At 36.8% G+C, this 57,671-nt stretch carries 48 protein-coding genes, 1 tRNA gene and 3 pseudogenes (2 of these 52 running past the window's edge); 42 read left to right on the top strand and 10 right to left on the bottom strand.

Annotated elements, in window-relative coordinates; all coding sequences use genetic code 11:
- Window positions 1-897 carry the 5' portion of a DoxX family protein gene (locus AC5P2S_RS10325; RefSeq protein WP_185286794.1) on the bottom strand. 636 nt of this gene lie to the left of the window's left edge, so 897 of the gene's 1,533 nt are visible here — the first part of the coding sequence; it begins with the start codon at window positions 895-897; its stop codon lies off the left edge, out of view.
- A gap of 77 nt (window positions 898-974) precedes the next feature.
- On the bottom strand, window positions 975-1,184 hold the full coding sequence (locus AC5P2S_RS10330; protein WP_002978336.1) for a hypothetical protein: 210 nt from the start codon (window positions 1,182-1,184) through the stop codon (window positions 975-977).
- A 611-nt stretch (window positions 1,185-1,795) separates the two neighbouring features.
- On the opposite strand from AC5P2S_RS10330, the gene AC5P2S_RS10335 reads away from it, so the two are divergent.
- From AC5P2S_RS10335 to AC5P2S_RS10375, 9 genes and pseudogenes are all read left to right on the top strand, one after another.
- Window positions 1,796-3,469, top strand: coding sequence for a helix-turn-helix domain-containing protein (locus AC5P2S_RS10335; protein ID WP_463712745.1), 1,674 nt, complete (start codon window positions 1,796-1,798; stop codon window positions 3,467-3,469).
- Between the two features lie 531 nt (window positions 3,470-4,000).
- Entirely contained in the window at window positions 4,001-4,849 is an 849-nt protein-coding gene (locus AC5P2S_RS10340) for an RteC domain-containing protein (RefSeq protein WP_041461437.1), read from the top strand.
- A gap of 222 nt (window positions 4,850-5,071) precedes the next feature.
- Window positions 5,072-5,338: a helix-turn-helix domain-containing protein gene (locus AC5P2S_RS10345; RefSeq protein ID WP_002978163.1), complete on the top strand. Its 267-nt coding sequence runs from the start codon at window positions 5,072-5,074 to the stop codon at window positions 5,336-5,338.
- Window positions 5,339-5,362: 24 nt separating this feature from the next.
- Window positions 5,363-5,926 carry a hypothetical protein gene (locus tag AC5P2S_RS10350; protein ID WP_002978162.1) on the top strand — a complete coding sequence of 188 codons (564 nt, stop codon included), beginning with the start codon at window positions 5,363-5,365 and terminating at the stop codon, window positions 5,924-5,926.
- Window positions 5,923-6,174: a DUF3853 family protein gene (locus AC5P2S_RS10355; protein ID WP_002978160.1), complete on the top strand. Its 252-nt coding sequence runs from the start codon at window positions 5,923-5,925 to the stop codon at window positions 6,172-6,174. Before AC5P2S_RS10350 ends, AC5P2S_RS10355 begins: the two co-directional genes overlap by 4 nt.
- A gap of 208 nt (window positions 6,175-6,382) precedes the next feature.
- Window positions 6,383-6,865 carry a hypothetical protein gene (locus AC5P2S_RS10360; protein WP_262497789.1) on the top strand — a complete coding sequence of 161 codons (483 nt, stop codon included), beginning with the start codon at window positions 6,383-6,385 and terminating at the stop codon, window positions 6,863-6,865.
- A gap of 22 nt (window positions 6,866-6,887) precedes the next feature.
- The gene (locus AC5P2S_RS10365) at window positions 6,888-8,012 is read left to right on the top strand and encodes a hypothetical protein (RefSeq protein ID WP_002978156.1); all 1,125 of its coding nucleotides are present in this window, start codon (window positions 6,888-6,890) and stop codon (window positions 8,010-8,012) included.
- A 441-nt stretch (window positions 8,013-8,453) separates the two neighbouring features.
- The gene (locus AC5P2S_RS10370; protein WP_002978152.1) at window positions 8,454-9,314 is read left to right on the top strand and encodes a DUF8464 domain-containing protein; all 861 of its coding nucleotides are present in this window, start codon (window positions 8,454-8,456) and stop codon (window positions 9,312-9,314) included.
- A 63-nt stretch (window positions 9,315-9,377) separates the two neighbouring features.
- Window positions 9,378-9,962: pseudogene (locus tag AC5P2S_RS10375) on the top strand (PRTRC system ThiF family protein); the annotation flags it as partial.
- A 150-nt stretch (window positions 9,963-10,112) separates the two neighbouring features.
- Here AC5P2S_RS10375 and AC5P2S_RS10380 read toward each other — a convergent pair.
- Window positions 10,113-10,727 (bottom strand): hypothetical protein, encoded by a 615-nt coding sequence (locus AC5P2S_RS10380; RefSeq protein ID WP_002978148.1) that lies wholly within the window; start codon window positions 10,725-10,727, stop codon window positions 10,113-10,115.
- A 382-nt stretch (window positions 10,728-11,109) separates the two neighbouring features.
- On the opposite strand from AC5P2S_RS10380, the pseudogene AC5P2S_RS10385 reads away from it, so the two are divergent.
- The 5 genes and pseudogenes from AC5P2S_RS10385 to AC5P2S_RS10405 all read left to right on the top strand — a co-directional run bounded on the left by AC5P2S_RS10385 (window position 11,110) and on the right by AC5P2S_RS10405 (window position 13,963).
- A pseudogene (locus tag AC5P2S_RS10385) lies at window positions 11,110-11,469 on the top strand (DUF6876 family protein).
- A gap of 64 nt (window positions 11,470-11,533) precedes the next feature.
- Complete coding sequence (locus tag AC5P2S_RS10390; RefSeq protein WP_002978140.1) at window positions 11,534-11,956, top strand: hypothetical protein; 423 nt, start codon at window positions 11,534-11,536, stop codon at window positions 11,954-11,956.
- A gap of 371 nt (window positions 11,957-12,327) precedes the next feature.
- Window positions 12,328-12,783: an Hsp20/alpha crystallin family protein gene (locus tag AC5P2S_RS10395; protein ID WP_047096357.1), complete on the top strand. Its 456-nt coding sequence runs from the start codon at window positions 12,328-12,330 to the stop codon at window positions 12,781-12,783.
- 136 nt (window positions 12,784-12,919) lie between these two features.
- On the top strand, window positions 12,920-13,741 hold the full coding sequence (locus AC5P2S_RS10400; RefSeq protein ID WP_185286790.1) for a hypothetical protein: 822 nt from the start codon (window positions 12,920-12,922) through the stop codon (window positions 13,739-13,741).
- Window positions 13,742-13,750: 9 nt separating this feature from the next.
- On the top strand, window positions 13,751-13,963 hold the full coding sequence (locus AC5P2S_RS10405; RefSeq protein ID WP_002978133.1) for a hypothetical protein: 213 nt from the start codon (window positions 13,751-13,753) through the stop codon (window positions 13,961-13,963).
- Window positions 13,964-14,025: 62 nt separating this feature from the next.
- On the opposite strand, the gene AC5P2S_RS10410 is transcribed toward AC5P2S_RS10405, so the two are convergent.
- Window positions 14,026-17,100, bottom strand: coding sequence for a DNA polymerase III subunit alpha (locus AC5P2S_RS10410; RefSeq protein WP_002978130.1), 3,075 nt, complete (start codon window positions 17,098-17,100; stop codon window positions 14,026-14,028).
- Between the two features lie 9 nt (window positions 17,101-17,109).
- The gene (gene dinB, locus AC5P2S_RS10415; protein ID WP_002978128.1) at window positions 17,110-18,252 is read right to left on the bottom strand and encodes a DNA polymerase IV; all 1,143 of its coding nucleotides are present in this window, start codon (window positions 18,250-18,252) and stop codon (window positions 17,110-17,112) included.
- A 61-nt stretch (window positions 18,253-18,313) separates the two neighbouring features.
- On the opposite strand from dinB, the gene AC5P2S_RS10420 reads away from it, so the two are divergent.
- Entirely contained in the window at window positions 18,314-19,096 is a 783-nt protein-coding gene (locus AC5P2S_RS10420) for an XRE family transcriptional regulator (protein ID WP_002978126.1), read from the top strand.
- 95 nt (window positions 19,097-19,191) lie between these two features.
- Entirely contained in the window at window positions 19,192-19,803 is a 612-nt protein-coding gene (locus AC5P2S_RS10425; RefSeq protein ID WP_002978125.1) for an alpha-ketoglutarate-dependent dioxygenase AlkB family protein, read from the top strand.
- 155 nt (window positions 19,804-19,958) lie between these two features.
- Here the strand turns inward: AC5P2S_RS10425 and AC5P2S_RS10430 are convergent, their stop codons facing one another.
- Together AC5P2S_RS10430 and AC5P2S_RS10435 are read right to left on the bottom strand one after the other, a co-directional pair.
- Window positions 19,959-23,003 carry a T9SS type A sorting domain-containing protein gene (locus tag AC5P2S_RS10430; RefSeq protein ID WP_494554792.1) on the bottom strand — a complete coding sequence of 1,015 codons (3,045 nt, stop codon included), beginning with the start codon at window positions 23,001-23,003 and terminating at the stop codon, window positions 19,959-19,961.
- A gap of 156 nt (window positions 23,004-23,159) precedes the next feature.
- Window positions 23,160-23,690, bottom strand: a complete 531-nt coding sequence (locus AC5P2S_RS10435) for a Riean_0653 family protein (RefSeq protein WP_002978121.1) — start codon at window positions 23,688-23,690, stop codon at window positions 23,160-23,162.
- 1,003 nt (window positions 23,691-24,693) lie between these two features.
- Between AC5P2S_RS10435 and AC5P2S_RS10440 the strand changes: the two genes are divergently transcribed.
- The 26 genes and pseudogenes from AC5P2S_RS10440 to AC5P2S_RS10565 all read left to right on the top strand — a co-directional run.
- On the top strand, window positions 24,694-25,488 hold the full coding sequence (locus AC5P2S_RS10440; RefSeq protein WP_047096292.1) for a phage tail-like protein: 795 nt from the start codon (window positions 24,694-24,696) through the stop codon (window positions 25,486-25,488).
- A 39-nt stretch (window positions 25,489-25,527) separates the two neighbouring features.
- Window positions 25,528-26,622 (top strand): phage tail-like protein, encoded by a 1,095-nt coding sequence (locus AC5P2S_RS10445; RefSeq protein ID WP_228464258.1) that lies wholly within the window; start codon window positions 25,528-25,530, stop codon window positions 26,620-26,622.
- On the top strand, window positions 26,619-26,984 hold the full coding sequence (mobC, locus tag AC5P2S_RS10450; RefSeq protein ID WP_047096290.1) for a plasmid mobilization relaxosome protein MobC: 366 nt from the start codon (window positions 26,619-26,621) through the stop codon (window positions 26,982-26,984). The genes AC5P2S_RS10445 and mobC overlap by 4 nt, the downstream gene beginning before the upstream one ends.
- On the top strand, window positions 26,981-28,438 hold the full coding sequence (locus tag AC5P2S_RS10455) for a relaxase/mobilization nuclease domain-containing protein (protein WP_047096289.1): 1,458 nt from the start codon (window positions 26,981-26,983) through the stop codon (window positions 28,436-28,438). Before mobC ends, AC5P2S_RS10455 begins: the two co-directional genes overlap by 4 nt.
- Before the next feature lie 62 nt (window positions 28,439-28,500).
- Complete coding sequence (locus AC5P2S_RS10460) at window positions 28,501-29,151, top strand: ParA family protein (protein WP_185286789.1); 651 nt, start codon at window positions 28,501-28,503, stop codon at window positions 29,149-29,151.
- Between the two features lie 32 nt (window positions 29,152-29,183).
- Complete coding sequence (locus tag AC5P2S_RS10465) at window positions 29,184-29,756, top strand: hypothetical protein (protein ID WP_047096287.1); 573 nt, start codon at window positions 29,184-29,186, stop codon at window positions 29,754-29,756.
- 110 nt (window positions 29,757-29,866) lie between these two features.
- Window positions 29,867-30,190: a DUF4134 domain-containing protein gene (locus tag AC5P2S_RS10470; RefSeq protein WP_002978105.1), complete on the top strand. Its 324-nt coding sequence runs from the start codon at window positions 29,867-29,869 to the stop codon at window positions 30,188-30,190.
- A 1-nt stretch (window position 30,191) separates the two neighbouring features.
- Window positions 30,192-30,506 (top strand): DUF4133 domain-containing protein, encoded by a 315-nt coding sequence (locus AC5P2S_RS10475; RefSeq protein ID WP_002978103.1) that lies wholly within the window; start codon window positions 30,192-30,194, stop codon window positions 30,504-30,506.
- On the top strand, window positions 30,478-33,552 hold the full coding sequence (locus AC5P2S_RS10480; RefSeq protein WP_047098668.1) for a TraG family conjugative transposon ATPase: 3,075 nt from the start codon (window positions 30,478-30,480) through the stop codon (window positions 33,550-33,552). Before AC5P2S_RS10475 ends, AC5P2S_RS10480 begins: the two co-directional genes overlap by 29 nt.
- Window positions 33,539-34,192 (top strand): hypothetical protein, encoded by a 654-nt coding sequence (locus AC5P2S_RS10485; RefSeq protein ID WP_047098667.1) that lies wholly within the window; start codon window positions 33,539-33,541, stop codon window positions 34,190-34,192. The genes AC5P2S_RS10480 and AC5P2S_RS10485 overlap by 14 nt, the downstream gene beginning before the upstream one ends.
- Window positions 34,193-34,199: 7 nt before the next feature.
- On the top strand, window positions 34,200-34,889 hold the full coding sequence (locus AC5P2S_RS10490) for a hypothetical protein (RefSeq protein WP_278354003.1): 690 nt from the start codon (window positions 34,200-34,202) through the stop codon (window positions 34,887-34,889).
- A gap of 2 nt (window positions 34,890-34,891) precedes the next feature.
- Complete coding sequence (locus AC5P2S_RS10495) at window positions 34,892-35,557, top strand: hypothetical protein (protein ID WP_278354004.1); 666 nt, start codon at window positions 34,892-34,894, stop codon at window positions 35,555-35,557.
- 4 nt (window positions 35,558-35,561) lie between these two features.
- Window positions 35,562-36,392 carry a hypothetical protein gene (locus AC5P2S_RS10500; RefSeq protein ID WP_278354005.1) on the top strand — a complete coding sequence of 277 codons (831 nt, stop codon included), beginning with the start codon at window positions 35,562-35,564 and terminating at the stop codon, window positions 36,390-36,392.
- A gap of 2 nt (window positions 36,393-36,394) precedes the next feature.
- Complete coding sequence (locus AC5P2S_RS10505) at window positions 36,395-37,630, top strand: TraJ family protein (RefSeq protein WP_278354006.1); 1,236 nt, start codon at window positions 36,395-36,397, stop codon at window positions 37,628-37,630.
- 33 nt (window positions 37,631-37,663) lie between these two features.
- Complete coding sequence (gene traK / locus AC5P2S_RS10510; protein WP_278354007.1) at window positions 37,664-38,278, top strand: conjugative transposon protein TraK; 615 nt, start codon at window positions 37,664-37,666, stop codon at window positions 38,276-38,278.
- Between the two features lies 1 nt (window position 38,279).
- Window positions 38,280-38,633 carry a hypothetical protein gene (locus AC5P2S_RS10515; RefSeq protein WP_278354008.1) on the top strand — a complete coding sequence of 118 codons (354 nt, stop codon included), beginning with the start codon at window positions 38,280-38,282 and terminating at the stop codon, window positions 38,631-38,633.
- Between the two features lie 34 nt (window positions 38,634-38,667).
- A complete protein-coding gene (gene traM, locus AC5P2S_RS10520) occupies window positions 38,668-39,870 on the top strand; it encodes a conjugative transposon protein TraM (protein WP_278354009.1) in 1,203 nt (400 codons plus the stop codon).
- Window positions 39,871-39,874: 4 nt separating this feature from the next.
- On the top strand, window positions 39,875-40,741 hold the full coding sequence (traN, locus tag AC5P2S_RS10525; RefSeq protein ID WP_278354010.1) for a conjugative transposon protein TraN: 867 nt from the start codon (window positions 39,875-39,877) through the stop codon (window positions 40,739-40,741).
- Between the two features lie 9 nt (window positions 40,742-40,750).
- The gene (locus AC5P2S_RS10530) at window positions 40,751-41,188 is read left to right on the top strand and encodes a hypothetical protein (protein ID WP_336732616.1); all 438 of its coding nucleotides are present in this window, start codon (window positions 40,751-40,753) and stop codon (window positions 41,186-41,188) included.
- Window positions 41,188-43,182: a type IV secretion system DNA-binding domain-containing protein gene (locus AC5P2S_RS10535; protein ID WP_278354012.1), complete on the top strand. Its 1,995-nt coding sequence runs from the start codon at window positions 41,188-41,190 to the stop codon at window positions 43,180-43,182. Before AC5P2S_RS10530 ends, AC5P2S_RS10535 begins: the two co-directional genes overlap by 1 nt.
- On the top strand, window positions 43,179-44,018 hold the full coding sequence (locus AC5P2S_RS10540; RefSeq protein WP_494554793.1) for a M23 family metallopeptidase: 840 nt from the start codon (window positions 43,179-43,181) through the stop codon (window positions 44,016-44,018). Before AC5P2S_RS10535 ends, AC5P2S_RS10540 begins: the two co-directional genes overlap by 4 nt.
- 31 nt (window positions 44,019-44,049) lie before the next feature.
- Window positions 44,050-44,745, top strand: coding sequence for a hypothetical protein (locus AC5P2S_RS10545; RefSeq protein ID WP_002978089.1), 696 nt, complete (start codon window positions 44,050-44,052; stop codon window positions 44,743-44,745).
- Window positions 44,746-44,797: 52 nt separating this feature from the next.
- Entirely contained in the window at window positions 44,798-46,813 is a 2,016-nt protein-coding gene (locus tag AC5P2S_RS10550; protein WP_002978088.1) for a hypothetical protein, read from the top strand.
- 66 nt (window positions 46,814-46,879) lie between these two features.
- Window positions 46,880-47,560, top strand: a complete 681-nt coding sequence (locus AC5P2S_RS10555; RefSeq protein ID WP_047098661.1) for a hypothetical protein — start codon at window positions 46,880-46,882, stop codon at window positions 47,558-47,560.
- Window positions 47,553-52,694, top strand: a complete 5,142-nt coding sequence (locus AC5P2S_RS10560; protein ID WP_138402077.1) for a helicase-like domain-containing protein — start codon at window positions 47,553-47,555, stop codon at window positions 52,692-52,694. Before AC5P2S_RS10555 ends, AC5P2S_RS10560 begins: the two co-directional genes overlap by 8 nt.
- A 186-nt stretch (window positions 52,695-52,880) precedes the next feature.
- Window positions 52,881-53,660: pseudogene (locus tag AC5P2S_RS10565) on the top strand (recombinase family protein); the annotation flags it as partial.
- A 748-nt stretch (window positions 53,661-54,408) separates the two neighbouring features.
- Here the strand turns inward: AC5P2S_RS10565 and AC5P2S_RS10570 are convergent.
- The 3 genes from AC5P2S_RS10570 to AC5P2S_RS10580 form a co-directional block, all read right to left on the bottom strand.
- Window positions 54,409-54,480 (bottom strand) — tRNA-Arg (locus AC5P2S_RS10570).
- A gap of 35 nt (window positions 54,481-54,515) precedes the next feature.
- The gene (locus tag AC5P2S_RS10575; protein ID WP_494554794.1) at window positions 54,516-56,297 is read right to left on the bottom strand and encodes a TonB-dependent receptor; all 1,782 of its coding nucleotides are present in this window, start codon (window positions 56,295-56,297) and stop codon (window positions 54,516-54,518) included.
- 125 nt (window positions 56,298-56,422) lie between these two features.
- A protein-coding gene (locus tag AC5P2S_RS10580; RefSeq protein ID WP_494554795.1) for a tetratricopeptide repeat protein crosses the window boundary here: on the bottom strand, window positions 56,423-57,671 show its end. The gene runs 1,721 nt beyond the window's last position; 1,249 of the gene's 2,970 nt are visible here — the last part of the coding sequence; the start codon falls outside the window, past its right edge — the gene reads right to left on this strand; the stop codon is at window positions 56,423-56,425.

The following is a 57,671-nucleotide window of genomic DNA, read 5'->3' on the forward strand; positions in this document are numbered from 1 at the left end:
CACAAAACTATCAGGTCCAATGGCGGCAAGTTGATCAAAATAAACATCTTGAAAACTTATCTGATTAATTTTACCACTGAAATCATTTGGTTCTGATCGATAAATCGCCGGAACAATTCCATCGTACATATACAGATACTTATCCGTCACTAAAGATCTTACTGCATGAAAAGTGTGAAGCTGATCTGGAACTAAACGTATAGTATCAACTTTTGCTAAATCCCTGTCAATAGCCAGAAGGACAAAAGGCGAAGTGGGATTACCCAAATAAATTCTGCCATTTGTTGCGCCAGCAAAATAATACGAATTATATTTCAGGTCATAAGATTTTTCCTCTATGATAGGATGTTGTGGGAACCTTCGGATGAAGTTGTTTTTTTCTTTTATGATCTGTTCTGATGAATAAAAAAGATAGGTTACAATCGAAGAAAATATCGCAATAATACAAAGTATTGATAAACTAGGTCCAGCCAAAACATTCTGTCTATATTTTGCAATAATCAGTATTGCCAGAATCGCAGCCATAACACAAACAATATTGAAGATCAAATGTTCTGTCCAGCCCATTTTCTCCAATATACCGCCACACGAACAGGGTACAAAATCACTATAATGAAGAATAAGGTAAATATATACAGTAAATGAAGACATTATACCTAAAGAAGCATAAAGACCAATCGTCCTTAATTTCGGTATCACCAGTAGCAAAACGATAACCACTTCAGATATAATGGTAGCGTACGAAATAAAACCCGCATAAGCACTAAGCAAGGGAGATTGGGCAATCTGAACCTGGAAATTTTCAAAATCCCTCATTTTACTGACGCCTGCATAGCAAAATAAAAATATAAAAAAATAAGCAACAACTGCCGAAAAATAGTTAATTAGCTTTTTCATAGTATATCAAATTAGCGGATGGTTTCTATACGATGTAACAAAATCCTGAAGTGGTTTTAGTTTCCTATTATAAAAGACTATTGTTGTGGACTCATTCTCCAATTGTCGCGATCTTTTGGCGGGTCTTTTTCCTTAAATTCGCGCGCCGTCAAACTGTCGCCCTTCTTCAGTAAAGAATTTTGTTCAAATGCAGCTTCATTGTTTTCTGTTAATGTTTCATTTTCCCGACAAGAATTTAATGCTAATAAGGTAGCTCCTGTCAAAATAATTGTTAAAAGTTGTTTCATGATCTAGGATTAAATAGTGAATAATCCCGGCCGGTTTTTTTTTAGAATTCTGCCAACGAATTTAGAGAAGCACGCATCATCGAGAAAGCGAGCATGGACCCAATCTATAAATTGTACCGGGTACAATTTATAAATCGTACCCCCTTATTAATTTACAAAATACTAAAAATCAACACTATACAACACTTTTAAGCATTATTTTAACCTGCACTTAATTTTCACTTGTAAATTATATTTCTCTCAAAAAGAGAACATGAAGAACGAGAACTCTCGTGGGGAATAATCTTAAAAATTGAAAGGAAAAAAATTAGAAGATTTAACGATTTAGCATTAAAATGCAGGACGAGAAAATGTCATTATTAGATGACGCAAATAGTCAGATAGCGGATATTATCTTTTTTATTGTAAAAAATACATTTTTACAGTCAATATTCTTGCAATTAAGCAAACACTTGTTTAAATTTATACTCAAATTATAAGAAACTATTAATTAACCTTGAACTCAGTAAAAAGTTGGGATGAAACTGGTAAATGATTTCTAATGCATTTATTAAAACATTTCAATTACATATCTAATTTCTTATATTAGAATTCTAAACATCGTAGATAATTTGAAAAAAATTTTATTTTTATTAACTTTTACCTGTAAAATATTATGTGGTCAGGATTTTTCTGATTACAGGATTCAGTACGATAATTATGAAGAAAATGACGTGCGAGCATTTACCTTTATAAACCAATACATAAAAAAAGCAAAGGAAGAGAAAAACTATACCGAATTAGCACAGGCTTACAAAGATGCTACAAGCTTTTCGCCTGACAAGAAATTACAATATGCTGACAGTATGATCTGGGCTGCTAGTAGAACAAGAAGCAAGGATTTAATTGGAAGCTCCTATCTAACTAAGGGTACTATTTACTATTTTAATTTAAAAAAATTCAAATTTGCTCTGAACGAATATCTGAAAGCTTGGAACCACTTAGAACATACTAACGACGAGTATCTTTATTATAAAAATCTATATCACATTGGCGTTGTTAAAAGTTACCTCGGCCACTATGAAGAAGCAGTAAAAGTATTTGAAAAATGCCGGGCACATTATGGTGCAGAAAAAGCAATCGCTAATCTTCCCAATCTATCTTATAACAATAAGAAAGGTTTTTTAAACAGCCTTCAACAAAATGCTTCATGCCTTGTAGAGCTAAACCGTTTGGAAGAAGCTCGTTTATTAATTAACGAGGGCTTAAAAAAGACTGCTGGCGACATAGATTTTTACATTGAAAGAAGTTACTTTTATAAGTTACAGGGAATCATTGACTTTAAAAACAAAAACTATAATAGAGCAATTTCAAACTTTAATAATGCCCTCGCAGGTGTAGAAAAGAAAAATGATTTCACTAACATTTCCGCTGTCTATTTCTATAAAGGAAAAAGTCTTCTGCATAAAAACAAACTCAATGAAGCTATACAATATTTTAAAAAAGTTGATTCCATTTTTAAAAAACATGAGTTCATCTTACCTGAAGTAAGAGAAAGTTATGAGATATTGATCAATTTTTCTAAAAATACAAATAATGATAAAAAGGAGCTCTACTATACTAAACAGTTACTTACAGTAGACCACATTCTTTCGACTGACTTCAAATATCTGTCTGAAAAAATCCATAAAGAATACGATACTAAAGATCTGCTGCAAGCAAAAAGAAGATTGGAAATTTCTAGTACCAACGGATATAGTATAGCATTTGTATTATTTTTCTTCCTGCTCGTTCTTTTCCTTATATTGTTTTTCAGATGGCAAAATGAAAAAAGAATCCAAGAAAAATATAACGAACTGTTGGCAAAAATGAAATCCGATGCTGAGCAAAAGCCAGCTGAAAAAGTAGATTTTAAGTTAAAAAACTCAAAACTAAATGAAGAAAAAGCCAATGAACTTTTATCTAAGCTAACAGCGCTTGAACGAGATAATTTCTTTCTTGAAAAAAGTATGACACTTAATAAACTTTCAATAAAATTAAAAACAAATACAACTTATCTATCTGAAATTATAAATGACTACAAAGGTTGCAATTTTAACACCTATTTAAATCAGCTTAGAATAAGCTATATAACGCAAAAATTGTATGAAGATAAATTATGGCGTAAATATTCTACTAATGCGTTAAGTGCTGAAGCAGGATTCACCAACAAATCAAAATTTTCAAAGGCCTTCTACAACAGAAACGGGCTATCACCAATTGAATTCATAAGAAAAAGAAATAAGGAATTAGGTGATGATGTGTAAATACTTTCATTTTTATTTCCTACACCTGCTTTCGCCTCCAACTCTGAGCTTTTATCCACTTCTAATTAATACCCATTGCACGTACTTACCGCAGTAATCTGGCATTATTTCTCCTTTCGATATATAGATTACGGTACTAATGGTTCCATCAACCTCCCATTCACCACTTACAGTACATTTTTTACCTGTTGCTAAAGAAACTTTCAAATTTTAGTTATTGTTTTTTAATTCGACTAACACGATATCGAGAATCGGGATCACGAATTTAGAGAAGCAATGCTTTTCTTAATAATGCCAGGTGGTACGATTTATAAATTGTACCCGGTACAATTTATAAATCATCCATTACACCATCCAATACAATATATTGATTATCAGTATCTTTTAAAACAAAGATCATCTTAAGTAAATATTCAATTAACTAATACCTTCATCTATAACGGAAGTTGCTAATAGGCTTTAAAAGACCATCTAAAAAGTTCAATTCGTCACTATTAGTCCGAATTTTACGTGTTAATAAAAAATATGCATATGAATCGACAAGTTTTTAGAAAAAGAATTGATCAATTATGGAACAGTTTAATGACGTCAATAGACCAGATTAACAGAAGTGACTTAGATATTATCTTTCGAGCTGAGGAAATTCTTATGGAGACGGATAAATCTATTACAAGTTTGAAAACATTGTTACAACAATACTCTTTTTCAGACTGGAGCGACGAAATCTATTTCTTTAAAAATACCAAACCACAGTTTGTAGCAATCTACATTTATTACTCTAAAGTTCTATCAATAGAAGCCTCAAAACCATATGCCGATCCGCAGGCATTAAGGTCATATTACGAAAGTGAGCGAGCTGCTTTATTATATTTTTATAATGAGCAAAAAGAATTTATCAGCTATTATCGCAGAAAATCAACGTTTCTTGATAAAAAGTATTTCGTACGTTTCAAATTTGACTTTAAATTAAAACTCAGTCCAGAATTATATAATTACGATAAGGAGTTCTGCACATCACACGACCATATCGTTGCACAAATTATTGCAAATGACCTCTTAGATCAATATCTAATGGACAAGGTGAGTACAAAAGATAAAAACGACAGATTACCCATAAGTCAAGTCAGGAAACTAGAATGGACAGCTCCTAAAGTTGCCTTGATTGAATTGCTATATGCGCTTTATCAAACGAAGTGTTTTAACGGTGGTCAGTCAGATCTCGCGGAAATCTTTAGGTGGGCAGAGAGCTCATTAAACATTAACTTAGGTAATTACCATAAGACTTTAAGTGAAATTCGGTTACGAAAAGGGGAAAGAACTAAATTTATATCTTTACTAGACAAGAATTTGAAACATTTTCTTGATGATCTGGATATTTAATGGTGAAAAATCTTTAAAATTTTTCTCATACTGTGAAAAAATAGCATAACAAAAGCTTAAAGCAGATCAATTATTAAGCCTATAGAGCTATTTCTGATTTTCCATTTTAACAAAAGCCTGTCCTACAACTGGCTACAAAGAAATCTTTCGGTAGTAACGAAAAACTACCGAAAGATTTCTTTTCTGATTTGCAAATTTTGTCAAGTGATTAAAATTTGAACTATGGAAATATCTATTGTAACCAAAGAAGATCTTAAGCAGTTAGAAAAAGAACTGTTGGAAGAGATTAAACACCTGCTGGAAAATAGCACTCCAATACAAAAACAATGGCTTCGCAGCTCTGAGGTAAGAAAATTACTGAATATATCGTCCGGTACCTTACAAACTCTACGGATTAATGGTACTTTAACATATAGCAAGATCGGGGGCTCTCTGTTTTACAGCTACAAAGACATTCAAAAACTACTCGAACAGGTTACCAGCCATTAATATTCATTAATAATTAGCAGCAAAATGAAACAAGCTAAAAACATCTTCCGGTTGTTTGACAATGTAGTATCCGATGCACAAATGCTTCCTTCTCACATCAGTATGTACGTTTCACTTATTCAGTTATGGTCTGTTCACAACTTTAAAAATCCCTTTCGAATTCATCGCGAAGAAGTTATGAAGTTAAGCAGAATAAAATCACTCGCAACTTATCACAGATGTATAAAGCAATTAGATTCTGTCAGACTGATCAATTATTTGCCAAGCTATGATCCGTATAAAGGAAGCCTTATTGAAATTATTGAGGACAGAGAAGAGGCATCCCTGCAGATAAATAAATCTTCAGAAAAGGAATTTCATTTCGCCATACCTGAATTATTTATGGTTGAATTATATTTTCGTGAAAGGGATTTTTCTTCATCAGAAGCAAATAAATTTTATTCATACTACCAACTACGGCAATGGAAATTGTCAAATAATAAGTCTATGACCAGTTGGCAGGCCGCGGCTAGAAACTGGATTCAAAACACTAACAATGAAAAGAAAAAAACCAAAAACTATCTTAACTCAAATTCCCACCATCAATGAAAAACATAGATCCTCAAACACCGCTGTGGAAGCTCACTGTTGAAGAATATCTGGAAATCATAAAAAATTTCTGTTCTGAAACTACATATGAATACGGACTGAAGGGATTGGCAAAGATCCTTGGATGTTCAATTTCAAAAGCTTCTGAAATAAAGTCTTCCGGAATATTGGATGAAGCCATAATACAAAGGGGTAATATTATCATTATCGATAAGAAAAAAGCAATAGAACTCTTCGGTGGAAAGTAACGTGTACTATCTGGAACTTATACAAAAGTTTTGGTCTTTTAACCAAAAAGCACGGCTTAATACTACGGCTGTTGCAATGTATCTGTATCTTTTGAAATTGGCAAACGATAACGGAGGATACGAGGTTAGCATCACGGACTCGACGATCGCCGACGCATTGTCCCTTACCCGCAAAACGGTCAAGCCGACTAAGGACAAGCTGCGGGCTTTGGGGCTTCTACAATTTGAAAATAAAAGAGGGCATCCCTGTTCTTACAGATTATTGCTGGATTATGCCATACCTGTGTCAGAAAGTGCGACTATTCAAAACACCACTAGCAACCGTAAACCCATTGAGGCGATGGTTGATCATAAAGTGATTAGGTTATCAGATAACGACATCGGTGACATTGCCGTACAAAACGTCGAAGAGCCGTCGGTATGTTTCAATTCCGGAAGTTATCCTTCCTGGGAGGAATTTATTCAATATGCGCGAACACTCGAAGCTTACGATGTTACCCTGGATTCCGAGATCAGGAATAAATACCTTTTGTGGTTAGAAAACGATTGGAAAAATGCAGCTGGCAGGCCAATTACCAACTGGCGTTCTTCTCTGAAAAGTACTTTACCGTATATGAAGACACAAGTGACTAATACCAGTCCTCTATCTATGGAGTATATTTCTAAAATTAAACGTCCAAAAACATCATAAAAAACGATTCTGAAAGATTATTATGGCTATTCCGGAAAAAGACCTGAAGCTTATACGTAAAAAATTTGAGGCAAAACCCGAAAAAAATCCAGACAGGATACGCCTTGGAAATCATTTCGTAGACGATTTTATTTTTGAAGATCAAGAGGCTGCTGACATACCGATCAATGCCTTGCGGGTGATCTTTAATATTATTTCGATTATCAGCAATGAGCAGTTTCGACCAGAAGACAGGCCCAAACAGCTTTCCCTTTTTGATGAAGAATTCGAAACCGATCATAATATTTTTGCGGCAATGAAAATCAGGAACAGTAAAATTTCCCCCAGTGGCTCAACAAAACAGGTGGTGGACGCCTATGAGTTTCTTGCCCGATTCAAAATGAGCTGGTATAAATCTGTAAACTCAAAAGGGAAAGAGATTAAAACATTCGGAGGACTTATTTCTAATCCGAGTTATGACAAGCGCGGATATACAAGTTTTCTCATAAGCAGCTATTGGTTAAAAAAGCTGATGATTATTCCAGAATATAACTATATTCTTTACAATTTGGTATATAATATCAGGAATAACAAGCATATAATCTTTGCAATTTGGCTTTCTAAAATTAACGAGAATGGAACAGTTTTAAAACTGTCGACCTTCAATAAAAAGTTCGGATTAAAGTATAAGAATGCTAACGATTTTTGCTTTAAATTTTTGAAACCTGCCAGAGAAAACCTTAACAGGTATAATAATCTGTCATTCAACTATCATTATAAAGGCGATTCTATTTTCATCCAGCCTTTCTATATTAAAAGCACCATTGACATATCGTCAAATTCTGTAAAGGGATCAGAACTGATCAGTACGGTACGTGATCAAAATAAAAAAATCACAAGAAGACTTCATTATTTCAAAAAAAGGTATGGCTTAAAGCAAGAAGAGATGCTGCGTTTTTCTTACCAGTACAGAACAATTTCTCAAACCCGTGAGCTGATAGAAAAAGCTTTTGCGACATTTATCAAAAAAAACAGATTGAACGGAATAAGTTCTACTCAGTTCCAGGGAACTGACTTTCTAAGAAAGATTCAGGAAATTATCATTGAATTGTATCGTGAAACAAAAATGGGAGAACTTCTGCCGAATGGCTATCCTGTCATTTTATGAATTCGGAATTGCACTCATTCCATTTTCGGAATTGCACTCATCCCCTTTTCGGATTTGTACTCGCTGAAGTTAAAGAATTATTAAAACAGCGTTCTTTTCTCCGGAGATTTCGGAATTGCACTCATCCCCTATTTTACAAAAATTAAAAAATTGTGGATAAATATTAGATTTTGTGGATATAGTACAAAAAAGATGAAAATGAAAAAATACAATTCGGATTTGTACTCATTTGAAAAAAGCTCAGATTTCGGAATTGCGCTCATCTCTCTTTCGGAATTGCACTCATTCTCAAATCGGATTTCTACTCATCCGGAAAACCACCGCAATTGCTTACAGCAGCTAAATACAAGAAATTATTAAAAGTAAACTAAAAAGTAATTAAAAGTCTTTTTTTACTTAAAAGGAAATTGAGAAAAATATTTGCTCTAAAAAGAAAAAAAAATGAACTGCGAAGAAATCAAACAAAAGATCGACATTCGGACGGTTTTAGAAATGTTCGGCCGCTTTCCAGTAAAAGAAAATAAAAGGTCTGCATTTTACTTTGCACTGGACCGCGAAGAGAAAACACCCAGCCTTTCTGTTGATTTCATCAAAAATAAGGCATTTGACTTTGGTACCGGAAAAAGTTACGATGTGATTTCCATTGTACAGCAAATTAAAAAATGCTCTGTATCGGAAGCCTTGAAATATCTTTGCAGCTCTGATTTTTCTTACCAGAATCCGATTCATAAGGAAAAAAAAGGCGAGATCCGGTTAAAGGACAATTATAAAATTCTAGAGATTAAAGAAATTATTCACCCTGCCTTAATCCGCTATTTGAAATCAAGAAATGTTCTTGAACAAAAACATCTGGTTCAGGAGGTTCACTACGAACGCCAGGATAAAACATATTTCGGAATAGGATTTCAAAACGATTCAGGTGATTTTGAAATCCGTAATCCCTATTCTAAAATTTGTTTGGGAAGTAAAGACGTTTCCTGGATTAAAGTCCGAAGTAATTCAAAAAATGAAGTCGCCGTGTTTGAAGGCTTTTTCGATTATCTAACCTTTCGGAATCTTAGTAATGAAGATCATCCTAATTGTGATTGTTTGATTTTAAATTCTACGGCAATGCTTTTTAAAGCCAAAGAAAAGCTAAAAGACTACAATAAAATCATTCTGTTTCTTGATAATGATGCTAACGGAAAATCCGTAAGATCAATCATTGAAAAGGAATACAAAAATGTGGAAGATAGCTCTTTAATGTATGCAGATTATAAAGATTTAAACCAATGGTTTTGTGTACAAAAAGAAGTCCCTTAATATTATATTTATTTACATTATTTCATTTTAAATGATCAATTACTGTAATAAAAAAACCTGCTTTTCGCCGAATGCGAGGTCGGTCTGCCGAAGGCGGTTGTATTGATTAATCGGGCAAACAGATGGATGGGAACGAATTGGAAAGCCGAAGTGAGGAAGTTTGAAAGGGATTCATCAGGAAGAGTCTGTAAAAATATGCAGTCAGCCATATATTTGTCCTGTGTCGATAATGTCAAATCGCGCTTTGAAATTGCGGATATTATCGACGAGGTGGCAGTAGGTAGATGGTTAAGCCGAAACCAACCTAAATATTGGGTTGATTTTGGGAATAACAAACATTCAGGGCAGGTCTTGCTTTCAACTGTGGGGGAAATTCGACAACCCAACTCAGAAAAATACGAAACGGTTGCAAGTCTTCCTTATATAACAGAAGAGTTCGGAGAATTACTCTTGCAATCCGAAACTGAAGATGATTCACCGAGTTGCAGTTTAGCCGAAGCTTTGGAAAAACAGGACTTATATATCAATTCAACATTGGCACAAATGGGCTGTTCTCTCTTGTTTAGCCTATTTCGTGACGGGCTTACTGAAAACAGGGGATTTTTCCTCAATCTCAAAAACTTCCATTCTCAACCTATAAAATGCTAATAGTCGCCCGATGAAAACATCGGGCGGCAAAAATGCCATTCCTTCCTATGGTCGGAAACGCATTTTTGCAGTTTAAAGCGGATGCAATCCCATTTCTAAAACAAATCCTTGCTTTCTTTCCTGTTGTTTTGAAAAAAGATTGCGCAGTTATTAGGATGATGATTTACTGTCTTGTAAATCATCAATCTTTTGCATCAATTCTTTATAATGAATTTTCGAATGACAGTCTGCACAAACTGAAATTAAATCTTCCAACTTTTCATTAAATATGTTCTCATAAGTTAAATGATGCGCGTGAAATGCAGGTTTACATTTACATTGAGTGCAAATATATCCGTCTCTTTTGAAAACCAGTTCTCTTTTCGCCTTCCATTCCGGGGATTCAAGATATTTATGATATTGTCCCCTTGGAGAACTCAAATAATTGGAATACGATACATTTTCATATATAAGTTTTTTCTCAAAATCTATCCTTTCTTTCCGTTCTTCAAAACATTCCAAATCAAATTCTCCCCTAATGTCAATGTCCGGAGTGTATTTAACCGGAAAATTTCTTTTAGTTCCTCCACAGTTTTTACATTGTTCGTACAATCTAAAATTTGGGAAAAATTTAGCATCATTAACGACAATTTTATTGGGGTTTCTACAACAATCATCAGATAGTTTTATTTCTTCACATCCACAATTCCCGCATTTATAAATATCGTGGTACTCAGTTTCGTAATACTTTTCTACTTCTTCACTTTTACATCTCTTACAAATCATCTTGCTTTTTTTTAAAGGGGAAAACAAACATTGAATGCAGTTTATCTGACCGTCGGTTCGTTTTCAGTATGCAAAAGTACAAATCCCGTTTCTGCTCAAAAAAATCTTTTTGGGTTTCTAAAAAAATTCTCTGCACTTCACTAGATAATTTTTCCAGACACTCCTGAATCCTCACTGACAAAAAGATTTCATAGCCTTCATTCCAATGCTTCCATTCAGGTTTTGTCTGAAACGAAATTTCTATCGTCAAAAAGCAATGAAAAACGACAAGCTGGTCAAATAAAAAGCATAGCGTTCATTGACATTCCCGAAAAATTAAAAATCAAAATTGAAACCCAGCAGTTGTCGAAAATGAATTATTAACAATTTAAAATTTCACATTATGAAAAAACCTGACATTTCAGCGAATGAGTTTTATAACCATTTTATAGGCACAGAAAACTATTACAGGTATCCTTTTGGGTTACTGCTAACCGACGGTGTAAAAGCTGTCGCAGACGAAGAAAAATGCTATTGATTTCTTGACGCCATCGCATCTTATCAGTTTGAAGAAAAATTTAAAAACCGTGAATTCCAGGTTTGGAAAATTGAAAGAATTGAAAATACCAAATTTAAACTTTCTGCAACCAACGGAAACAATAAGGTCTTAGTTAGTCAAGATATTGAGTTTTCAGATTTCTTCTTTAGCGAATTTACCATTTGGAAAGAAGGTGATGTGCTGCTTCTGCCAAGTGAGCATTAACCGTCAAACCTCACGATGTACAGGCTAATCGTGTTTTTATAATCTTAAAAATAAAATACTAATTATGGGAACATATTCGATTATTTATTTGAAAAAACCTGAAATGGCAAAAGAAGTTAATAATCTCCTGAAAGAAAAATATAACCTGAAATACGAATCATATAATGGAATTGAATACGGCATTTTCTTCACGCAGGAAATGTTTGATGAGGATCTGAGATTTATGAATAAAGATGAAGAAGGTAAACAAAACCTATCGCATTATCAACGCCCAATCTCCAAAGAAACCTACCATCTACTGTTATTTGGTATAGGCAATTGCTTTGGTGATATTGGAACATTTTGTGTTAAAATCTCCTGTATTGCCGAAGAAGAAATCAAAACAACTAAAGTTTTGCAGGAATTTTTCAAAACTCCTGAGTTTAAAAAGTATGTCAATATCAGAAAGTCTAAGAATCTACGTCAATTATTGAATACTGAAGTATAACTTGAGCTTATTAAGGAATTGGAAGTTAATTTCCAATTCCTTTTGTCCTTAAAATCGTATTTTCAAAGTATTTTCCTGTCAGCGGCAAAAATACAATTACTCCCTTCGGTCGGAAACGTATTTTTGCGGAAAAGGAGCAACCCTATTTCAGAGACAATGCCGTGCTGTGCCGTGTTGTTCTGAAAAAAGGTTGCAAATCACTTCTAAATGTCAGATATTTTTCCAAATAATTTGACAACTTTACTTATTATTTGTGACATTTTTTCTTTTCAGATTGTGACATTTTTTCACTGATAAGATTCTGGTATATCGTTTGAAAAATGATTGTTGTGTTCTTTAAATTTTATTGTTTAACCAAAAAAACGTTTGTTATGTCAATCGAAAAAAGAAACAATGGCAGTTTGCTCCCTGCAAATCCACGTACACTGTTCGATGACTTTTTCAGTCGCGAACTATTTAATTGGGGCAATAATAATTTTTCTTCCACACGGACGACTCTCCCATCAGTGAACATTATGGAGAATCCAGAAAATTTTATGGTGGAAGTCGCCGCACCGGGCATGGAAAAACAAGATTTCCAAATTAGCCTGGATGGTAATCTCCTTACTATTTCTTCTTCAAAAAAGGATCAGAAAGAAGAGAACAACAGCAATTATACTCGCAGAGAGTTTAGCTATCAATCTTTTAGCCGAAGTTTTGAGCTTCCCAAAGACGTAGTAGATGATGAACATATTGAAGCTAAATACGAAAGCGGTGTTCTAAAACTCAATATTCCAAAGAAAGAGGAAGCAAAAAAACAACCTCCTAAACTTATAGAAGTTCAATAATCACTTCAGTTTTTTACAGTTGGTTTTTTATAATGAAGCCAACTCATATAATTTTTGATTTTCAATTGAGAAATTTAATCTTTTAACATTAAGTAAAATTTTAATTATTGTCATTACTAAACTAAAATCAACGATTATGAAAAAATTAAGCTTATTCACTTTTTTTGCATTTTTATTTGCTGCGATCATTTATTCTTGTAACAGTGATAGTTTCAACAGTATAAGCGGGGATGATACAGCAAAAATCTCAAACGAGAATTCTAAAACTTTAGCCAGAACATCTGAAGAAACGGACGGCTTCTCTTACATTAACTCCAAAGACCCTGCTTTCGATAATTTTTTAAGTTCACAAACCTATCAAAACCATAAAGACTATATTAATGGTCTTGGTCAGATGGATCTTAACTCCATATTATATAAGCAATATGAAGTTGATGGAAAAGTGTATGATTTCTTTGTGGTTTCGCTTTCGCGAAATGGTAAATTGGAAGGTAAGTTAGAAATTCTCGATCTTAAAGAAACGCCGTTCCTCCCGAACAAAGATAAATATGCGCTGAATTATGCTGATTTATCATCCTATGATATGGATAGACAAACCGGCAGTATCAAACTTTACGATCTAAATTATGAAAACTTTATGCATACCAAAATGGATATTGATAAGGGGTATTATACTAATGTTGAAGGAGATGGGCTTTCTGATGAGCTGAGGGAAAAATATGCATACCTTGCAAATCCGGCTAAAAGTGCTAATTTAACTTCAAGACATTTATGTGACAGTAATGGCAATGGAAATATATCCTTTGGTGAATGCTATAGCTGTATTGTAAGAGCCATCAAGCAAAATTCTACATCTACAGCAATCTGTCATTCATATGAAGCGATGGGGTTACCTTGGTGGGGATCTTGCGGCGCATCAGTAACCGTATCGTGTGCAATCATTTCGTCAATATCTTAAAATATATATATGATGCTTTTTGAAGACCCAACTTATTTAATTATTGCATTTGCAGTATTTGCGGCATTAAACGTTGTTACAATCAGAGATATTCTTAAAAACAAAAATCTTTCAAAAAGACAAAGAAACAATTACATCTGGTTGCAGTTCGGCTTACCGATCATTGGTTCGATTATCTATTTTTCAGAAAAAAGTGATAAATCGCTTCACCTGAAAAAGTAGTTTCTGACCTGACATTTACAGATAAGCTGCCTCAGTTTTGAGGCAGCTTATTTATTAAGTATTCAACCCATCTTTATTCTAGGCAATCCAATTTCGTGTTCCTGCGGATAGGGCTGCCTGAAAGTCATACTGACATCTTCCCGCAAACTTCTTTCCATCTCTTTTGATTTGTTCTCATCCATTGAATACCTCGGATCGGCAATAAGGGGCATTTTGGCCATCCTTGTAATGGTTACGGTTGGAAAATGGTAATCCACTTCGGCGGTTCCAAGTAAAAGGTAGATTCCCCCTTCTTTAAAAGGAAATTTTTTCAGGCTGTCCGGAAAGTGCGCGGTATCAAAGTAGTCACCGTTCACATCAATCCAGGTTCCAAAATACATATCGTCTTTCTTGCCCGGATGGTTTTTCATTTTAATGGGTACGTGCTTCCTGGAAATCAAATAAGCCAGCATTCTAACTTGCTTCTTGTGATATTTTAAAAGATCCTTAACCAATACATCCCCTCTGTGTTTCGTCTTTAGTAAATCAAAAATAGAATAGGAAACCGGAAATCCTAATATCTCAATTTCATCAAAAGCATCTTCAAATGGATTTCTATCGATTGCCGGTAGCTCATAATTTTTTTGAGGTTCATCAAATAATGAGATAATCTTAGTTTTGTATTGATTTTTTGAAAGTAAGAATCTTGCCTCAATTAATAACTCGTGTTTTTGCTTTCCTGTGAATCTGAAAGCGCCGACAAAAATTAATATCTGCAGCGTTTCAATGCCGATATTAACTCTTTTGACAAAATCCTCTAAGGATTTGTAATCTCCATTCTCTTTTCTTTCCTCAGGAATAAATTGCTTGATAGATGCTTCCAGTTTCTCAATATGCATTAATCCTAAATAGACATCCGAGCCATAGACTGTCGTATGAAACTCACTAAGGTTAATGCACGGATTATGAATTGTAGCGCCTGACATCTTGGCTTCGTGAACATAGACCTCAGTGCGATAAAATCCTCCACCATTGTTAATTGCAGAAACCATAAACTCAATAGGATAATAAACTTTCAGATATAAACTTTGATAACTTTCCACCGCATAGGAAGCTGAATGGGCTTTACAGAACGAATATCCGGCGAAAGATTCAATTTGTCGGTAAACTTCCTGAGAGAGCTGGTCCGGGTGACCTTTTCTTTTACACGATTCAAAAAAATCATCTTTTAATTTCTGTAAAGCGGAAAGAGAACGTCCCTTTCCACTCATTGCCCTTCGGAGAACATCGCCATTAGCTGCTGATACTCCGCCAAAGTGCATCGCAACTTTTATGACGTCTTCCTGATAGACCATAATTCCATAGGTTTCCCCTAGTTCTTTTTCAAACACATCGTGAAAGTATTCAAATTGCCCCGGATGATTATGCCGGAAAATGTATTCACGCATCATTCCGCTTTGGGCAACTCCCGGGCGGATAATGGAAGATGCTGCTACCAATACTTTGTAATTGTCACATTTCAATCGTCGCAACAAGCCTCTCATCGCTGGTGATTCAATGTAGAAACAGCCAATGGTTTTTCCAACACTCAAATACTCATTACACTTTATTTCATCTTTCGAGATTCTTGTATCCTCAATATCTATGTGAATTCCTCTTTTTTCCTTAATCAAATTAACCGTATCTTTAATTGTTCCCAGCCCTCTCTGAGATAGAATATCGAACTTTTCCAATCCAATATCTTCTGCCGTATGCATATCAAATTGTACGATCGGAAATTCTTTTGGTGGGAATTCTAAAGCTGAATAATTGGTGATCGGTTCTTCAGAGATCAGAATCCCACAGGAATGCATACTTCTTTGATTAGGAAATCCTACCAAAAGTTGCTCATATTTATAAATGAGCTGAACCACTGAATTCTGGTCGTGTTGTTCTTTCGGTTTTTTAGAAAGCTGATCCAGTTCATCTTTAGGAAGTCCGAATACTTTTCCCAACTCTCTGAATCTTGATTTTCTTTTAAATTCCACATTAGTTCCGCAAAATGCCACGTGATCTTTTCCGTACTTTTTAAAAATATATTCTAAAATGACATCACGATTTTTCCAGCTCCAGTCGATATCAAAATCAGGAGGCGATTTACGGTTCAGGTTAAGAAAACGTTCAAAATAAAGATCAAGTTCTAAAGGACATATGTCTGTAATTCCAAGACAATAGGCAATAATGCTGTTAGCGCCGCTACCTCTGCCAACATGCATAAATCCCATCCGGTTGCTGTATTGAATAATATCCCAGGTGATGAGGAAGTAACCGCAAAAATTCAATTCATCAATAACTTTTAGTTCTTTTTCAACCCTTGCTTTCGCCAATTGACTATTATCAGGATATCTTTTACTTAAACCTTCATATGCTAACTGAGACAGTAATTTAAAATCATTTTCCCTGCTGTCAGTAAAATACTTTTTATTTTTAGGTGTATTAAATTCAAAATCAAAGCTGCACTCATTAACGATATGTTTAGTATTTTCAATAATTTCAGGGTAGTGTCCGAATTGACTCAAAAGCTTTTTCTTATCAATAAAACATTCATCTTTTCTGCAATAATCTTTTTCAGTCAGTTTAGTAAAAAGGGTATTGCCATCAATCGCCCTCAATACTTTATGAAGCTTATATTCTTCATCGGTTTTAAAGGTTACCGGATGAAGAATGACCATTTTATGTATTAAAGATTTGAGTTCGGAATTGATTAAAAGGTTTAATTCATTTTCTCTGACTCCAATAAACTCGTGTTCCAATAGTTTTTCAGGTATATTTTGTAAAGAGTAGATGACAAAACAATGTTCCAACGGAGGATTCATTTTCGGAATACTAATACCATCACAGTTGTAATCCGTCAAAAGCCTGTTGACTTCAGCAATGCCTTTAGGATTTTTAGCTAGACAGATATAATACTGCACATTTTCAACCCGTACATCGACCCCGACAACCGGTTTAATACCGTTATCCTGGCAAAGTCTATAAAACTGATAGATCCCGGTTACCGTATTGATGTCAGTCAATGCCAAAACTTTTAACTTATAATCAACAGCCAACTGCACTAAATCTTCAACAGAAATAGTCCCATAACGTAAGCTATGATAAGTATGGCAATTGAGAAACATAAGTTATTTTTAATTTAAAAGGCCCGAAGCACGTCCAACGCTTTTTACTCCAAACCTGTCTTTGATTTTATCCATTGTCTGGTATAATGAGATCAGTTCTTCCGTATCTTCGAAAAGATTCATCTGATGGCTTCCGTGAACAAGTCCGGTAAATTTTACCCCGACTAGACGAATTCTCATCCTGCGGGTATATACTTTTCTGAACAATTCTAAAACATATTTGAGCAAAGTATGATCTGCTGAAGTATAAGGTACTTTACATTGTTTAGTCTCTGTATCAAAGTTCGCATATCGTATTCTAACAGAAACGGTCGAGGTCAGCCATTGCTCGTGTCTCAGCTGGTAACAGAGCTGCTCTACCATTCCGGAGAGAATACTTCTGATATTCTGAACATCGATAGTATCTTCGGTAAAAGTTGTTTCCGTAGAAATAGATTTTCTTTCAGAATATTGAATGACAGGCGTATTGTCAATACCGTTGGCTTTCTTCCATAGTTCCGTTCCGTTCTTTCCGATCAGTTGCTGCAATACATCAACAGGCATTTGGGAAAGTGTCTCTATCTTTCTGACGCCTAATCTTGAAAGCAGCTGAAAGGTCACATCGCCGACCATCGGAATCTTTTTGACCGATAAAGGATTTAAAAAAGGCTGAATATATTCAGGCTTCACTTCAAATCTTCCGGCGGGTTTAGATTCACCAGTTCCAATTTTTGAAACGGTTTTATTGGTAGACAATGCAAAACTGATGGGTAATCCTGATTGCTTGGTCACGGCATCGGCAATTTCAGTTGTCCATTGATAACATCCGAAAAACTTATCCATTCCGGAGAGATCCAGATAAAATTCATCCACACTCGCTTTCTCTAAAACTGGCACTTTTTCCTGAATGATCTCTGTTACCATATGCGACATATTGGAGTAGTATTCCATATCGCCTTTAATGACCTGTGCTTCGGGACATAATCGCAGAGCCATTCTAATCGGCATTGCCGAACGTACCCCGAATTTTCTGGCTTCATAGGAACATGATGCCACTACTCCACGATCTCCACCTCCTATGATAACAGGCTGTTTCTCTAACACAGAGTGTCTCAGCCGCTCACAGGAAACAAAAAAAGTATCCAAATCCATATGTGCAATTGCTCGTCTCATTTGACAAAATTAGATACTAATTGTATCATTTTTTATATATTTGTAGATACAAATTGTATCAATGTCAATTTTTTCAGAAAACATCAGGTATTTAAGAGCTCAAAAAAAATTATCACAGCAAGAGCTGGCAAAAGAAATTTTTTTGAGTAGGGTGCGTTATTCGAAATACGAAGATGGTCGTTCAGAGGCTCCCTACGAAGTTTTGATCAGGATTTCGAAATATTTTAACATCAGTATTGACCTTTTACTTACAGTTGATATCAGGAAATATCCTTTGGAAGATATGATCAACCTTCCGGCGAATAAGGTGTTGCTTCCAATAGTTGTAGATACGGAAGGTAATAATTTTATTGAGATTGTTCCGCAGAAGGCTTCTATGGGATATCTGAAAGGCTTTAGTGACCCTGAATACATTGAAAACCTACAAAAAATATATTTTCCCTTCCTTAAGAATGGGAAATACAGAGGATTTTTAGCTGATGGTGATTCAATGCCTCCATTTGCCGACCAGTCTATTCTCATTGGTGAGTATGTTGAAAAACTAGAAGATTTAAAAGCCAACAAGGAATATATTTTTGTGACGCAGGAAGGGATTACCTATAAGACTTTTTTGAAAAGAAATAAAAAGTACATTACCGTTTTAGCGGACAATTCATTTTATGAACCATATAATATTGCTTTGGACGAGATTGCTCAGGTATGGCGCTACGTGAGAGGAATTTTGCCGCAGGATTATAAACCGCACACCCTGCCTGATAAAGCGAATTTGAAAAATTTAGTGGACGAAGCTAAAAAGAGTATTAGCAAACTGGAAAATAGCTTATTGAGATTAAGCCAAGAATAAAAAAACTTCCCCGAAGGGAAGTAAAAACACAAATGATGAAAAAACTCTCTATTAAGAGAGGGCGACAAATATATAAATAAATTGAATTACAGATCATGACTCAGCTCAGCTTATTCGATTCCGAAGATCTATACGAGTTTCCAAAAGACCTTTTGGAATTCAGAGAATTTTTTCTGAGCAAGGAAGAAGCAGACCTTTTGAAAGATAAACTGCTCCATTCTACACGTTGGGAGCAACGCACACAAAAAATGTACGACAAAACGGTAATAACGCCTCGTCTCACTGCGTGGTATGGTGATACAAAGTCTTACGATTCGGCTGATAATAATACAACTGTAAGGAATGAATGGACTCCTGAATTATATGCTCTAAAAGAAAGAATTGAAAAAGAATTCGGTTATCAGTTCAATGGTGTTTTGCTCAACCTATATCGCGATAATAATGATTCAGTAGCCTGGCACAGGGATAAGGAGAACCGTTATGGGAAACGCCCTGTCATTGCATCCATTAGTCTCGGACAAACCAGAAACTTTGATTTCAGAAAAAAGGATCATCATCAAAGCAAGTACAGCTTGCCGCTTCCAAACGGTTCACTGCTCATTATGAAAGGAGATTTGCAGGAGCATTGGGAGCATAGAATTGCTAAGTCAACTATTCCTATGAAAGAGAGAATCAATTTGACATTTAGGTTAATTAAGGTTTTATAACAGTCAATTGCATACTTTAGTACAATTTTTTTGGAAAAACTAAATCTTGGTTCAGAAATAAGTTATCCTAACTACCAGTAATTAAACAAATTCGAGATATTGATATTAAAAAACAGGAAGACTGAATCTTCCTGTTTTTCTATTGTTAATTAAAACTAATTTTTAATTATCGTTTGATTTACTAAGGTTTCGTTGTCTTTTGAAATATTTACTACATACATTCCTGTCGGAAAACCTTGTAGATCGAAAGAGTTTCCCGCTTTGGAAATTACAACGGCTCCCATACTGTTGGCAACAGTTATTTGATATTGTTCTTCTTGTTTCGAAATTACAGTTTTTCCCGAAACACAAGGTGGTTCAATATATTTCAATACAACATAGCTATCAGAAGTCTCTCCGTTTTTTGCAATAGAAAATGTTTCACAAGGTGCAGCCGGCGGTGGTGTTATAGTTACTGTTTGAGTAGATGTTCCACAACCATTTGTTGCTTCTACTTTTACCTCCATAGACCAATTATTATTACTTCCTCGTGCAAATCCTTCAAGTTGATTATTATAGGTATGGAGAAATACACCATATTGGGGACTTGATGACAATTTTGTCCAGGTTACCTGAGTAATGCCCTGCTCGCTACCGACAGGTGTTGCATTACTATTACTTAAATAGAAATGAGATTCGTTGTAGTAAGTGGGATCGTTAATCTGGGACACGCTAAACATAGGTTTTCCTATCCAAACCTCCTTAGTAACCGTATTGCTTGCTCCACCCCCAGCAAGATATGCTTGTAACTTCAGTAAACCATTCGCATTTGCTTTAGGAGTAAGTGAGATTTGAGGCTGGTTACTAGGACCAATTATATCAACGAGGTTAGCGCCATTTATTACCGACCATTGGATTGTTGGTGCAAAACCTGTTGTATAAGTTGTGTTATTATTTCCACACAATAGTGCGTCTCCGCCTATTTTTACTTTGCTACCACACAAAAAAGCGGTAGTTAACTTTTGATCTTTGGTGGCTTCTGAGAATTGATTGAGAATAAACTGTCTATTCCTTGGGCTAAAATAGGTATGGCTTGTATTTTCTCCATAGTAACTTCCTATCTCCTCCGCTACAAAGTTTGCAAAAGGGATATTACTGGCATCGTCAACTGGTGAAAAAGTTTTCTGATATTCATTTTCTGTAAGCGTTGTATTTCCAAAATTGTAATCCAAAGCGCTGGGTGTTGGAACAAAAGAAAAATCAGTTGCAGTAATATGATTGCCGAGAAATTCAGGTAATGAAGATGTTGGAAATCTGTATTTCCCACCACCATATTTATCAATAGGCAGCACATTAGAGGGCTGATTTCTGCTTCCAGAAAGTAGGGTATGTTGAGCTGGGATTACCCATAAAATATCTTTTTTATATACTATCTTTCCATAATATAATTGCTTTGACTCATTAATGCTAGACATTGGTCGAGCAACAAAATCATAGTAATAGCGGGATTTTCCCGGAACAACAGAAAGTATTACCTGAGCAGGATCTAATGTTACGCCACCAATCAATGCCCCGATAAAATCTACAAACCAGCCTTTACTATTGTGATGCATTGTAACCAAATCCTGGAGGTTTTGATCGGTACCACATTCGCTTCCATTTGAAATAGCTACATTCCTAGTTTGCTGAGGATAACCTTTTGACTTTAAAGTTGCTTGCCAGGTGTTGTGGACAGAATTATCAATGCTATAGTTACTATTAATATAATTGATTAACATTTGCCTGGAAGCAGGAGTATCGGCAATCGTAAGAATGTCGCTTACAGGAGCACCACCAGTGAATATAGGCGAAAAAACATAATTAAGACCAGCAACAATGGGCGAACGAAGAAAAGTTTTTGAAATATGTCTAAGCATATATTGCAACCCTAAAGGTGTATTTGCGCCCAAATGGGGAGAATCGTGAGAAATGAATAATTTTGTATCGTGGTTTTCCCCGTTATCCTCCATATCCTTTAGCGCATATCGAGCAATAAGACCTCCCATACTTTGCCCTAAAACTACATTCTTCTCGCTTCCTATTTTATTCTGATTTACCCATCTGATTGCTTTTTTTAATAGTTCAGCATTATTTTGTATATAGTCAGTACCAATACCCCAATCTACATAGATGATATCGTAATTCCCTTCTAAATAGGATTTTAATGCAGTATTTTGCATACCTCCTCTATTTAAAAAATCATCAATATTATTATCTCCGCCTTCTTGTCTAGGTGCTGTTATATGACCTGTATCAAAGCCTTCTGCTACAATAAAAGGCTTTGTGATTTGAGTTTGCCCATTACGAAGTTTAATATATAGTGTAAGTTTTGGTTTATTTACAACCGTCGGGGGGAAAGGAATAAAATACTGATAATTTTCCAGTTGTACTTTCCAGTAATTGTTGGTGGACAAGTTAGCTGCAGCAGAAAAAGCTTGCCCATTGTCATTTATATCGACATATTTTTCCAAATCTCCAGTAACTGAAAATTTGTTTTTTGAGTATAGTATTTGTCCATTCGTTAATGTAAGTTTATATGTCCAGGTATATTCACCGGCAGAGGGATAACTAACAGGTATCATCTGACCCAATGTCACTGTCTGAAAGTTGGTGGCATCGGAAAATTTCACTTCGAGAATTGAGATTTCACTAGTGTAATTACTTAGAAACAGAGTAGGTGGAAAAACAACATTGAAATGTAGTTTGTTGTGACTGTTCGCAATTGGTGCCATTGCAAAAACTTTGTTGATCTCATAAGGATCTTGCCAGACATTATTTACGTAAACATCTAAAATTTTATTTTGAGGTGTTAACGTTAGAGATCCTGTAGAAATATTATTCAATCTATCAGTAGGCAGATTCAGAGCCATATTCTGAAAAGCTAGTTGATTGCTTTCTGAAAATTGGTTATATTTGAAATAGGTTCCACCTATCGGCAGTAGATCAATTGTCTGGTCCTGAAACCACTCACTTTGAAAATCAGCGGGAGATTTAAGAGCACTGCCATTCGACGATATTTTACTCATTACTAATGACCCGTAAATGTCATTTATGATTTTAGATGTGGTAAATGAACTATCCGTAGGAGTTCCATTATATTTCTTAAGATCCGCAAACTCTATTCCTGCATCCAGTAGTAGACCTGTTTGTATTTTTGTCTTGTCCAAATCTGAAAAGGGCAATAAAAGTGTAGATTCCAGGACCGGATTGACGGGATCACTCGGCTGCGCTACAAGTTGTGGACTAACTTGGACTTGTCCAAGTAGAAGCTTTGACAGCAATAGGAATGCTGCCAAAATACTTAATTTTGTTTTCATAGGTTAGTGTTTATTTAGTTTTTAATCGAACTTTTTATCAAAGCGTCCTTCTGTTATAGTAACAATATTCCCATTGCTATCTTCGGCTTTGAATTCAAATGTTCCAGAAACAATTTGGTTTTGAAGATCGAGTCTCGTTATTTTTATTCTACCGGTGTTGTTTGAGTTTGATGAGTAACTAACCTTATCATTACTTGTATAGCTTGCATAGTTGTAACCATCGTCAGGTGTTTGATTAACAACTTCATATGTTTGGTTAATCTCTAAGTTGGGGATTGATACAATTAGGTCAATAGATTCAGTGTATCTCTCAGGATCTTTTCTTAAATCTAATTTTATTAAATAATAGTTATTATTCAACTTTTCACAATAGGTGCCGGGTTGGTTAATCTTTTTTGTGGTAGCTACCCAAACTTTGCCATTTATTAATGCCCCTGCAGTGTTTTTACCGGATTGCGTTGCTTCTGGCAATACATTTTGATCCTGCTCATCATCTTTGCAAGAAGAAAAAAGTCCTATTGATAATAGAGCTACAAAAAGTAGATTTTTCATAAGAATGTAATTTCGTGGTTATTAAGAGTTTGTAAATTAACCATTTTTTTTCTTTACTTACAAATTTCTTTGATACAGTCATAGCAATGGGATTCAACCAATTCTTATATTGGAGAGTTTCGCATTTTCTAAAGTCAAATACAGTACAAATTCTTATACTTCGTAATTGACACCAACTCCAACTTAAATTGCATTGACAGATATAAAAAGTTTATATGATTTATGAAACTCACCTTAATATTAATGGTAATCAATAACTATACACCATTTCCAACCTTTGGTAAGATGGATGTAAATTTTCTATTTAGCTGTGTAAAAAAGCTACACAGAATTTCCAACATTACGTCAATTGAATGCAAGCTTTCGACCAAGATGAGTAAAATAACTACACGCAATTTCTGAACGTGGGTAAAATAGATACAAGCTTTTGTACTTAGCAACATACGAAACTGCACACATTTTCCAACTATATGTAAAATGAATACAAACTTTCGATTTAGATGGGTAAAATAACTACACGCAATTTCTGAACGTGAGTAAAATGAATACAAACTTTCTATTTGGATGCGTAAAATAGCTACACGCAATTTCAAAACGTGGGTAAAGTAGATACAAACTGAAAATCTATTATCTAAGTATTTTTTTCCTTTCAAAAGCAATACACGATAAAGATCACGCATCATCAACAGAATCAAACTTTTACAATTATTTTTCAGAACTCTTAAAACTACCCTCCTCTTTTTAGCAAGATGTGTCTTTGTATATACAAACTTTTCAAGTTGTACATCCAAAGACTCTCTTGCCTTTTTGCAAAAGGGGAAAAAACTTCGGAACTCGTTTTTTTCTTTATTGAAATCATATACAAATTCCAATTTATTCTTTATTAATCTCCACGATTTACAGATTAGACCAGAATGGTCTTATTTAGCCCAAGCCCTTTGAATACTATTGTTTTCACGATTTTGATGTTCCAACTTTGCAACAGAAATCATAATCAAAAAAGATGAAAACATATCTTTACTTTTTCTTTAGCTTATTGACCATATGGGTCTCGGGACAGGTTGGAATCAATACTGTATCACCAGAGACCACTTTGGACGTTACAGGGAAACCGGTTGATCCTAATCATTACGACGGGATTATTCCACCACGAATAACGGGAGATCAATTGTCCAGAAAATCATATTCAATTTCAAAAAGAGGAACCGTCGTATTTGTGACTGTTCCTGCTACAAACTTATCCGGGCAGGTTATCAATGTTAGAACTACCGGATTGTATTACTTCGATGGTACGGCCTGGCAACCTGTATCAAAAGATGTTGATCCGATAGAATATTACATTTTATTGACTTTCGATTCTAACAGCACGGCAAGTCTTGCCGCAACCTCCACCTGGACGGAACCAAGAAATCAATGGGCGAATACAAACAATTACCTGACCTCTTCTAAAAATTACACCATAGGCTCAAAAAACTTTGGAGGGCTTGAAGGATTTGTTGTATTCAGAAAAATCAACGGTATTGTTAATGTTCGTTTTCGTTTGCATCGAACCGACAATTCTACACCTGTTACGGGTAAGGCTCTTATTGATATTGAAGACATATTTAACGATATAGGTTATTTTCCCAATCAAATTGTTCTCTTACACAACGAAAATTCAACCCAGTACTTTCCTGCATTGCTAGAAAATTACGCTATACAAATTCCTCAAAGCTCGCTGAACCAGATATCGACTTCCATTTACACTTACGGAGAAGTACAGGGGTATTCCAACTGGCGGGTTCCATATTTAAAGTAAGATTCTAAAAACCAAATGAAATTAAAACAACATAACACAATGAAAAACAATTTTCTCAAATTATTCTTTGTATTAATGACCACCAGTGTTTTTTCACAGGTCGGTATTAATACTCAGACACCAAAAGCCACTTTTGAAGTGGTCGGAAAGCCGGACGACGCGAATCATTTTGATGGTATTATTCCACCCCGTATTACAGGGGATCAGATCTCTGCAAAATCATTCTCTACTGCTCAGAAAGGGGCATTAATCTTTGTGACATCACCAGCTACTAATTTGGTGGGACAGGCGGCTCATATCGAAAAATCGGGCTTATATTGTTTCGACGGCCAGCAATGGATTCCTGTTTTGCAAAGCGATCCTTTAGAAATCGTCGCACTCAGAGGCAACACTTCCTCGGTTGAGTTGGTGGTGAAAAATAGTTTGAAACTTGATTTTGACCAAAAGGAAAATTATATCCTGGGAAAATCAAGAAGCCCCATCACAGGCGAATACAACTCTATTCTAGCTACCGATGCCAATATTACATCAGGAAAAGGTAACTCTGCCAGCGCTTATGCCATGTCCCAGGGAGAAGTTACCGGGAAATTGAACTATGGCGCTGGTGTATCAGCATTGAATGGAATTGCAAATAGCGTAATTTCAGGAAGCCGGAATATAGGGATAGGCGCCGGAGCCATGTCATACATTACTTCCGGAAATGATAATATATCGATCGGGTATTTATCGGGAACCGGGAACAGGACAGGCTCTAATAATGTGTTCATTGGAGCTGGTGCCGGAAGCCCCGCAACAGGAAACAGAAGTGTCAGCAATAAGTTAGCTATACATTCCACCCCCGTAACAACAAGCTCAACCAGCTTTTGGGACAGTATTACCAATAATTATACGGATTATAAATTTGCGTTGATCTCGGGGGATTTTTCTGAGCGATGGCTCAATATTAATGGTAAGCTAAGCGTGACACCATCACAAATGCCTAATGCAGATGGTGATCCGACATATACAAAGAAAGTCGTTGCCAAAGCAGACGGTTCATTTGGATTCGCCACAGAAACCATTCCTGCGCCACCACCAAGTGGAACCTATATCCTTAAAAGTGTGAATGGTATTCCGAGTTGGAGTCTTCCATGAAACAAGAAGACAATAGCAGTTCTGAGGTAATCTTTTTCAGGATCAAACAGGAAAGAAAGGAGAACTGGAAGAAAAAGTGCAGGGAAAGAAATATCTCAATGACCAGCCTGATTATCGATTCTGTAGAAAACAGATTAATGGATGATGAACGAAAACAAATATTGACCTTCATCGAAAAGCAGGATAACATCTTTTCAAAGATCGAAACCAATATTAACCAGGTGGCTAAGCTGGTCAACGGACAAAAGTACATTTCGCAAGATCAACTGGAACTATTTTCGGAACAACTTTTAGAGATACAGAAGCTGAAAGCGCAGCAAAATAAGATGTTTGAAAACATATACGCATTGCTTTCCAAATGATCGTCAAGCTAATGAAACCTGCCGGCTCCAATTTCCCCGGCGTGGACTACAATGATAAGAAGGTGGACAAGGGCAAAGGCGAACTGATGCTGATGAAAAACTTTCCATCATTGATCAATAAAGACAGTGACAAGCAACAGGTCAGGAACTATTTAAAGGCAATATCCAAAAGTACGAAAGTACAAAAACCGCAATTCCATGCTGTGATCTCAACTAAGTTTCACGATCATACCAAAGAAGAGCTTACAAAGATCAGTGAAGATTTTATGGATAAAATGGGTTACGGAGAACAGCCATACATAGCAGTTTTTCACAGTGATACAGAGAACAATCACCTCCATATTGTTTCCACAAGGGTGGATAAACAAACCGGAAAAAAGATTGATGACAGTTACGAAAAGCTAAAGGCGCAAAAAGCTTTAGCCCAGGTGATGGAAAAACTATACGGAATCAATGAGAAAGAAAAATTAGATAAACTTTTAACTTACAAAATTGGCTCTTTTCAGCAGCTTAAAACTTTGCTTAACAGAAATGGTTATCAACTTATCAAAAACACAAATGATGGAAGATCCATTACCATTTCCAAAAACGGCATCGTACAACGAAGTTTCTCAGCAGATCAAATTGTTTTCAGCAATACAGTGAATGAGAAGCGGGTAAAGCAGATCAGAGCCATTTTTTCAAAGTACAAGGGGCTTTACTCCAATAAAGTATTTAGAGTGGATGACTATAGAAAGCATGAAGCCATGCTTCCAGAGAAAAAGCACAAAGATCTATGGAAACCTGAAATAGAATTTGAAAGCGAGCTTCAGAAAAAACTGAGAGACCTCTTCGGAATTGATATCGTGTTTCATCATAAGGATGATAAGAAGCCTTTCGGATACACTCTTATCGATCACAAGACAGGCGCCGTTTATAAAGGCAGTGAGATTGTGAAAATGGGTGACCTATTCGAATTCACTTCAGCATCAATGGATAAAAGACTTTTTGAGCAGTTGAAAGATTATGGGATCCCCAATACAGAAACCAAAATCGTATTGCTGAAATATTTGAAAACAACCTATCCTGAATGTGAACTGAGCGATTTTATGCTGTTTGACAATAAAAAACTGAAAAACAAAGAAATATTCAATGCGGTCAGGAATGATGTAAAAGAGTATCTCAAAACCCAACATAAAGATGATGTCTGCCTGGTGAGATCAGAAGACGGAAAGTATTTCGCCATCCATTCCAAACTTCATTTTGTTGGAGAACTGCAATCGCTGATTGGCGAAAAACAATATCAGAAGTTTCTTAATCCGGAATTCAAAACTGGAAAGCAGACCAATAACCATAACGAAAAAGAATTTAAGCAGGCCGTTAATGAAATGCTTTTTGAATGGAATAAGAGTTCCGGCGGAGCAAAAGACCCGATGGAGGATGAGTTGAAAAAACGGAAGAAAAAAAAGAGGTAAATCAAATATGATCGATTGAAAAATACCTATGAACATTAACCGGCAACAAAAAAGCAAAACCTATGATTATAACATTTGGCACACAAAAAGGAGGAACAGGCAAAACAACACTTGCGATTGCTTTTGCCAATTATATTTCGGGAATGTCTGAAAGAAAGGTTAAAGTGTTCGATTTTGATTTTCAGAAATCTTTTTACCACAAATGGCAAGAAGATGAAGAGTCAGAACTGCCAAAGCTTTATGATGTGGCCATTATCGATGAGGATAACGAACAGCCTTTTTCCGACTTTGAACATCTGATCGAAATGAAGGAAAGCGAAGACATCTACCTTTTTGACCTTGCTGGAACCTTAGATGCCCGTTATAGTGATCTATTGATCTACAGTGATTTTATTGTGATACCCTTTGAATATTCAAATGTCTCTGCAAAATCTACGCTGGTCTTTATCAACTTTCTGGGATTGCTGGAAAGCCAGGCAGAGCGAATATTCATCCGGTCCAAATACGATAAAGGTTATAAATACCAGAACCAGGAAGGTATGGACGCTGAGATCAGCAAATACGGAATACTGCTGAAAAATCCGGTATTCAAAAGAAACTGTCTTCAGACCATCGATACAAGAAGACTGACTTATGAACAGAAATATGCGGTTAAACATCCTTTCAATGAAATGATCGATTACATCAGCCAAACGCTTGAAATTAGCCTATAACAAATTACCAAACTAAAAACACTTTACCGACGATGATCAAAATATTTATTACCATTCTGGCAGTTTATCTGCTCTATTATGCAGGAAATATCCTTTATGACCTTTTCCTTAAAAAGGACACTGTCTTAAAAGACGAAGAAGGTGAAGAATTCGCCCTCGCAGCCTTTGCTGAGGTAAATACGAATGAAATAATAGAGGTCAACATTGATGATGTGGAACAGCTCAGCACCCCAACTTCGTTCCACAAAAAAGAGCCTTTCCCTTCTACTGAAGAAGACACTGATGAAAACCGGCACCTTGATTACTACCGACAGAAATTTGAATCTGAGCAAGCTATCAATATGCTAGAAGATACGTATAACATCGATGAACATCCGACGACACAACACGATTCAACAGATCAAGAAGATAGTCAATACATTGAAAGCAGAGAGTTCTCAGAACTGCCTTCTCAAAATGATGAGATTCTCCAAGCTGAACAAAATAAAGAAGATGCTTCTCAAAGGCTGAAACAGCAATTTAACCAATTCCTCAATCTGGCTGAAACCCACGTCCAGGTACTTGCAGACCGTGACGGATTCAAGGTCTACCATTCAATGATCTAGAAAGGAAAACGACAATTTTCAATACACCAATGATCCGCTCTATTGAGTCGGATAGCACATTTCCTATGCCTTTTTCTAAGCAAAAACACAATTCAATATAAAATTTCAATATGATGAAAAACACGCACAAACGTTACCTGACAACAAAAAAATTATTCACCGCAGCATTGCTACTGCTAGCCGTTACACCAATGCTGGCGCAAGGCGGTGCAACAGCCATTTCAAACGCAGCCAATGATATTAAAGACTATTGGGACCCGATAAAGCTGATCTTAAAAGCCGTCGGCGGATTGGTTGGTTTTATTGGCGGTCTGAGAGTGTATAATAAATGGACCAACGGCGACCAGGACGTCAACAAAGAAATCCTGGGTTATGGCGGTGCCATGATCTTCCTGATCGTTGTTCCGGAATTCGTAACCTCCTTTTTTGCCTAAAATGGGATTCTACCTTTACAAGGGGCTGAAAAAGCCTCTTGTATTCTTCGGGCTTAAAGGCAAGTACATCATTTACGCCGTGGCAGTTATCGGCGCTGGCGTTGTTGCCGCCCTGGTACTATCCAAATTCGGATTGCTCGGCTCACTCCTGGGGCTTGCAACAACAGCCGGAGGTGTTTACCTGATCTTCAAAAGACAGGACAAATACGGTCTGTATAACAAGACCAAACACTTCGATCACATCTTCATTTTCCCAAAAAGACTAAACAATAATAAAATTTTAAAGAATGGCAACAGCAAAAAAACAAGTATTTGACATTCCGTTCATCGGCTACGATTACGGAAAGGATTTCAATTGGGATTTTGACGTGCTGTTTGGACAATACGGCAATCCCATCATCGGGATCAGAATCAAAAACATCGTTCAGCAGTATTCTGCTGATCCGGACAATTACCTGGAATTTCACACCGTATTAAATCAGGTGGTCTCCATTATAGGCGAAGGACGGATTGTTCAAAAACTGGATATATTCACTAAAAAGAAATATACTGCTGAGCCATCCACCCAATTCCTCCAGCAGAAATATTCAGATCATTTTGAAGGCAGACTCTTCAAAACTATTGAGACCATTTTGCTCTTTACTGATATAGTCGACGACAAACTGAAAAAGAAAAACAAACATTACAATTTTTCCGAAAAGAGTTATAAGGAGCTTCGTGATAAATCTCAGAAGGTATTTATGCTGTTAAAGCAGAATGACTGCGAGCCTGAATTTCTGTTTGAGAAAGATTTTGAATATTACATTTCCGGAGTTTTGTCTATGCAGTTTTCTGAGATTCCCACTTTTGACAATATCAAAAGTACCAACGCGTACTTGCAGATCGGAAACCGCTGTGTCAAAAACATTTCCTATGTCGATGTGGAAAATATTGACCTTCCTTCTGAAATAGAGTCCTACTCTATTCTAGGAGGCAATGGAGCTGCCGCGGAAACGGCCGTTGATAATTTTACCTTTATCAATGAGCTTGAAAACTATGAAACCATAGTTTACAATCAAGTCATAACGATTCCAATCCAGGCCCAGCAGCAAAGGGAGCTCGATAAGAAAAAGAAAAAACACGAAGGTGCAGCCAACAACTCGCCGTCCAATGCCATCATCGCAGAAGAGATCCAAACCTTGCTGCATAATATTGCCATTGACGGTCAGCTAGTGGTCAATGCTCATTTTTCCCTGATATTTTCAACAAACACTATGGAAGAAATGGAAGGAATCCAGTCCATGATTGAGAATAAGCTCTTCACAAAAGGGATTATCGTTTCAAAAAATGCCTACAACCAGATGGAGCTGTTTCGGGCAGCCATTCCGGGTAACGCCACAGAACTCAGGGAGTACGATCTTTTCATGACGACAAGCGAAGCGGCCTTGTGTTTTTTTTTTAAAGAAAGTTATCCCGTGAATGAAGAATCTAACTTCTACCTGAGATTTACAGATCGGCAGGGCGTTCCGTTAAAGGTTGATCCCGCTGATCTTCCAATGAAAACCGGGAGGATCAATAACCGAAACAAATTTGTTTTAGGACCATCCGGCTCCGGGAAGTCATTCCTGATGAACAATATTGTTGAGCAATACCTGACCTATAATTATGATGTGGTGATCGTAGATACCGGAGATTCTTATTCAGGAACCTGCAAATATAAAGGCGGTAGATATATTCAATACACCGAAGAAAAACCGATCACGATGAATCCTTTTCTAATGGATAAAAAAGAGTTTAATATCGAGAAAATTGAATTTTTAACCAACCTTATCTTCCTGATATGGCAAGGTCCGGATGCGACAGTATCGTCTGCACAGAAATCCATCCTGGATAATGTGCTGATGTCCTATTATCATCAATATTTCAATTCAGGAACCGAATGGTATAACCATAAAACTTCAGAAGAGCTCATTCTTTATCTCAACAAGTACAATATTCACGAAGAAGATGTTTTTGCCGAATATGAGAGCGAGGTCCAGGAGCAACGAACGTATTATGATATTTTAGGAATTGCTTTCGATGCCAGCCCGGATGAAGTGAAAGAAGCAGGAAGAAAATTATTGAAATTCTATCATCCGGATAAGAATGCCAATAATCCTGACTATGACAGTGAACAATTCTACAAAGTTTACGAGGCTTACGAAACGTTGAATGATATGGAGCGAAGAAAGATCTACGATGAAACACAACTCATCTTGATCAGATCTGCAGAAATTATTAAACATCCGGAGACGGCAGAAGATTGGAATGAATCGTTGAGAAAGGCAATTATCAAAAAGATCAAAGAACTTGAAGAAAAGTTGCCTGCCAAAGAGCTTTCCTTCAACGGATTCTATGATTACTGCGATAAATTCCTGCCGCTTTATCTTAATAATAAAAAGCACAACATTACGGAAAGAGAGTTCAATCTCAGGACGTTTTTGTTTGTATTGAGGGATTTTTATAAAGGCGGAAGATATGCGACCACATTGAATGAATCTGCCGATAATAAGCTGTTCGATGAAGCATTTATTGTCTTCGAAATCGACAACGTGAAGGACAATCCGAAATTGTTTCCGATCGTAACACTCATCATTATGGACACGTTTATTCAAAAGATGAGGCTACGTAAAGACCGAAGAAAAGCCCTCATCATTGAAGAGGCCTGGAAAGCGATTGCCAGTAAGCTGATGGGCGGATATATTCTGTATCTCTACAAAACTGTAAGGAAATTTTGGGGTGAAGCCGTAGTTGTAACGCAGGAATTGGATGACATCATTGGAAATGCCGTAGTCAAAGATTCCATTATCAACAATTCTGACACCTTTATCCTGTTAGACCAAACCAAGTTCAAGGACAATTTTGATCGCATAGCGTCTTTGTTATCGCTGAATAAAGTGGAGCAAAACAAGATCTTCACGATCAACAATCTCAACAATAAATTCGGCCGGAGCCGCTTCAAGGAATTTTACCTGAAGAGAGGTTCCAAGGGTGAGGTCTATGGCAATGAGGTGTCGCTTGAGCAGTATCTGACTTATACGACCGAGAAGCCTGAGAAATCAGCAGTTGAATATTATGTGCAACAGTATGGCAATTATGACGAGGCTTTGGTAAAGATTGTCTCGGACTTAAAAGCCTTTGGCGACAGTCTTGAAAACCTGGTGTCTTTAGTGAATTTGTACCAGAATCCTTTGGATCATAAAGTTGTCTCTTACTACCAAAGGATGAAGAAAAACCACCCAGGGAAAAATATTTTCAAGATCATCTCACAGGAGTTGGACGACCCTGATATCAGCTTTTCAGAATTCATCCATAAAAAAGATTATCAATATGAAGAAGCTTAGCCTAATATTTTTGGGATTCTCCGGACTACTAAGTGCTCAGAATACCTACATCGACCCTACGGTAACCGCTGCAATGATTCTCTATTCGGAAAATCTGAAAGCTAAGCAGAATGAGGTTATCGATGAAACATCCAAATTAAAGGACGCGCAAACTTGGGTGGGAACCCAAATGGTGGCTGCCAATGACATTCAGAATAAAATACTGAAGGGATTGAAAGAAGTATCAGGAACCTTACAGAATGGAATCCAGGTCAAAGAGATTTATTCTGAATTGAATAAATGCTATACATATTCCTCGCAAGTGGTACAGTTAGCGTCGCAACATCCGCAGTATGCCATTTTCGGGGTAAAAGCTTCACAGAAAACCTATGAGCAAAGCCTGAAAATCGTAACGGATGTATCGGATATTTTGGCTTCTGGTGAGTTGAACCTTGCAACCGCCGGAGACCGTTACAAGATCCTACACAACATTTCAGGGAATGTGAAAAACCTAAAGCTGTGGCTGTTGGCCATTAAGCTTCGACTGGAAAAAGCCAACAGGCTGGGATTCTGGAATTCCATTAATCCTTTTGCCGGATACATTAATACCGATAAGGCCATTGTGGATGATATTATGAACCGCTACAAACGGAATTTTTAAACTCAAAATGATGAAAAAGAACCTGATCTGTGCCCTGCTCCTTACTGCAACTTATTGCCTGTTGACATCATCAGGTGGTGGCTCTACGCCAGCGTGGCAAAAGGAAAATGTTTCTTTCCCGATGATGGATCTTGAGATTAATGCCACGATGAAGGAACATGACCGGCAGAAAGAGATGCGGCAAAAGCAAACGCTCAATGCGTCAGTAGAAACGGCTAACCAATCACAATGGAAAAACTTTAAGGAAAAAGTCACCAAAATCCAGGACAGGCTTCGTATCGTGTCATTTGCCATACAGGCGATTCCGGCAGGAATAGCAGTGAGCAGGGAAATCACCAAGATAACGAATAACCAAACTGCGATCATTAATGAGATCAATACTGCGTCTTATTCCATCATTGCAGTTTTACCTTCACAGGTGCAGTTTGTAGATGACCTTCAAATGACCTTACGGTTATTGACAGGAATCGTTTTGTCCTATGGAGCTATCAACCAGATGGAACAATCGGAACGCAAAATCTTACTGGACTACGCTTTGGGCGAGGTCAAAACGCTGAGCAGAAATTCTACGCATATGCTTTTAAAAATAAAGGATATCAAAGCTAAGGTTTTACGGAACAAAAGAGCTTTCCAATACTATGTCAACAGGGATCGCCAGGTCGTGCAGGATATCATGAACAACATCAAATCCTTTTAGCTATGAAAAAAATATTCACCTTCAGTATTGTTTTGTTTTCCGTTGCTGGAATTCAAAGCCAGCAGATTGTGATTAACGATAAGTTACTGTCACAGATCACGGTCAACCACGGGGTACGTTTAGCCAGTGAGCAGGCATTCCTGGATTCTTACAAAAAGCAAAAAGAATTATACGAGGATATTAAAAACAAAACAGCACAGGTCATTGCGATACAGGAATACATCTATCAGCAGTTGAAAAATGTCAATTCTGCATTGACCCAGAGTAAAAAACTGATGTACCTCTACCAGTACTTAGGGAAAATTGTCAGCAATTCCAATAAGATGCTGGACCTGTCCGCACAGCACCCGGATTATGCTGTACTGGTTTCAAAATACTATGTTGAAATAGGAAAACAGGTTGTAAAGCTCCAACAGGAAGTTGCACAGGATATTATGAATGAGGATAAGGATTTCCTGATGGATTCAATGGATCGCGAAATGCTTATTGAAAAAGTATTTACACGGGTAAGAAACATTCACGGTAACATTCTCTATATCATTTTAAGACTTGAAAATGCCAAGAAGATCCCATACTTGTATCAGGTTCCGGTTCTGAGGAACTACATCAATATTGACAGGGCGATCGTAGGAGGTATCATCACAAAATACAAATACATCTTCAATTAAAATTATGGAAACATTAATAAAAAAAATACAGCTATTACAACTTCTGTTAGCTACCGTTCTGATATTCGGGCAAGTCAGTGTTAAGAGGCTGAACGATCCTTCCATCGTTGCCCAGCATAAGCGAATGACTTTTGAAAGCTGGGGAGACTGGCGTCCTTACCCCAAATATTTCCTGGGCATCCAGACCAATTTTGCTTATGCGACGGTTTGGGGTATTTGGGCTCCCAAGATCAACAGGGATTATAAAGATGGCGAAGATATCCGCCCGTTGAAACCTACCGGAGAGCAAAATCTGCGATTCGCACAGCTCAAGTTCCAGGAAGAAGAAGCCAAGAAGATCAAGGCTGCATCCGACACCATCTACAAAAGGAATGTTCAGGACTTTGCTCACTGGACTTCGGCTACAGTCGATGCAGATCCGCTTTGGCTGCTCTATTACAAACGAATGCTCAAACCTGTTACAGAATTTCCGGACAACCCGCAGAATTTCATCGAATGGCGGCTGAAAGACCAACAGACCTATGAAACGCTCAATACAACCGGCACATTAAAAAGGTTACAGGAAGAACTGGACCTTATCAAGGAAAAATATTCCATGTCACGTTCGATGGATATGCCAAGGGGAAAACGCTTCATTATGTATAATGAAACGCTAATCCGTTGGCGAAAATTTATTCAGGAACTAAGGAAGTACAATAATAAAACAACGTTGCTTTTGGATTACAAAAATATACTGAACAGTCATCTATCCACGGCATTACCTCCACAATGGACGCCTTCTTCAGACAAAGGCATTGTCGAAAATGTGATGCAGCAATACAAACACAAATATTAGAAATGAATAGAAAGCCAACTTTAATTTTATGCCTCCTGGCTGTATTACTGCCCATAATGGGGTTTTCCCAGACCGATAGCGATTACAGCAACCTGCTCCAATTTCTAAAGGGTGACGGTGCTTTTGAAAAATGGTTTATGGAGGTCTTTACCAAACTGGACACGAGTGTTCAGGATAATGCACAAGGCTCAGCATTAGTAGGAAGGGCGATTGGAGGATTGGGAGCATTGATGTATCTCGGCTATATGGGATGGCAGATGGCTGCCGGAGACCGTGAGTGGGAAATCACCCCGATGCTTAAACCGATACTTATTGGGTTTACCCTGGTCTATTGGACGGGATTTGTCAATCTGCTACAGGCGCCGTTTGAAGCCATCGCCGAACCCGGAATTGCTATTTTCAGTGATATAGAATCCGAGGTCAATGACCTGCGGGTGCAGCGGTTCAAAAAACAACAACAACTATTGGATGCCGTCATTAAGCTCAATGCCGAAGAAGATGCCAAACAGGAGGTCATTAACAATACTTCAAAAGATGCGGATGATTCCTGGTTTGATATCAGTGAGGGGATTGATAAACTGTTACAGCCTATCAAGGAATGGCAAATCAGGATGCAGTTCCAGATGCAGAAACTGGTCGCCGAAGTGATCGAGTTTGTCTGCCTTTCCATCCTTAGAATTTGCGTCTATCTCATCTTTTTCATTCAGAAGATATGGGCGTATATCCTAATTATCCTGGGACCTATTGCTGTCGGAATGGCGCTGGTGCCGGGATTTGAAAACTCCCTGTACAGCTGGGTATCCAAATTCATCAATATTAACCTCTACACATTTGTGGCCTACACAATTATAAATATTGGTCAACAGCTTATTGCTTCCGGCTATACGATGGAAATCGAAAGGTATGACACCTTATTAACCAATGGAACAATAACCAACCTGGATGCATTGATGGTCTACGTCAGTAATTCCGGAATGATCTATAACCAGCTTTTTACCTGTGTCGCCTACATCGTGACAGGTATCGGAGTTTTGATGACCCCAACAATAGCAGACAGTATTGTTTCCGCAGGTGGAGCCGGTGCCATGACGAAAATGAAAAATGCTGCCGGAAAAGTGGCGAGCAGTGCCAAAACTACTGTATTGGCGGCAAAAACAGGAGGCGTAGCAGCAGCAAAATCCATTGCTGCCGGTTCTGCATCCGGAAGGGTAAAAGAGGCAATGAAAAATGGAAAATAAAATCAACTATTAATTATCAATTATAGAATACAGATGCTTATCAAAAATATAGAAAACAGAATCAAGATCAATAAGATCGTTTCGTTGTCAGCCATTGGCTTTGCTGTATTTGTAGTCATTGCAGGCTTTTTCTTTTCCTATCAAATGATTAAGGATTCCCGGAAATCCATTTATGTTCTGGATAACGGGGTTCCAGTCTTAGCCAAACAAACTGATGTCCTTCTGAACAGGCCTGTTGAATACAAAGCACAGATCGAATTGTTCCATCGCCTGTTCTTTACATTGGCTCCCGACGATGCCTACATCAAGGAAAATATTCAAAAGTCTCTTTATCTCATTGATGACAGCGGGAAGAAGGAATATACCAATCTTCGGGAAAAAGGCTTTTACAATCAAATCGTGGCTTCAAGCTCGATGGTGAGCATCCATGCTGATTCTATTCGTCTTAGTATGGAGCAGAACAAATTTCAATTCTTTGGAAAGCAGATGATCACCAGGAAATCATCGGTCATCACCAGAAAGCTAATCACCGAAGGCTTCTTTGAGGACATCATCCGAAGTCCCAATAATCCGCACGGCGTGCTGTTGAAAAACTGGCGTATCATCGACAACGAAGAAATTTCTAACCAAACTAAAAACTCGTACTAAAATGAATGCTTTTATAAGACAAACCGGACAAAGATGGCTGGGCAATGCAGCCAAAAATCCAAAAAGATTCTATATGTATTCAATGATTTTTCTTTCGGTTTCTTTCATTGGCTCGCTGATACAGGGAATTTTCTTTCCTTCTGATACCTCATTTAAGATAAAGCCTCCTATTCTCTATTCCAACAAGGTTATCAGCCAGAATACTATTGCAGGCCAAAACAAAGAAATGGAAAAGATCGTTGGCGAACTCAAATTACTAAAAACCAAGAGGGATCGGAATGCCTTACAAAATGAGGATAGCTTGAGAATAGAGTTTCTCTTTAACCGATACCAGCAATTGAAAGATGGCAGGTAGCACCGAAGGCAATTTATTTAAAAATTAAAACGCAATGAAGAAAATTAATTTCAAACAGAAAAAATATGTGCTGCCGCTTTTGGCGCTGCCTTTCCTGCTTCTTTTCGGCTATGTCGGCGTGCAGCTTACTAAAGAGAATAAACCCAAAGACAAACCCAAAGAGCTTTCCCTTTCACTGGGAGAAACCAAGGATTCCATTATGAATAAGAATGATGCCTACGATGTATTTTTCAAAAAAGATGACAACCGGACGATGTTGGGAGGACTGGATAAGGAAAAAGATAGCTTACTAAGCTATGATGATCAGTTGTCATTAGCACAAAAGAGAAAAATTGATTCCCTTAAAGCGGTGTCATCAAGGCAGAGCCGATATCAGGCCAAAGCAAACCCTTCATCATATTATGATCCAAAGCAACACAATGAGGATAAGGATTTCAAAAGGTCTTCTGAAATTATCAGGATGCTGAATGATAAATCTTATGGCAAATCAGAAAGCAGCTACTCAACTGAAAATTCTAAAGGGACAAACAATGTCCAACCTGACCCTGTTAAATACCTGAAGCAGCAAATGCTCGTGATGGATTCCCTGGAAAAAGCCAGAGATCCTGAATATCAAAGCAAGCTGGCAGCGGAACAGAGGCTCAAAGCCAATAAGGAAAAGATGGAAGAGTTTCTTAATTCCACATTTAATGTCAGCAAATTAGGAATTAACAGCGTGTTCAATGCTTTTTATAAAGAAAAGGAAAACAACTTTATAAAAGCCGTCATTGACGAGAACAACAAAGGTTTTCTCGGCAGCAGGATCAGGTTCCGCTTATTGGAAGACATTTTTGTGGGCAACCGGAAAATCAGCAAAGGCTCCATACTTTATGGACAGATCTCCGGATTTTCGATGCAAAGGGTTGATCTTAAAATTATATCGGTATTTACCAACGGTGAAATTTTTCCTGTTAATCTCTCCATCTACGATGTGGACGGGATGAAAGGCCTATATGTACCGCAAAGTGTTTTCCGGGATATGATCCGGGAAATGGGAAGCAACTCGGTTCAGGGAACGCAGATGGATATGGGCGGACAGGGATTCTTCACTAGCATCGGTTCCAAATTATTCACTTCCACCTCTAAATCAATCGCCAATCTCATCAAAACCAATAAAGCCAAACTAAAATACAACTCCTATGTATTCCTGATTGACGAAAAACAACTTAAAGATTCGCAAAACCAGCAAAATAAATAATATAATGAAAACCTTATTGTACAGCCTAGTATTATTGACAACGCAAATTGTAACAGCGCAGACTGCGACTACTGAACAAATTATTTCTGAACTGCCGGAACTGGAGATCACGGAGGGCATCAACCTTCATATTATCTCACCGGAGCCCATTCAGTATGTTGATCTATCTACCGATAAACTGACGGGCGATCTCCCGGCTAGCAATATCGCCAGAATTAAAATTACCGACAACACTATCTCCGAAAAGGATAAAAAGAAACAAAACATTTCTTTTTTCAGCGGAGATACGGTGGGAATCATCACTGTTGTCGGGCAGTCCTTCATTGCACAGTACAAAGCAGTGTATAGAAACCAGAATAATCTCAATACGATAACCAATATCCACATTCAGCCAGAAGTGATGCAGCCCATTGAGTTTGATAAAATGACTTTCTCGAACGGTGAACTGAGGAAATTTGCAATGGATATTATTCAGAAAAAGGCTGAAAAAAATCCGATCAGGGAAGAAAAAAATCTTAATCTCAGCATGCATCTGAATAACGTCTATGTTATGGGCGATTATATTTTTCTTGATATGACTTTTAAAAATAGCTCGAACCTGAGCTATGATTTGGAAGACCTTAAATTTTCCATTGAGGATAAAAAGATCCATAAAGCGACGAACAATCAAAGCATCGAGATGACACCTGTCTTCCGGCTAAATCCTCAAAAGCACTTCAGGAAAAACCTCAGAAATATATATGTATTTAAAAAGTTCACCTATCCGAACTCCAAGGTTATGATGATACGCTTAATTGAGGAACAGCTCTCCGGAAGGACGATTGAAATGAAGATCAATTATTCAGATATTCTTAAAGCTGACACTTTTTAAAACTTAATTATGGAGGTGTCTATTAGTTTAGAGCAAATGGTGAATGTTTTTTTTTATGTGATAATGGCGACTTCTGTAATTGTTTATGCCATACTGATTAATTCAATGATTAAAGGAAACAAGGAACGTGATGTCTTCCTTGATAGATTTAAACTGAAATATCAGGAGCAGCAAAATCAATTAAAGAACCTTGATCAAGATTACAGATATCTAAGAAAATTTTATGAATCAATTGAGAAGTTTAGCGAAGAAGCCAGCCGGTTTTATATTGTTGAGAAGACGGAAAAGCGAGCACAAGAATTAGTTGATCAGTTAAGTCGGTTGGACGAGAGCCTTATAGAAATGCAGAAAAAACATGAAAACATGTTTAAAAAACAGCAGAAGCTGCATCGTGATTTACTTACGGAACACAAATTACTGAACGAATACTTTAATAACTATTCCTAATGCAAGAACAACAACATCAGATCAAGATCTACGGATTCCTGCAAAAGGCAGTCTATGCAGTCGTTGCACTGGATTGTACTTCGCTTTTTTACATGAGTGCTAATGTCCCGGTGGTCTCCAATCTATTAAAGAACTTCTCGAAAATGAGCTTTATTTATCCACCGGTAAATGCTAAAATAGCCACTTTTATTCTGATCGGGCTTGTTGCCATCGGGACCAGGGCAAAGAAAAAGAAAGATCTCAATATCACCACGGAAATTGTCGTTCCAATGGTAACTGGATTAATGATGATGTTGGCGTCACTAATTTGGCAGGAAGAAGCAGGGAATACAAAACTTCCAAAAGTACTTCCCGGACTCAACCTATTCCAAGTCATCTATGCGGTTCTTTCTTTTATAGGAGCTGTTATCCTTCAGATGGGAGCTGACAGCATTTCTAAACTAGTACAGCAGAAAATAGGAAAAGATAGATGGAACATTGTGGAAGAAAGTTTTGACCAGAATAAGGAGATCGTTAACACTGATACAAGTATCAATATTCCATATGTTTTCAGATATAATAATAAAACTTATAATGGTTATATCAATATTGATCCTTTTAGGGGTACTATTGTAATCGGAGTACCCGGTTCTGGAAAATCTTTTGGAGTAATTAATCCGGCGATTCGTCAGATGATCGCTAAAGGTTTCTGCCTCTGTATTTATGATTTTAAATTTCCGGACCTGGCGCAGATTGCCTATTATCATTATCTATTGAAAAAAAGTAAGCAATCTGATTACAATTATAGTTTCCACATCATCAACCTGAATGAAGTCGAAAGATCAAAAAGGGTTAATCCTTTTCATAAAAAGTATATCCAGACTTTGGCAGAAGCTCAGGAAATGGCAGAATCAATGGTTTCCTCACTCCAAAAAGGAGGAAGCAGCTCCGGCGGAGGATCAGACGCGTTCTTTACCCAATCTGCAATCAACTTTCTGTCATCCTGTATTTATTTCTTTGCCACACTAGAAAACGGAAAATATTCGGACCTGCCACATATTCTTTCATTTATGAACCGCAGCTATCAAGAGATCTTTGATACGTTGTTTACCAATGAAGAAATTGGCTCATTGCTTTCACCCTTCAAAACGGCTTACGACAACAAAGCTTTCGATCAGCTTGAGGGGCAGATTGGAACTTTAAAGATCTTCCTTTCAAGGTTGGCTACCAAAGAAAGTTTTTGGGTTTTTTCGGGCGATGAAGTTGAATTGAAAATTACCGACAGAGAAAATCCGTCCATTCTTATTTTAGCTTCTGATCCCGGAACACAGGATATCAATTCTGCTTTATATTCTTCAATTCTGAATAGAACGCTGCGCCTGATCAATTCGAAGCATAATCTCCCGGGAGGAATTATTGCAGATGAGTTCCCAACCATTTATATCCATAAAATCGATAATGTGGTTGCAACGGCTCGGAGCAACAGGGTTGCCGTGTTACTTGGCCTACAGGAAATTCCACAGCTAAGACAGTTTTATAAAAAGGAGGTGGCGGATACCATTTCTGCCATTGTCGGAAATATAATTTCAGGTTCCGCCAGAGATAAAAATACACTGGATTGGCTGGAAAAACTATTCGGAAAAATCAAACAGAAATCGTATTCCCAGTCCATATCACAACAGGGAACGACGACCAGCATCAATGAGAAGATGGATAACATGATACCTGCAGGAAAGATTGCAGCGTTGAAGACCGGTGAAATGGTAGGGATGATTGCACAGGGTGAAGAAAACAATACAGATGAATATAAAACATCTGCGATTCACGGAAAAATTAATCTGGATATAAAGGCCATTAAAAAAGAGGAACATAATTACGTTACAATGCCGGTTTATTATTCATTTCTGGATAAAAAAGGTAAGAACCGTAAAGAGGAAATACTGATGTCCAATTTCAGGAGGATCAATCGGGAAGTCGAACTTATTGTCAATGAACATATAAAAACAGCATCATGAAATCAATAGCTAGAAATTTTTTAACAGTATTGATTTTTTCTTTTCATCTGTCCATGTTCGGTCAATTCAATACACTTACACCTCTATTGCCAAAGAAAACTGACAATACAACAACTGACAGGTACAGGCGAGAGATCGGTGAATCAAAGCAAAAAAGCGGTAAAAAAATCTGGAAGAATATTTTTCACAGTAATAGCAGGTCAGAGCTGAAAAAAGAACTGGACTCCTTAAAAGCTATCATCAAAGAAAGTTCAGAAGTAAATCGAAATAAATGGAATATGCAAAAAATAAAAGATTCACTGATTTTACAGCTTCATAGTCAAACTGTTAATGTTGAACAAAAAAGGTCTTTATCAATCACAAAAAAGGCTTTTGAAAATGGCTCTAAAGAATTAGCATTCTCCAAAATAGCGATGCCATTGAGCCGTGAAATTTCTATTGCATCCCCGTATGGAACAAGAATGCATCCGGTATTCGGAACAGCCAGAATACATAATGGCATTGACTTAAAAGCCCATTACGAGAATGTATATGCCGTAATGGACGGTATGGTTACTGAAACGGGCTGGGACAGTAAAGGAGGAGGTAATTTTATTAAAGTAAAGCATTACGGCCGTTTTGAAACGGCTTACCTACATCTTTCGGAAATCTACTACAGAGCCGGAGAATTGGTGAAAGCCGGATACATCATCGCAAAAAGCGGTAATTCCGGAAACTCTACCGGAGCGCACCTGCACTTTTCCGTCAGGGAAAATGGAAAGTACATAAACCCTGGACATTTTCTCAATGACCTCATCAAAGCTGATCAGTTGCTTGCTGCATCGTATCAGAACTAAAAAATACAGTCAACAATAAAAATATCATATTATGCAACATCACAATCTACCGACTGAAGACCTCAAAACCTACGGCATCATTGACGAAGACCTGACATTTTCAAAAAAATTAAGTGCTGATGATGTCCAGAAGTTTTTGAGTGGTTATACGATAGTCGCTGACAACAATAAGAATCGTGCTACTTTTCAGCTCACCGACAATAATACCCAACTGAAGGTTATCTTTCTTGAAAGGGACAAAAGCCTCTCGGAAATTCTCAGAAACAGCAAAGAAAAAGTTCAATACACAGACATCAAAGACTTAACAAAATCACCGGACAAATGGAATATAGAAAAAAAGGCTTTCATTTTCGATAAGGAAAATGAGAAAATAGTGGAATTCGATTTTATTAAAAATGCCGCCTCACTCACAGCTATAATCGCAGATAAAAAGGACATTCAGGAATTAAATCGCTATAAAATTGAACTGCAAAAGCTTAAAAACTTCCTCTACGACAAAATTGACCAACACCCTCAGATTGCTAAAGAAATCTCAAATGATATGAATATCGTTTCCAGAGAGATCGATTCCGTAAACAACATATCTGGTGATGAGAAGCAAATGGCTAAAAGTGGTAATTCTAAAATCGAGCTTAATGTCAACGATAAAGATCTATACGAAGATGCCAATCAAATGATAGAGGATGAGGAACAACAGCAAGAAGAAAAACGGAAGTTTAAAAGATAAACCTAACATAACCTTCTGCTTTCTATATCAAGTCATAAAATATAAATATTAAATGGATTTATTTGAAGATTACGACCTACTGCCCGAAGAGTTAAAAGCAGTCTGTGGCCATTGGCAGGAAAAAGCCGCCCACTTAGGACTCGATTATAATGATTGCAAAGCTTTTCAGGAAGAATGCGAGGCTATCGGTTATACCTTTGATTATGGCCTGGATGCGGAGCCGTTTGATTTGCGGCCTATGAATATTGAAAAACAGGACTTTTATACTAATCAAGATCAAACGCCTGCAGCAATTACAAATGCCCTAAACTGGTACGCTAAATACATTACTCCCCTAACACGTGCCTATAAGGATTTTGTAAAAGAAATGGAAAATACTTCTCCGGAAATATTTTTCCATGATGGTGAGCGGAAATTTTCTGATCGCGAGAAAAAATTTATGCAGATTCATTCTCAAAAGAATAGAGGAACTGATAACGAAGCAGATAAACAAAAATTCCTCTCCGATGTCTGGGCTAAAGAATTGAGCAAGAAGACTGAACTGAGTAGTGGTTTGACCTATACGCAAATTGATGAAAAACAGGCTCATCATTACCGCATTTTTGAAGCCGAGCTAAAAAGGTCGGGAATGGATTCTGTCGCACGTCCGTATGAGACAAACTGGGATGAAAATATGATTTCGGCGTCAGATCTTCCGGAAGGCTGGATGTGGAATGATTATGATGATGGAAGTGGTTCCCTTAGGAGTCCAGATGGTCATAGCTATTACAGCTATGACCTTCAAACCCAGGAATGTCGATCACCTTATGGCAATAATGAATGGATAAGTATGAAGGATTTTTATGATGTTCCAAAAAGTTTGGACGAATTTAAACGCGATGCCGAAAAGGACTTAAAGGAATCAGCAGCTCAAAATAATCTCTCTCCAAAACTTTCCGAAGAGGAGAAAAGAAACCTACTTAATTATAGGATATTAAAAAAGGAAAACGAATTCATACTGGACAACTTAGAGATTACGGCAGACCAAAGAAAAGCTTATGCAGAACAAGAGGAATTCGGAACAACAGATGGAGATTATACCCTTACAGAACACCAACTGGACAAAATCCCGGATGTCATCGAAGGTCATGTGATGTCAAAAAATGACAAATATGAGTTAGCTTATGGAGTATTGGAAAGAACACTATATGGCGTTTCGTATGAATTATTGGAAAGCGGCGAAATCCTTAATATTTATATGGACGAAGATGCTTTTCCACAGTACAGAATATTAACAACGAATGATATAAAATTTAACAATCAAAATCCAAACATGATGGAAACACAAAAAGATTTCGACCAGGTACAGTACCTGAAAGACCAGATGAAATACCTTGGCTTCGGTGAAGGTGAACAACTTCACAAAGATCTTGAAAAGGGGATCAATGCTAAAGAACAGCAGTTTGAAATAAAAACAGGTTCGGACAAAGCCTCACCTGGAAACCATGTTGACTTTACATTGAAATTCAACAAAACCGAAAGAGGCGGAATTTTCCTCAATTCATATCAGGCAACATTGACCAATGAGAACAATGAAGAGCGCTCTCACAATTTTCCGGTGAGCAGGGAAAGCAGCTTTACGGCGAAGGAAGCCATTAATCTTCTGGAAGGACGAAGTGTGAAGATTGAATTTCTTAATCCTAAAACCGACCAGGTAGAACCTGCCTTTGTTCAATTTGACTTCAATCAGCCCAAAACCGATAAAGGAAACTACCTTTTCCAGAATTTCTACAAAAAATATGGTGTAGACACCGATAAGATAGCCGACAAAGCTGGCCTTATTTTCGATAAGCCGGAATGGAAAGAAACTGCCATAAAATCCTTGGAGAAAGGGAATATAGTCAAAGTAAAGTTTAAGCAGGATGATTCTGTCATAGAAGGAAAAGCTATTCTTGATCCCCAGAATAGAAACCTTAAACTCTATGACAATGATATGAATCGGCTTAACAGCAATAAGCCATTGGAAGGTTTAGAACAGGATAATAAGCACGAAAAAAACAATGTGAAAGAGCAAAGTATTAAAAGATAATAATACCTGATCATTATCTGAAGGCGGTAAGTCTGATGATTTGCCGCTTTTTTTAAATCAAACAAGATGAAATTAAAATTGACACTATTATCCGCAGCACTTTTATTTGGTTTAATTTCCTGTCATAAAGAAATAAAATCCGAAAAAGGAGGAATCGACATTATTTCGAATGTCTACTTTGATGCGTCTAAAGGACTGGATCAAATGCAGAGCTTTCATATCTCTAAAATGAGCTATTCGTTAGAAGGTCTGATCGAGATTGTTCCGGACCGCTCATTTCCTGAAATCAATAAGCAGCTATTTCTGATCATAGATTCTCTGTATTATCCATTGGATTCCGAAAGAAAGACTGCTATACTTTCAGAGATCGGGCTCAAACAAAAACCGCTATCGGTATTTGATAAGAAAGCAGGTGCTGTATTTTCAAAAGAATGGATTCCGAATTACAGGAACAGAAGAAAATTATCTGACACCATTTTGTTTGGGAAACAATACAAGCGTTTCGAGATCAATTCTCCCTGGAACTATACTAGGTTTTATGTTTACCCTACTGACACTATCCTACCCTATTCACTGTACAAGCATGCGGAAAAGGATTATTGCGGCAGGATTGAACGTATTGATTCTTACAATAAGAAGACTGATATTTTCGTAACCCTTCAACTCATTACGAGAAAAGACTGGGATCCGGAGGCTAAAGAATTATTTGAATTTAATCAATTTGTAAATCAAAGTAAGAATGATTGAGCCCATAATTAATGACATTTCTATTATTGAAGGAAATAAAAATGAACTGATCCTTTTTCCAAAAGGTGAGGATGTAAAGTCATTCCAGAAATTGTTAGAAATTAACAGACAATCCAATAGCAGGACGCTTGTTTCGCTGAACACAGCTACCAATACCAAGAAATTCCTGAACCGTTTTCAAAATTTCGATGGAAAGATCTTTCTCTGTTTTGAAGGCACCAGAACCGGAGACGCGCTAACGCTTAAAATCCTTCTGGAATATAAGGAAAAGAACATTAAAGATATTCGAAACGTATATGCAATTTCTCAAAATGGCAATAAAGATCTGACTGCATATCTTGAAAAGAAATTGCAACAACAAAATATAAATTCTAACTTAGTAGAAACAAAACTCTCAGAAGATGCCGAGACTAGAACTAAATCAAGCGGACTATCCGAAACTAAGCACTTGGAATCCGGAACATCTGGACAACACCTTGTCGGAATTGGTGATGAAGACCAATCCCAACATAACAGAAATTACGGAGTCAGACAAAATATGGGCAGCGACAATGCTGGAAATGGATTTGGAGACACAGAGCGGGACGATTTCAGAGCCGGAGAATCAACAAGAAGAGCCATTGACACAGCAGAATCGCAGAATGATGAACAAAAACATTCCGTGGGGCGAATCATATCCGGGAGAATTGCGCCCAGTGCAGGAAGATACAAAAGAGGATTTTCCGAAATAAGTGATACTTCTACAAAGGAGGTAGAATTAGAAAGTATCATTTCAAAATATAATGGTCAAAAGCTGACCAATGAACAAGTTGCAGAAGTAGTGTCCGCAACTTGTTTTATTTCTGAGAGTAAAGAAGTCTTCATTAATGAAGGCATCACGATTACCGATGAATTAAAAGACATTTGTGGTCAATTTAAAAGCGGTGGGATAGCCAAGGAAGGTCGTGGGATACTTGACGAATATTATACTGACCGAAAAATCGTAGATGCTGTCAGAAACCTTATTAAAGATCAATTCAAAGGTCAGACTGAAATTTCCGTTTTGGAACCGAGCGTCGGTACCGGAAATTTTTTATATGCTGCCAAAGACCTGCCAGTGAATGTTAGTATTTCCGCATTTGAGATAAACGAAACTACAGCAAAAATTGCTAAAATTCTACACCCCGAAGCGTCTATTAATGTTCGTTCTTTTGAAACAGAATTTATTGATGAGCAAGGAAACAAAAACGAAATATATCAGCATTATGATTTAATTATAGGTAATCCCCCGTATGGAGAGCATCGGGGTTTCTACAAAGGATTGGGTGAGGAATCGAAAATTTCCAAGTACGAAGACTATTTCGTTAAACGTAGTCTAGATGTTTTGAAACATGATGGAATCTTAGCAATGGTTCTTCCTTCCGGCTGGCTGAACCGCCAGAATAACCTTAAAAATGCTGAGCTTGTAAAAGCTTTCCGGTTACCGACCGGAGCCTTCGCAGGAACAAAGGTTGGGACTGATATTATTTTTCTTCGAAAAGACAGCCAGAAAATCGCGCATAACATTTCTGACCATTTTGAAAGGAATCCCCAAAATATTCTGGGCGAAATCCGCGAAAAACCGAATCGTTTTGGAAGGATGGAACTCTACGTTCACGGAAACCTGGACGAAGCATTAAGTCAGTTACAAAGGCTTCAAGAAGTAAAGAAAACTGAACGGATAGGAAACCTTTTCGAAGATTTGTTATATGATAACCTCGAACCAGAAAAGCAAGCAGACAATATAGTTTCAGCCAAAAAAAGTGATCTGGGAAAAACAGCTGAAATTGATTTTGTAGAGGTTCAGAATAAGATTCGGGCAGTGCTTTCTACTCTTAATGATATAAAATTCAAATCACTTGCAATTTTAAAGGAGACTGACAAATATAAAAAGCTACAAGGTCAATTATCCGAAAATCCAAAAAAATTTAATCAAGAACAACTATCTGAAATTCTTGAAAAGGCTGATCGGGTCATTCAGTCCCACCAAACAAAAAAAGATTCAGAGTATAGGATTCAGACTAAACCGGAAATAAAGAAAGGAGTATTAAAGTACTTGTTTTCCAAAAAAGATGAAATCGTTAATACTTCTCTTCAGAGCAATTCTGATATCTCACCTGAGGAACTGGAAGCTTTTCGAGACACGACTTATGAAGGAGTCTTAAATAAAAACGGTAAGCATCATCAATATGCGAATTTCATTGATGGAAAATGGGTTCATGACTTTTATTATGCCGAAGGAAACATTTATAAAAAACTAGAGCAATTAGAAATTGATTTTAAGGCTTCCTTTTCCGAAGGATACTCAGAAGCTCAATATTTAAAGCAGAAAGCATTACTCGAAAGTGTTCTTCCGAAACCTAAATCTATAGACGAAATATATATTAGCCCCAATCACGAATTTGTGCATCAGTTCGCATTGGGGCAGGTAGAAAAAGAAAGATATAATTATAATACCAAGCTCAGCGAAGTTGTTATTGTTGATTATAATCTAGCGGAAAAATTTAAAGATTTTGTTGGGACTTTATCAAGCGATGCCTTCCAAGGATCTTCAGCATGGGAAGTCAGACAATTTGTTGATAACGATACGGTAACTGGTAGTGACAAGGAAAGAAATGCACTCATAAGGGAAAGAAGAAAAGCCGCCGCTAATGACCTTTTCCAGAAATTTATCCGGGAAGAGTTATCGGATGAGCTTCGGGAGCGATTTGTCAAAGAGTTTAATAGGAATTACAATAATATCCACGTTCCTGACTATTCAAGATTTCCTCTCTTTTCAAAAATTCATAAAAATTTCAAGGGACAAGAACTTAGATTAACCGAGGTTCAAAAAGCAGGCATAGGAAGACTGACAACAAAAGGTGTTGGTCTTCTGGCGCATGAAGTGGGATTTGGAAAAACACTATCAGGAATCCTTTCTATGCACGAAGCAATGGAACGTGGCAATTCTAAAAGACCCTTGATCATTGTACCGAACGACAGTATTCTTAAACAATGGGTGGAAACGATTTTTGAAACGATACCTGATGCTAAGGTTAATGTCCTTGGTAATTTGGGTAACGATTATGATCTTTCAAAATTTGATAACAAAAATGGGGAGATTACAATCGTTACTTATGAAGGCTTTAACAATATCGGATTTTCAGAAAGTATCACTCTGGATCTTTCTTCTAAGTTTTCCTATATATCAGAAAGCGAATTACGAAGTGTAAATTCCATAAGCGAACGGGATTTCCAAAAAGAAATGGAGAAAATCAAAGAAGTGGAGGGCAAAATGAAGCGTGGAAAAATCTACGATTGGGAAGATTTTGGTTTCGATCATATGACCTTCGACGAAGTTCATAACGCAAATCATATTGTAGGTAAAGTAAGAATTGAAGACAGGAGATTCTCTTCCGACTTCAGAAGTCAGAACCAGCAGACTTCCAAATTAGGCATCAATACCTGGATGGCTGCGCAATATATTCAGGAAAAATACAACGGGAGGAATGTCACTCTACTTTCCGCTACTCCATTCACTAACAAACCTCTTGAATATTATTCTATCCTTTCATTGATCGCCAATAAACGTCTGGAAGAATCAGGGTATTTCAATGCCAATACATTCTTTGAAACCTTCATGGAGGCTGATAACGATATGGAGATCGACGCGAAGGGCGATGTGAAGTTCAAAGCCAATGTTCGCAGGTTCAAAAATAATTCTTTGTTCCAGCAGCTTTTATCAGAATTTATTGATATAAAAGGCGAAGAAGATAATCCTGAACTGGTCCGTCCTAATAAAATTAATAAAGAATATAAAATTGAACAAAATGACCTGACTGAGGAACAGTATGAACAATTGACGGATAACTTTGATGAAAATGAAAAGGGGGCAATTCTTACTCATATTCTTAATGCGAGGTTAATTGCTATTTCACCTTATTTGTCGCCGTACTATTATGGAGAATTTCCCTCAGTAGATGAATTTATTGAAAATTCGCCTAAGTTGAATGAAACAATGAATCTGATCCGGCAGAATAAGCGGGACATTCCGGAAGCGGGACAAATCATCTATTCTGAGCTAGCTGTTGCAGAATTTCCAAGGATGAAAGAATATCTTGTGACAAATATTGGTTACAAACCTGAAGAAATAGGCATAATTACGGGCGCGACCACTAAAAGTCAAAGAATATCGATACAAAATGATTTTAACATTGGAAAAATAAAAGTTATTATCGGAAGTGAAGCCATCCAAGAGGGAATGAATCTGCAGGAAAATACCACTGATCTTTATCTGCTATCACTGCCCTACAACTTTACCACATTAAGACAAGTTGAAGGACGTGCATGGAGACAGGGAAACAGACACGAAAATGTGAGAGTTAATTTTATGCTGACCAATGACAGCATCGATGTATTTATGCTTCAGAAGTTGCAATCAAAACAGGCAAGGTACCTTGAAGCTATGAAGAAAGGTGCTGATGTACTTGATATCTCTGATATCAGCACGCAGGAGCTCAAAACTGCCATTATTACAAATCCTGAAACCAGGGCGAATATTGAAATCGAACTGATGAAAAAGAAAATTGAAAGTAAGAAAAATAAGTTTTTAGCGGATTCTGCATTTATATTAAGAAAATATGAGGGATTTACCAAGGTTCAACAGGAGGTAGCAAGAGCGCAACATAGTTATGACAGGATATTAGGTTATTCAAAAGAGACGGGAGAAAATGCAGAGTACTGGACCGATCAGCTGACAAACTATCAGAAAGCTATTGATGCTGCTAAGGCTTTAGTTACAGAGGTTATTGAAGAATTGGCTATGAAAGGTGTGAATGTTCATGAAATTGAAAAGCAAACAAAAGCTACTGAAATCAAAATTGCGCAGCTGGATAAAAAATTAGAGGATCTTCCAGATATTAAAATACATTTACTCGTTCAGTACAAAAAAGAGAAAGAAAAAAGAATGAAAACCAACAAAGAAATAGATTTTATGAAGGAAAGGAATTTCGAGAATCAGGTGCTATTTTCTATTACCCCAAAGGCGGAGGCGCATAATGCAAGTATACTACTTAAAAAAGAGGAGCAAAAAATAGGTAATCTGATTACCGATAAGGATATTAAAAGGACAAGATAGACTTAAATAGTTGTTCACCTCTGGTTTCAAATACATGCTATTGGCATGAAGTAAACAGCTGATATTAGTTACAAAGACAACATATGGACCAGCTTATTTGCATATAAGTGAGTTTAATTTTATATTTATATGAACAAACATATTATTCTTTTTTACAATCCGTAATTTATTATTTACAGACTTACCATGAAGATAGCAGATTTATATATTAGGGTATCAACAGATGAACAGGCTGATAAAGGTTATTCACAAAGAGATCAGCACGAGAGGTTAGAAAAGTATTGCCAGCAGAATGAAATAACCATTGGTCAGGTAATCTTTGAAGATCATTCAGCTAAAAATTTTAATCGTCCTGAATGGAACAATTATATTCAAAATATAAAGAAAAGAAGTTTGCGATCTAACTTGATTTTATTTACAAAATGGGATCGTTTTAGTAGAAATGCAGGTGACGCATATCAAATGATTAAATTGCTTCTAAGCAATAACATTTCGCCACAAGCTATAGAGCAACCATTAGATATGTCAATTCCTGAAAATAAGATGATGCTAGCCATTTATTTGGCTGCACCAGAAGTAGAAAATGACCGACGAGCCCTAAATACTTTCTACGGTATGAGAAGAGCCCAAAAAGAAGGACGACTAATGGGCACTGCTTCCTATGGATATATTAATAAATGCAGTGAAGATGGTAGAAAATATATAGCATTGAAAGAGCCAGAAGCATCAAATATGCGTTGGGCTTTTAATGAGATTGCCAAAGGTAAATACTCTATAAATCAAATTAGACTAAAGATGAACACTATGGCTGGTACTAAAATAAGTAGAACATCTTTTTATAGAGCAATAAAAAATCCATTGTACTGTGGAAAGATATATATTAAGCCATACAAGGATGAAGATGCATGTACAGTTGACGGCAAACATGAAAGTTTAATTTCAGAAAGTTTGTTCAATAAAGTGCAAATGGTTTTGAGCGGTATAACTACAACCGAAAGACCAAAGGGCAAAATTAATGCTGCAAAAGAATTTCCGTTGAGAGGATTTTTGAAATGCCCAAGATGTGGAGGGCATATTTCAGGTAGCGGTTCAAAAGGGAAAAAAAGTATTTACTATTACTATCACTGTAATTCTACTTGCGGCTACAGGTATCGTTCTAATATAATTAATTGTGCATTTGAAAAAGAATTACAAAAATATGAGTATCACGAGGGAGTTAATACTTTACTCAAAGAGATAATCTTTACTAATTTCAAATATATCCAAGAAGATATTGATGCACAAAAGAAAGAAATTTCCAGCCAGATCCAATCCTTAAATAATCGTCTCAATAATGCGAGGGAAAAATATTTAGAAGATAGATTGGACTATGATGATTATCAACTTATAAAAAATGAATGTAAGAAGAAAATTGATGATCTTGAAATCTCTCTACAGAATCATAAATTATCTAATAAAAATTCTGACATTAAGCTCAAGCTTGATCGCGTGATTAAAATCGTCCCAAACCTGTATAAACTGTATGTACAGGGGAATGATGAAACTAAAAACACCATACTGTGTTCGATATTAGCAGAAAAACTTGAGTTTCATGAAAATTCATTTCGAACACCTAAGCTAAATTCCGCACTCTCTCACATATTATTGATTAGCAACAAGTTAAAAGATAAAAAAAAAGGAAAAAGCACTTTTGAAAATGCTTTTTCCCGAAAGGTGACCGCAGAAGGATTCGAACCCTCACTGTCGGAGCCGAAATCCGAAGTTCTATCCATTAAACTATGCAGCCTTGGTAATTGATTAAATTGTAATTTCAATTAATCATTAAAAAGTAATCTTCACACCTCCCATAAACTGTGCTCCTAAAACTTTGTAACCCAGATAATTCTGATATTTGGCGTTCAGTAGATTATTTCCGAGTGCGAAAATACTGAAATTTTTGTGAATTTTGTACTCTGCGGATAAGTTTAAATCTGCATAACCGCCAACTTTTTCGTTTTTATTTTCAACAGATATATACTGGTCAGGATTAAAACCACTTTGAGCGATGGAATAAGAATTTGACGTTCTGTCCGTTACGAAATAAGCTTTGAAACCGAGATTCAGTTTTTTCTCAAGCATAGTATATTTTGCACCCAGATTAAACTGGAATAATGGCTTGTAATAAACTTCTTCCAGATTGTCCAGTTTATATTTCATAAAATGTAAACCCGCATCAACAGTCAGATTTTCTATTGGAAAAGCCTGCAAATCTCCTTTTACTTCCATCAGAGTTCCGCTATCATAGATTGAACTGAAAGTATTTGCATAATCATAACCTTGTCTGCCTGCGCTGACATTAGTATCAAACAGATTATTATTGTAGAAAAACTGAGCGTTATTCACTTTGCTGAATCCTGCATTAACATCATATTTGAAAGTCTGGTCAACATCACCTTTCAAACCGAAATAGAAATGATATTTGGTTTCTGTCGGCGTTAAAACCAAATCAGAAATCAAATAAGGATTTTCGTCTAACAAATTGCCATAAGTATTCAATTTCAAACCACCGTCAACGCCTCCATAAAATTTGAATTCATCTGCTGCAGCAACCAATACTTCTGCTCTTGGAAACCAATAGAATTTATTATTCTTTGATTCTTCTGTTACATTGCTGGAATTTTTAGAATTAAGGAAACTAAAATCAGAACCAATTAACAAATAAGAATCACCTTTATAGAAAGTCACTTTTGGCGACAAGGTAAAATTGAATTGATTATTAGTATTCTTATTCAGGATATCAAATTTGGAATTAACCGTTTCCAGATTGATTCCCAAATCTCCATTCGCTGTAATATCATCGTAAACAGAAAAATCGTGCTTGGACAAATTAACATCCAAATTAGCATAGTTTTCACTGGCTCCGAAATGGTCGCTTAAGAAATACGATTTCACACGAACGTTATTCAGAATTTCATTGGAGTAATGATCGTAATAACCATTCACACTGAATCTATTGACTTTTTGCTGCAAATCAACATCATTACTCGTTGGTGTCAACGCGTAGATTCCATAATAATTATAATTATTGAAAGCATAATTCGCATCGATATTAAACTTTCCGCTTTCTGTGTATATGTTAGCAAATCCGCCAATTTTAGCTTCATTCTGCTTAGAATCCCAATCGTAAACTTTTTTCAGGCCGCTTGTAGAAAGGTAATGCGCATCCGCTCCAATCTCAACATTATCCTGGATTTTCCCAGAAATATTAGCATCTGCCAAAAATTTACCATAATTCCCATAACCCAATTTGAAATAATTAGACTGATAATCATTGGAGAATTTCGGAGAAATATCTTCGCCCTGGATTTCGGTGGTTTTGAAATCAGAAACCGGCGGGACATTCACAATGTCATATTTCAGATTCAGCGAATCTTCCTTTTTCTTGTTATCCGGCGGATAGTTTTTTTCCTGAACAACAGATGTTTTCTTCTTCTCGATCTTCTTGACTTCCGGTTCTCTTTTTCTATTAAGAATCAATTGCTCTTCTTTGATTTGAGCTCCTAATTCTGAGATCCCGACTGTTCCCAAAAATGCCAAAACGGCGATATATTTTAGTTTGTTCATTTGTTACTTTAATTTTAAACGCAAAGTGCGCAAAGATTTTTTTTGAATATCAAACTGTTTTTAAGTTCGCAAAGACATAAAACTCAGCAGAGATTTTCACATCATCAAATTAACATATTTGCAAATTACTTCTTGATTTGGGCTTTCACTTCCTTCGCTTCAGCCACAATTTCCGGGAAATCGCCATAATTATTGATAATTTCGTCAAGTGTATAACTTGCCTGGTAATTATCTTTCAGCGCCAGATAATTTTTTGCCATTACGACTAGGGCCTTTGCGCCCCAATATTCTTCCGAAGCATAATTGTTTGCCAATTTGAAAATGGTTTCATTCGACGATTTGAAAGCTTTTCCTTTATTCTGATAAAAAGCTTTTGCGTATAAAGCTTCCGCCGCAACTTCTGTGTTGGAAGATTTCTCCAAAGCCGAGTAAGCCGTTTGCGCATCTTTATCTTTTCCTTGCTGCATCAAACTTCTTGCTTTGATGACTTTCGCCTGTTCCAGAGTTGCCGCTGAATTTTTCGAATTAGCAATCACAGCATTCGCATATTTTTCAGCTTCAGCAAAGTTCTTTTCGTCCGCATAGATTTTCATCAACTCAATTGAAGCAAAGTTTTTAATCGTAACGTTGGTTGAATTGGCATTCTGTTCCAGATATTTTTTTGCATCAGCCACTTTATCCTGAGCTAAATAAATCTGAGCCAATCTCACCTGAGCTTCCTGCTGATAATCGTTTTGGAAATCAGCAACATTTTGTAAAGGGAGCAATGCTTTATCCGTTTGTTTTAATTGATAATAACTTTCGCCCAGCTCATACTGCGCTTTGAAAAGATTGTCGCCGGTTGGGCTCTGGTCCAGGTATTTTTCGTAGTAAGCAACAGCTTTTGCATAATCTTTTTTCGAGAAACTGTCCTGCGCCAGATTCAGATTGATTTCACTGATTTCTGTTCCGGAAACATTCACATTGAGACCTTTTGCAAATTGTTCGTAACCTGCAACATCACCGTTTTTCACAAAAGCAGGTTTTGCAGCAGCAACAATTTTGTCCGCATAAGCTGTATTTTTATACTGATTCGCCAATTGTCGAAATTCCGAAATCGCATTTTCATTCTGATTCAGGTCGATCAGATTCTGAGCTCTGTAAATCTGGGAATTCGCTACCAAATCCTTATCGGGACTGGATTTGATGACTTTATCAAAGTAAGAATTGGAATTGTTGAAATCATCATTCTGAGCATAAGCTGACGCAATTTCATAGTTCGCATCATCCACATATTCCGAATTAGGATATTTTGAAATCAAAGTTTTCAGTTCAGAAATCTTCGCCACCGTATCGCCTTTGAAACCTAATGCCAGAGCTTTTTGATACAACGTA

It is taken from the genome of Epilithonimonas sp. 33E, from assembly GCF_059372615.1.

What these genes read in the sequence shown, in the direction of transcription:
- AC5P2S_RS10405 (WP_002978133.1), top strand. Translation starts at nt 13,751, where the DNA reads ATGATGCTTTTTGAAGACCCAACTTATTTAATTATTGCATTTGCAGTA.
- AC5P2S_RS10445 (WP_228464258.1), top strand. Translation starts at nt 25,528, where the DNA reads ATGAAAAACAATTTTCTCAAATTATTCTTTGTATTAATGACCACCAGT.
- AC5P2S_RS10485 (WP_047098667.1), top strand. Translation starts at nt 33,539, where the DNA reads ATGAAGAAGCTTAGCCTAATATTTTTGGGATTCTCCGGACTACTAAGT.
- AC5P2S_RS10555 (WP_047098661.1), top strand. Translation starts at nt 46,880, where the DNA reads ATGAAATTAAAATTGACACTATTATCCGCAGCACTTTTATTTGGTTTA.
- AC5P2S_RS10560 (WP_138402077.1), top strand. Translation starts at nt 47,553, where the DNA reads ATGATTGAGCCCATAATTAATGACATTTCTATTATTGAAGGAAATAAA.
- AC5P2S_RS10490 (WP_278354003.1), top strand. Translation starts at nt 34,200, where the DNA reads ATGATGAAAAAGAACCTGATCTGTGCCCTGCTCCTTACTGCAACTTAT.
- AC5P2S_RS10370 (WP_002978152.1), top strand. Translation starts at nt 8,454, where the DNA reads ATGAACTGCGAAGAAATCAAACAAAAGATCGACATTCGGACGGTTTTA.
- AC5P2S_RS10435 (WP_002978121.1), bottom strand. Translation starts at nt 23,690, where the DNA reads ATGAAAAATCTACTTTTTGTAGCTCTATTATCAATAGGACTTTTTTCT.
- AC5P2S_RS10550 (WP_002978088.1), top strand. Translation starts at nt 44,798, where the DNA reads ATGGATTTATTTGAAGATTACGACCTACTGCCCGAAGAGTTAAAAGCA.
- dinB (WP_002978128.1), bottom strand. Translation starts at nt 18,252, where the DNA reads ATGAGACGAGCAATTGCACATATGGATTTGGATACTTTTTTTGTTTCC.
- AC5P2S_RS10395 (WP_047096357.1), top strand. Translation starts at nt 12,328, where the DNA reads ATGTCAATCGAAAAAAGAAACAATGGCAGTTTGCTCCCTGCAAATCCA.
- mobC (WP_047096290.1), top strand. Translation starts at nt 26,619, where the DNA reads ATGAAACAAGAAGACAATAGCAGTTCTGAGGTAATCTTTTTCAGGATC.
- AC5P2S_RS10480 (WP_047098668.1), top strand. Translation starts at nt 30,478, where the DNA reads ATGGCAACAGCAAAAAAACAAGTATTTGACATTCCGTTCATCGGCTAC.
- AC5P2S_RS10505 (WP_278354006.1), top strand. Translation starts at nt 36,395, where the DNA reads ATGAATAGAAAGCCAACTTTAATTTTATGCCTCCTGGCTGTATTACTG.
- AC5P2S_RS10515 (WP_278354008.1), top strand. Translation starts at nt 38,280, where the DNA reads ATGAATGCTTTTATAAGACAAACCGGACAAAGATGGCTGGGCAATGCA.
- AC5P2S_RS10535 (WP_278354012.1), top strand. Translation starts at nt 41,188, where the DNA reads ATGCAAGAACAACAACATCAGATCAAGATCTACGGATTCCTGCAAAAG.
- AC5P2S_RS10470 (WP_002978105.1), top strand. Translation starts at nt 29,867, where the DNA reads ATGATGAAAAACACGCACAAACGTTACCTGACAACAAAAAAATTATTC.
- AC5P2S_RS10420 (WP_002978126.1), top strand. Translation starts at nt 18,314, where the DNA reads ATGTCAATTTTTTCAGAAAACATCAGGTATTTAAGAGCTCAAAAAAAA.
- AC5P2S_RS10400 (WP_185286790.1), top strand. Translation starts at nt 12,920, where the DNA reads ATGAAAAAATTAAGCTTATTCACTTTTTTTGCATTTTTATTTGCTGCG.
- AC5P2S_RS10500 (WP_278354005.1), top strand. Translation starts at nt 35,562, where the DNA reads ATGGAAACATTAATAAAAAAAATACAGCTATTACAACTTCTGTTAGCT.
- AC5P2S_RS10440 (WP_047096292.1), top strand. Translation starts at nt 24,694, where the DNA reads ATGAAAACATATCTTTACTTTTTCTTTAGCTTATTGACCATATGGGTC.
- AC5P2S_RS10330 (WP_002978336.1), bottom strand. Translation starts at nt 1,184, where the DNA reads ATGAAACAACTTTTAACAATTATTTTGACAGGAGCTACCTTATTAGCA.
- AC5P2S_RS10460 (WP_185286789.1), top strand. Translation starts at nt 28,501, where the DNA reads ATGATTATAACATTTGGCACACAAAAAGGAGGAACAGGCAAAACAACA.
- AC5P2S_RS10530 (WP_336732616.1), top strand. Translation starts at nt 40,751, where the DNA reads ATGGAGGTGTCTATTAGTTTAGAGCAAATGGTGAATGTTTTTTTTTAT.
- AC5P2S_RS10465 (WP_047096287.1), top strand. Translation starts at nt 29,184, where the DNA reads ATGATCAAAATATTTATTACCATTCTGGCAGTTTATCTGCTCTATTAT.
- traK (WP_278354007.1), top strand. Translation starts at nt 37,664, where the DNA reads ATGCTTATCAAAAATATAGAAAACAGAATCAAGATCAATAAGATCGTT.
- AC5P2S_RS10355 (WP_002978160.1), top strand. Translation starts at nt 5,923, where the DNA reads ATGAAAAACATAGATCCTCAAACACCGCTGTGGAAGCTCACTGTTGAA.
- AC5P2S_RS10390 (WP_002978140.1), top strand. Translation starts at nt 11,534, where the DNA reads ATGGGAACATATTCGATTATTTATTTGAAAAAACCTGAAATGGCAAAA.
- AC5P2S_RS10350 (WP_002978162.1), top strand. Translation starts at nt 5,363, where the DNA reads ATGAAACAAGCTAAAAACATCTTCCGGTTGTTTGACAATGTAGTATCC.
- AC5P2S_RS10545 (WP_002978089.1), top strand. Translation starts at nt 44,050, where the DNA reads ATGCAACATCACAATCTACCGACTGAAGACCTCAAAACCTACGGCATC.
- AC5P2S_RS10455 (WP_047096289.1), top strand. Translation starts at nt 26,981, where the DNA reads ATGATCGTCAAGCTAATGAAACCTGCCGGCTCCAATTTCCCCGGCGTG.
- AC5P2S_RS10380 (WP_002978148.1), bottom strand. Translation starts at nt 10,727, where the DNA reads ATGATTTGTAAGAGATGTAAAAGTGAAGAAGTAGAAAAGTATTACGAA.
- AC5P2S_RS10575 (WP_494554794.1), bottom strand. Translation starts at nt 56,297, where the DNA reads ATGAACAAACTAAAATATATCGCCGTTTTGGCATTTTTGGGAACAGTC.
- AC5P2S_RS10425 (WP_002978125.1), top strand. Translation starts at nt 19,192, where the DNA reads ATGACTCAGCTCAGCTTATTCGATTCCGAAGATCTATACGAGTTTCCA.
- AC5P2S_RS10365 (WP_002978156.1), top strand. Translation starts at nt 6,888, where the DNA reads ATGGCTATTCCGGAAAAAGACCTGAAGCTTATACGTAAAAAATTTGAG.
- AC5P2S_RS10340 (WP_041461437.1), top strand. Translation starts at nt 4,001, where the DNA reads ATGAATCGACAAGTTTTTAGAAAAAGAATTGATCAATTATGGAACAGT.
- AC5P2S_RS10540 (WP_494554793.1), top strand. Translation starts at nt 43,179, where the DNA reads ATGAAATCAATAGCTAGAAATTTTTTAACAGTATTGATTTTTTCTTTT.
- AC5P2S_RS10475 (WP_002978103.1), top strand. Translation starts at nt 30,192, where the DNA reads ATGGGATTCTACCTTTACAAGGGGCTGAAAAAGCCTCTTGTATTCTTC.
- AC5P2S_RS10410 (WP_002978130.1), bottom strand. Translation starts at nt 17,100, where the DNA reads ATGTTTCTCAATTGCCATACTTATCATAGCTTACGTTATGGGACTATT.
- traM (WP_278354009.1), top strand. Translation starts at nt 38,668, where the DNA reads ATGAAGAAAATTAATTTCAAACAGAAAAAATATGTGCTGCCGCTTTTG.
- AC5P2S_RS10495 (WP_278354004.1), top strand. Translation starts at nt 34,892, where the DNA reads ATGAAAAAAATATTCACCTTCAGTATTGTTTTGTTTTCCGTTGCTGGA.
- AC5P2S_RS10345 (WP_002978163.1), top strand. Translation starts at nt 5,072, where the DNA reads ATGGAAATATCTATTGTAACCAAAGAAGATCTTAAGCAGTTAGAAAAA.
- traN (WP_278354010.1), top strand. Translation starts at nt 39,875, where the DNA reads ATGAAAACCTTATTGTACAGCCTAGTATTATTGACAACGCAAATTGTA.